Raw genomic sequence first — 57,671 nt, 5'->3', positions numbered from 1 at the left:
TTCCTGTACTGGCAGAGATTGAGAATGTGGATAAGCGGTCATCACCTGTTCGCCCTCTATGTGCCACTGTTGCTCGCAGATAGCGGTTAACGCGCAATTTTGATGGCTACTCAGTAACATACCTGTGCCTTCGTGTTTGAGTTGTTGGATCATTTTTAATACTAGCTCTTGGGAATCCTTATCCATATTAGACGTTGGTTCATCAAGCATTAGTAGTTTAGGTTGGAGGATCCAAGCGCGCGCAATAGCGAGACGCTGTCTTTCTCCGCCTGAGAGGTTACTGGCTCTGGCGTGTAATAGCGAGCCTAGCTGCGCCATCTCAATCGCTTGAGTAATCCGTTGTTTCGCCTTGGCTTTGGTTTCTGAGCTGAAATTTAGCCCATAGGTAAGATTATATTCTACAGTGCCATCGAATAAATAAGGATGTTGATGTAGATAAACCGCTTTACCTAATAAAGGGTTACGTCGCCACCAGGCATTTTTAGCAAAACCCACCGTCTCAATATGGCCCTTCGTTGGTGCCATTAGGCCTGCCAGAATCTTCATCAAGGTTGATTTACCGGTACCATTGTCGCCTTGCAGATAAATCACATCGCCTTGGCAGAGTGCTAACGCATCGGATTTGAATAACAGGCGCGTACCAAAGGACATTTCTAAGTCACGGGCGATAAGTTTCACCTTAGTCATCGTTTAATGGCTCCTTGGCATCGCTTTGCCGCGTAAACTACCTAAAGCAAAGTTAAGGATCAAGGCTAAGATGAGCAGCACGAGTCCGAGGGCAATCGCTTGGGCGAAGTCACCTTTACTGGTTTCGAGTGCAATGGCGGTGGGGATATTACGCGTTACGTTTAAAATATTACCGCCAACCATCATAGAGCAGCCTACTTCAGTCAGAATTCGACTAAAAGCCGCAACAATCGCCAGTAGTAACGGCATACGCAATTCGCGGCACACTGTCCAAACCGCACTAAACCAAGAGGCACCTAAGGTGCGTGACGTTTCCCAGGCTCTGCGGTCTACACTGGTAAATGCGGCTTGGCTCAGTGCGATTAATACGGGCGCGCAGATCAACATTTGTCCGAGGATCATGCCTTCTTGGGTAAATAACCACTTCAAATCACCCAGTGGGCCATTACGTGTGAGTAATAGATAGACCAGTAAGCCAATAACAACTGTAGGAATCGATTGCAGGGTTTGGACTAAGTTAGTAATGACCCATCGGCCATAAAATGGCGCAAACGCCAACACGAAGCCGAGCACCATAGAAGGAACTAAAGTGATCAGTAGGGCTGCGAAAGAAACCGAAAACGAGATCGAAATAATGGACCAAACGTCGGGGTCCAATGAAAACAGCAGGCTTAACGCCTGCTGTAATAGTGCTAGCCAGCCGTCGTTCATTCGCTATAAGTTGCCTTGAACAATTGCTCGCCTTCAACTTTGAAGTTATTGATCATGCTTTGGCCTTCTTTGCTGATCAACCAGTCGCTGAACGCTTTAGCACCTTTGTGGTTCAGATCTGGATATTTAGCTGAGTTGATTAAAATGACTTGGTATGGGTTGGCTAAGGTTTTGCCGCCATCAAAATCAACACCAAGATCTAGCTTAGTTTTGTAAGCGACGAAAGTACCACGGTCAGACAGCGTATAACCTTGCATTTCGTTTGCCATTAGCAGAGTTTTACCCATGCCTTGGCCTACTGAAGTGTAACCTTTGAAGTCTGGTGTCACACTTGCTGCTTTCCATACTTCTAACTCTTTGATATGAGTGCCTGAATTGTCACCACGAGAGATAAAAGGTACACCTGATTTTGCAATTTTACCAAAGGCTTCTTCGGCAGTTTTGCTGTCACGAATTTTTGCAGGGTCATTTTTAGGACCAAGTACCACGAAATCATTTTCCATGATGCCACGTGGCTCAACACCAAAACCATCGGCAACGAATTTTGCTTCGGCGCTAGGTGCGTGAGTCATGACTAAATCTACGTCACCTTGTTCACCTAGTTTCAGGGCTTTACCTGTGCCAGTCGCGATGACTTGAACTTTATAGCCTGATTCACTTTCAAACTTAGGTAATAGTTCTTTTAGTAGACCAGAGTTTTCTGTGCTGGTGGTCGTGGCTAATTTGATAATTTCAGTCGAGTGAGCGGGTAAAACAGTAAGAAAGCTGGCTGTAACAACCAAACTCAGTAGTGATTTCATATTTAGCATGGGTACTCCTTGGCAGAAAATAGGATTCCAACTCAAATACCTATCGAGTGGAACATCTTATAAATTGTAATACGTTCGATTGAAAGCAAATTAGATGCCAAGCTGATAATGCGACTATTTTCTTCACAGCTTAAGCTAATTTGTGAGCTTGATCCCAAGCCCAGCAAATACTCCACAGACAAATTGTCCCAGAGCACACTTCTTGTGGTTCATCGTGGCCTGTTTATCTATTTTCAATGATAGAATTGGCTGTAAATGAGTCAAAATGTCCAGAAGCAGACAATATGAACCAGACAGATAATAACCTCAAGCCCCTTCCATCGGCAGTATCGGTACTGATTGTTGATGATGAACCCGGCATGCGCAGCTTTTTAAATAAGGCTTTGTCGAAAAAATTCGCCTTAGTTGAAACCGCTGGCAGTATCGAAGATGCGGAGCAACTACGTAGTCGTTGCCATTTTGATTTGCTTATTGTTGATATTCGCTTGCCTGGTCGCTCAGGTATTGAGTGGCATGAAGCGCTCGATGAGCAAGGTCGTCGCTCTGATATTATTTTCATGACGGGTTACGCCGATATGGAAGTGGCCATTACTGCACTGCGCGCGGGTGCCTCTGACTTTATCATGAAACCTTTCCACCTTGAGCAGATGATGACGGCAGTCGATCGCTGTATTGAACGCCGCTTGCTTAAACGCGAGAATTTAATGCTGCGCCGCGAGGTGTCAATTGGTTATTCATCGACCATTATTGGTGGCAGCGAAGCGATGAAATCGGTGAAATATATAATTGAACGTGTCGCACCGACCAATGCCGTAGTACTTATTCAGGGTGAATCTGGTACGGGTAAAGAGTTAGTTGCGCGGCAATTGCATTTACTCAGTGGACGTCAAGGGTCTTTTGTCCCAGTTAACTGTGGTTCTATCGCCTCTGAATTATTGGAAAGTGAGCTATTTGGTCATATTGCGGGGGCATTTACGGGGGCAAAAGGCAATCGTGAAGGCTTATTTAGCTTTGCCTCGGGTGGGACGATTTTTCTTGATGAAATCGGTGAGATGCCACTGAAAATGCAAACTGCTTTGCTCAGAGTGTTAGAGCAAAAATCGATTCGTCCAGTGGGTAGTGAAAAAGAAGTTAATATTGATGTACGCGTAATCGCGGCCACTAACCGTACTCTGATTGATGAAGTCGAGGCGGGAAATTTCCGTCGAGATTTATATTATCGACTCAATGTACTCGATATTTTAATTCCACCATTACGTGATAGACCTGAAGATGTGGTGGAATTAACCCATCATTTCACCCGCCAACTGGCCACTGAGCTTGGCGTCAGGGAAGTAGTGTGGAGCCATGAAGACATGGTGAAACTGCAGCAACATGAATGGCCAGGTAATATCCGTGAACTGCGTAATATGATTGAACGCTGTATTTTACTGGGTAAACCGCCAGCAGAATACTGGAAGCAACAGCTAAAAAGTGACGTTTTATCTACATCGGGTTATCCGCAGGATTGGACATTAAAAGAAGTCGAAAAACACCATGTCACCAGTGTGGTGGACTTACACTCTGGTAATAAGTCCGCCGCGGCAAGGGATTTAGGTGTATCGCGTAAGACCTTAGATCGTAAATATAAAGAATGGTTTGACTTTAGCAGTGAGCAGGAGTTGTAGGGTGTCATTCTTCACTCATTTTTTTGGTGTGAGTTGGCAACAAATGCAGGCCAAGGTGCGTTATCGCATATTGATTCTGACATTATTACCTATCTTACTGACACTGGTGAGTTTAGTGTTTATCACTATTTACTGGAATATTAGTTATACAGGTAAGCAGCTGTTTATGATGGTTAAAGCTGACTTGTCTGTTGCTGAAAATACCCTACAGCAGGTACAGGTGCGCCAAGAGAATCAACTCGAACGAGTAATAACCTCTTGGGCTTTTCAGAATGATTTTAGGCCGATATTAACCGCCGAAAAATTTAGCAACAAACAATCCAATTTAAAAGAAACTTCTATTAATCATCGATCTAGTCTCGATGCGTTTCTCCTGCAGCAAAAAAAACAATTTCATCTCGATTATTTACGTTTGATCAGTGTTGCAGATGCCGCTGACGATCCGGATTTACGGCAAATATTGCCTAAATTAAACGGCTTACTGCCATATTCTGGCTTAATGGTGTTGCCGCATGAACGGTTAGCGCGTATTGACCCAGAGTTAGCAGTGACTGCGCGCATTCCAATAGTGACAACCCTGCGGGCACAGAGTACGACTCAAACTGTTGAAGGGCGTGGTTTATTGAGCCGTAGTCTACTACCTGTGCCTGATATGGAAGGTAAAGTGGCTTGGTATCTCGATGGTGGGATCTTGTTTAACCGCAATACGTGGATTGTCGATCACATTCGTGATTTGGTGTACGACAAAGGGACTCTGCCTGAACGCTCTATTGGTACAGTGACTATCTTTTTAGATGATATTCGCGTTTCGACTAACGTACCGTTACAACTTTCTTCCCATGATGAAATGCCGGGGCGAGCACTGGGTAGCATAGTGTCGGAGGAGGTGAAGGAAAAAGTATTAATTAATGGTGAGCAGTGGATAAACCGCGCCTTTGTTTTTAATGATTGGTTTATTTCTGCCTACGCACCCTTAGAGGATGTTCGCGGTCAACGTGTTGGCATGATTTATACCGGTTTTTCTGAAGCACCCTTTATCCATAATTACCTATTAAACATTATCGAATTGGGCACTATTTTAATGTTAGTGCTCTTGGTGTCTGGATTATTAGTTTATCGCGGGGCCTATAGTTTATTGTTGCCAATTGAACGTATTCACCAAGTGGTGCAGGCGGTTCAATCGGGGCGAAATATTCGTATTGGCGCTTTAGACTTAGATAGGGATAGCGAGTTGTCGAATTTGGCGGAACAATTCGACAGTATGCTCGACCTATTACAGAGTCGAAATGCTCAAATTCAAGCGGCTGCAGAACAACTAGAGGTAAAAGTTGCCGAGCGTACCCGTAGATTACATGACAAAACTTTAGAGTTACAAAGTAACGTCGCATTACTCAATGAAACACGCCAACAGCTCGTCACCAATGAAAAGCTCACCGCACTCGGTGAGTTGACTGCAGGTATCGCCCATGAAATCAATAATCCCACGGCGGTTATTCTCGGTAATATGGAACTACTACGCTATGAGCTGGGCGATAATGCCGATGTGGTAAAAGAAGAAATTGATCTCGTTATTCAACAAGTCGGGCGGATCACGACCATAATTCGCAGCTTATTACAGTACAGTCGTCCTGGTGAATTTAATGCGCCGCTAGAAATGCACAATATGACCGCTATCATAGAAGAAATGCTGGTGTTAGTGCGGCATTCGATTCAAAAACAAGAAGTGGTGTTAATTACTGAGCTAAACGCAACTTGCCCTGTGCAAGTTAACAAACCACAGTTATTACAAGTGTTGATCAATCTGGTGGTAAACGCTGCCCATGCGATGGACGGTAAAGGTCGAATTTGGATACGAACCTATGACTGGCTACAACAGGGTGTGTTGATTGGCGTCAAAATTGAAGTAGAAGATGAAGGCACTGGTATATCCCCTGAGCAGCTAGGGCGCATTTTTGACCCTTTTTATACCACACGTAAAGACGGCACTGGTTTAGGGCTTTCACTCAGCTACGGTATTATCAAGCGGATTGGCGGCACCATAGAAGTGAGTTCAATCTTAGGAAAAGGGAGTTTGTTTACTATGGGTCTATATCGCGAAGCTAAAGAGGAGCGACAGAACAACCCTTATGAGGGATTACACTTTGCTGGCAATTATAACGAGATGTCGGGTGAATAAAGTATGCCTGACAAGATACCGTGTTTGGGTATTGGTACGTTATTGGTTGTCGTGGGTATTGTGATATCACTATGAAGCGAGTGGTTGTAATGCGCAACAATAGGCAAAAAAAAGCCGGATGATGAGTCCGGCCACAAAGAGTGTGTTAGCAATGTCGTGCTTGCAAACTCAGGAGCGTTTTAACCACTTTGATTACCAGTCATCATGGTTAAAGATGAGTTTTGGAACGCAATTAATAATAATCATTCTCATTTGTGTTTGCAAGCTATTTATTCAAAAGTAATACCACTATGAAGCTAGTTAACCTGAACTAGGGATAAGCTCTGCGTCTCTACAGGTTATTTTTCCCTTTATCTGCGTTAACTTTGCTACTAATAGCCCACTATTAGTAGCAAACTTGCCTTGATAACGGAAAAACGACCTCTGTAGAGTTAATTTTGCGAAATAAGCTAATAAGATTAATCAGTTACCACAGCCACTATCCCGAGTTTAGGTTAGTTATTCGAGGAGGTGTAATGAGGAAAAATAGACAAAAAAAAAGCCGGATGATGAGTCCGGCCACAAAGAGTGTGTGAGCAATGTCGTGCTTGCAAACTCAGAAGCACTTTAATCACTTTGATTACCAGTCATCATGATTAAAGATGAGTTTTGGAACGCGAGTTAATAATAATCATTCTCATTTGTGTTTGCAAGCTATTTATTTAAAAAAGTATGCATCTTTACAAATCTTGGCATTTTTTCATAACAATCAGCCCAACTCTTTTGTTAACAAAACCGTTGTGTTAACTGAGTCGGGCTGGCGATAACGAGATTAAATTATAATCGATATAATGAGTTTGAGCGGCTCAGGAAACAGATCCCTGTGGTTCGGTTCGCAAAATCCTATCTTGTAAGACTTTTAGCAAAACGCCATAGGCTGGTAGAAACAGCCCTAAACTCACGATCAGTTTAAAACCGTAATCTACCGTAGCAATCTCGGGCCAGTTGGCTGCCATGAAGTCATCAGAAGAGGCGTAAAAAGCGATACTAAAGAAGACTAAGGTATCGACAAGATTGCCCACTAAAGTTGATGCAGCGGGCGCAACCCACCAAGAGCGATTTTTTCTAATACGGGCAAAAACCGTAATATCCATCAGCTGACCGATTAAATAGGCAGCGAAACTGGCAAAGGCGATACGAAATACAAAGGTATTCCACTGTGCCAATGAATCAGCCCCTTGAAAACTACCCTGATGGAACATGACGCCTATCACGTAAGAAATCACCAACGCGGGGATCATGGCTTTAAGTATGATGTTACGCGCAGCTTGTTGGCCAAAAATACGCACTGTGAGATCTGTGGCTAAATACACGAATGGAAAGCTGAATGCGCCCCAAGTAGTGTGGTAACCAAATAGTTGAAATGGCAATTGTACCAAGTAGTTGCTGACGCAAATAATCAGTATATGGAATCCTACTAATAGGAATAAAGCACGGCGAAGCTGTGCTGTAGTTAACATTAACATAGGTGGCCTTTTTAGTTGTGTAGGGCGGGGTGAGGGAACCCGCTAATATTTATTTTATTATGTTTACGACGAAATCATCGATAACAGCGCACTGAAATCGGGGTCGTCATTATAGTGGGCGAGTCTTAAGATGCAAGCCCGCTGTTTAAAAGTGCTTATCGACGGTAATGCCTTTGACAGTTTGGATATCTTTAAGGCGAGCGTTGGTAACGCGACTAATAGTTAGTGACCGTTTCAGGAGGTGAGTGCTAACTGCTGATAGTTTGGCAATTCTATAGCTCTACAGCTCGAAAAGAATCGACACAATAGTTGCGAGTTTATTCTCTAATTCTTGCCATTCTGCTTGTGGATCAGAACCTGCAATAATCCCCGCGCCTGCAAATAAATTAATTCGACCGGGTTCGATAAGTGCGCTACGGATTGCGACCGAAAACTCACTTTCGTACTGATTGAAATAGCCACAGGCACCGGCGTACCAACCACGCATATAGCCTTCTTGCTGGCGAATAAAACTCATTGCCGAGTGTCTGGGCAACCCACCTACGGCAGGCGTTGGATGCAGGGCTTGTAACAGTTGAAAATCATTGACACCTGTTTTTAGCTCGGCATGAATTGCACGGTGTAAGTGCTGAATATGGTTGAGTTTAAAAATAGTGGCGAGTTCATCGGCGCCAACATAACGACTCAATGGCGTAAGCATATTGACGATATGGCTGCGAACAAGTTGGTTTTCAACGCTATTTTTATTGTCCTCTAATAAGGCGTTTGCCAGTGCGATATCCTCTTCTTGGCTTAAGCCGCGAATCGTTGTACCGGCAAGCGCTTCGGTAAATAATTCTTGTTGATTACGGCGAAATAAACGCTCTGGTGAGCAAGAGATAAAAGTGCGCTCTGGGCTAAACTGAAAACCAAATTGGAAGCTATTAGGATTACGTCCTTGCCAGCAGGCGAGTACCATCCAAGGATCAACGGGTTCGTTAACGTCAAGCTGAGTTAACCGAGACAGCACTACTTTTGGCGTGTCTTGATTAAACTTAGGCTCGATAACCTGTTCAACAAGGGTTTTCCAGCGTGTAAAATTGGGTGTATCTGTGCGGCCCCGTAAGCCGATTTTTTTTGGTGGCGAAAGTGGTTTGGCTGGCATAATTGCTTCAATGGCAGCAATGGCGTTATCTATTTCGCTATGGTGATCATTATCGGCAAAGTTAAGATTCACTAATAGGCTAAATTGGTTCCCGCTGCGCCTAAACTCAATGCGTGGCAGGATAAAACGACTGTTACCAAACTCGGGCCAAGAGTCTATGGTGCGATCAAAAGCGACACCACCGTAGTAACGGATATTCTGATTGGTAGATAAGGCTCGCTGCTCTTGATAGATAGTGGCCAGTTGCTGATCGCTCATTGCCGTTTCAAATTTAATATCTTTACACGCCCCTATCGCTGCGACCTCTTCAATTCTATCGCGCCCATGCCAGTAAATACGTGGAAATAGGGTCTGTGATGCCAGCCATGGAATTAAAGGCAGCGCGACTGTGCTAACAGATAGCTGTACGAGCCCTTCTACCACTGGGGTTAGCTTTAATTGGATGAGTTTGTCGATGAGAGACTTAAGGTCTTCAGACAGGGCATGAACAGGCAAATAAAACTCCCAAAATTAAGAATAAAGGCAGGGCTGAAGGTCACATTATCAGTCACCAGCATCAATAAACACGACTCAGGCTTATGAACTATTTTTCAAGTCATTTACCTTTATTAGCTGTTGTTTATAAATAAGAAACTTTCGCTCAAATTAAAGGCCACAATCAAGAGTGTCAAGATGTAAGCTTCTAGTATGTGACTTTAGCTATGGTCTCATTTTATGACGATAAAAACCGTGACTTAAGCGGGTCTTTTTGTCGGTAAAATTATCCTTGATAGACATTCTGTCTGTTTGTTGTGGAATCATTTTCTCTTTAGTTTAATTAGTTGATCTAAGTTGGTTTTTAATGGTTTTTAAATTGAGACTGAATCGCAGCGACTCACAATAGCGAGTACAGCTTACATTTTATACGCGACCTGCAAATATGATTACGACGAGCTCACAAGATGAAAACGATGGCCTGTATGACCCTCTGATAGCAGCAGGGCGAGCATGAAACTCATCACGCTTGAAGGCGTTAGCTTCAACTATGGTAGTCAGTTGTCAACGGTATTGCTGGACATTAACTTAACGATTGGCGTTGGTCAGTGTCATTGTGTGAGCGGTCCTACGGGCTCTGGAAAATCGAGTTTACTCAATCTACTTGCGGGCGTGTTAAATCGCCCGCATGAAGGCGAGATCTGGCGTTTCCCCAAGTTAGTGACGGGTTTAGTCACACAAGACCCGCAGAAACAGCTATTGCGAAAAACCGTCGGCGCAGAAATCAGCTTCGCTTTAGAAGCCTTCGGTATTCCCGCTGAACAAATACTCTCTAAAGTGCAATTGGCACTGCGGCGTGCCGGCTTGTACTTACGTCTCGATACGCAGCTCAATACGCTTTCCGTTGGTCAAACATACCGCTTAATGATTGCTGCTCAGTTAGCGTGCGAGCCACATTTACTGCTGCTTGATGAGCCGTGGGCACAACTTGATGATCACGGCGTGAGTGAACTGCTGGTGGTGCTTGGCAATCTTCTCCAAGAGGGCATGGCGCTAGTGTTGGTTGAGCATAACTCTTTGGCCTTCGCTGGGATTATTCAGCATTACTGGCAGCTAGGGGCGGGCAAATTATCGGAAGGCATCTATACGGTGAGCGAGGCGGCGCAAATTGAAATGTCTACGTGGCGAGATCAGGCTAAGTTTGAGCATACAGGCAAAGTCTTGATCAACGCGGAATCTTTTGAATTTGGGTTTGATGGTTGTCCAGTGCTATTTACGTGTCCGCAGGGGTTTAAGCTTAAAGCGGGTGAGATAGTGACCTTAGTGGGAGAGAACGGCTCAGGTAAAACCGGCTTATTAAAGGGCTTAGCGGGTGTGCTCAACTTAAAGCAGCGACTGCCGATTAAGGTGCTAGGACGAAGGCCTAAGCTGGGCGTTTACGGTGCTGATCTAGGGCTGCTGATCCAAAGACCGAGTCGACAATTGTTTGAGATTAGCGTGTTAGCCGAAATGCAGTTTAGCTTAACGCGTTTTAAGCTCCCTAAAGAACGGGCTGCGCAAATGTTGGAGGAGCTGGGTTTATCGGATTTAGCTGAATTGCCACCTTATAAACTATCCCACGGGCAACAGCATTTAATTGCTTTAGCCTCATTAGCTTGCTTACAGCCTAAGGTGTTGTTATTGGACGACCCATTAGCAGGAATGGATAAGCATTACTATGATAAAGCGTGGTATTTGCTGCAGTACTTAAGCTCTCAAGGTTGCGCTATCTTACTCAGTAGTCATAGATGCATTACACATAGTGCTGTGTCTTGGCAACTCAGCCTGCACCATGGATTATTGGCAGAGGGCGTTATTGAGTAAGGGCAAAGTCTTGCTCACATAAGCAACATTTAAGACCTTGTTTCCTTCACTTAAGTTTGGCGTATGTCGTTTAGCAGCAAAGTCTATAGTGATTATCTAATATTCAGCTTAGAATGCGCCTCGCATCTACGTTATATTATGAATAAACCAGAATTCAGATAATAACTGCAACAGAATATGCGAGTGTAGGTCGCTTTAGTATCGTATCTTTAAAATTGATATATTATGCAGGCAATCATCCTTGGGGTTGTAGATATGAATGAGTCAGCAGGATTAGTTGACCTAATCAAATTACCTGTGTCGCAACTGACATTAGGCATGTTTGTCTGTGCGATCGACAAACCGGATAAGGGCCAGCTTGCCATTACGAATGCTGGACAAATTAAGCATAAAGATACCATTGCTCAGCTAACAAAAAATGGTATTAAGTTTGTTTGGGTTGATGCGCAGCGCTCTGCTGAACATTGCGGTTTAAGTAAGGAAACGATTACTCACCCTCATCCTCATGTAGTCCCTGTAACTCCTATTGCGAGTGAAACAGAAAGTCAAAAAGTACCCATCAGTCGTGAAAAGCAACAAGATCAAGCAAAGGTGATGCTGATTGAGGCTAAAGATCTCATTCGTAAAGTATTATCCGAGACCTTTGAGGGCAAGGCTATCGAGGTTGGACCATTCGAGGCTTTAGCAGACAACATGATAGAGTCTGTTATGTTAGATGCTGACGCGCTTAAATGTATGTCAGCGCTGCGCATCAAAAGATGCTTATCTACTTGAACATTCAGTAAATGTGGCTTTTTTATTAGTAACCTTTGGCAAGTATTTACAATTTGATCGTGATAAGTTGCGGGAGATGGCCGTCGGCGGGATTTTACATGATATTGGTAAGATTAAAGTCGACAATAAAGTGCTGCATAAACCGGGAAAACTGACGCCTGAAGAATTTGAGCATATGAAGTTGCATCAAGTGTATGCGTTAGCGATCATGAACGAAGCGAAAGGATTATCGCAACTAAGTAAAGATATCTGTTTGATGCATCATGAAAAACTCGATGGGCGTGGTTACCCAAGGGGCTTAAAAGGTGATGAAATCCCTCTTCATGGTCGCATGAGCTGTATCGTCGATATCTTTGATGCCTTAACAGCAACGCGCTGTTATAAAGAAGCCATGAGCCCTGCAGCGGCGTTTAAAATTCTGCTCAGTTTAACGCCATTCCATTTAGACCAAGAGTTGGTCTATGACTTTATTCGTTGTATCGGTATTTACCCAGTAGGCTCTCTGGTGGAGTTATCCGATGGCCAGATTGGGATTGTTTGGACCTCAAAGGATAGAGATGCATTACATCCGGTAGTGAAGTGTTTTTACTCTATAAAATTTAAGCGTTATACAGAGGTCACTATGGTAGACCTATTACAATCTGAACTTTATGTTGAGCGTGGCGTATCGCCGAGTTCACTTGATATTGACCCAACACCTTTCTACTGATTTTCATATTCTATTCTTCGCGCCGGTGATGTGAGTGGCTGGTGTGAACGATTGCAGCGCCTGTGCTAAAAACTATAAAATGAATTTATCTGTTCAAACAATGTAATGGGCTGCGTAATGAACCGTACTATGAAATCATCATTTTCTATATTTATCATTCTTTTATCCTTAGCATTATTAATCCCCGGAGTGACTCAGCCTATTATGAGTATTAGCGGCAGTATCGATAAGGCTCAGCTTGCTGAACAAGGTGTAGCGCAAGTTGCCCAAAGCTTTGATGCAGACTCGGAGCGCGATCGTGCTCGCGGCATGCTAGGTATGGTCAGTGGTTTGCTTGGGCTCAATAGCCTTAAGGGCGAAGTCGAAGTACTGCAGAAAACTCGCAGTATTTGGGGGACAGTAACCGAGCTTTATCACTCTGGTAATGGACTCGTTGCGGGCTTAGTTATGTTATTCAGTGTGGTTGTTCCCGCCTTAAAATTGAGCTTAATGTTAGTACAACAATGTGTTAGCTCAATTGGCCTAAAATTTAGGATTAACGTTTTGGTCAACGCGCTTGCTAAGTGGTCGATGGCAGATGTGTTTGTGGTGGCGTTGATTATCACCTTTATGGCGGGAAACGCCTCAGGCGGTATGGGGGAAATGCTGAAAACCCAGGCGCAATTTGAAAACGGTTTTTACTTTTTTACCGCTTACTGCATGTTATCGATTCTAAGTGGTTATTTGGTGCCTCGCCCAACGCCAATTTTGTAGTGATATTAATGCTAGTTTTGTGTATGTGCTTGATGCAGGGCTGTACTTAAGATTATCAAGTTAGTGCCGCTAACAAAACGGCATCAGACGATAAGGCTGCACAATAAGCGCAGGTTTGACTTAGCTGTTATAGCTATTTGTTATTAATAAATGATATTTGTGAGGTTTTAAGTTCTAAACAATAATAAGCATCCCCTATGTTTGCAGGAAGATGCAATTGAAAAACTGGCTGATACTCGTGTTTTGCCTGATAGCCTTAATCGCGTCAACGCAAACCTTTGGGCTAATACGCTCATTGATTGAATTATTCGCTTTTTTAGGCGTACTTTGTTTGGCTTGGCGAATGAAGTCGATGGCAGAGTAAAGCTCTGCCATCATAAATATTAACTACTGAAAATAAAGAATATATACTAAAGACGTCACACCAATTGCTGCCCATAACATTACCCCAAGTAGTAAAGGTTTTGGGCCACTCGCGCGCATTTTCTGCACAGTAATTCCTGCACCAATCAAAAATAAACACACTACGAGTGCGCGTTTTGAGAGCATAAACAGGGTGTCATAAACGGTATTAAATTGTGGTAACCAATGTGCGATAGCAATCGCTAAGCAATAAAAACCAATAAAATATGGCAGATTAATTTTGCGTTTATCGCCACCAAATACCATAGCGCTGACTAGGGCGATAGGGATAATCCACAGTGCACGAGCGAGTTTTATGGTTGTGGCGATTTTTAAGGCTTCGTCACCATAGGCTGATGCTGCACCGACAACCGATGAGGTGTCGTGGATTGCAATGGCACTCCACACACCAAAATCGTATTGGCTCATATTGAGTAAATGGCCAACTGCGGGAAATAAAAATAGTGCAACTGAATTGAGCACAAACACACAAGCTAATGCCGTAGCCGTTTGATCATTTTTGGCATTAATCGCAGGGGCGACAGCGGCGATAGCGCTACCACCACAAATAGCAGTGCCAGAGGCAATTAAATGGCCTGTCACGTGATCAAACTTGAGGGCGCGGGTGAGTACAAAACCAAGGCCAAGAGTGAAAAAAATTGACCCTACAATCAAACCAAAGTTGTGAGTGCTGGCCTCTATGGCGGTGGTGACATTAATGCCAAAGCCTAAACCAATGATTGAATAGGATAGGAGTTTTTTTGTCAGTGCAGTGATATTCCAGTCCACCGGTACCCAACCTAAGCTTGCCAAGGTAAAACCTAGCACTAACGCCATAGGAGATGAGATAAAAGGTGTGAGGCATAATAAACCCGCACAGATAAAAATAATGCGCTGACGTTTGCTGACGTCTTGTAATTTTGATGAAAGTTTCATATCTACCTATGCACTAGCGATTAAATATTATCGCTCCAATGCCATTATTTACATTAAATACCGCTAATAAAAAATGGCCATCAATAAGGACTAATATTGGAAAACGATGCTAGGGACATTATAGCTGTGAGTGTTAGCTTCAATAAAATCAATTAAACTTATTTTTATCATCAATTTTATTTATTGTTTGGCGGGATACATTTGTACAGAGGTAAAGCGTTGGAGATCAACTGCGGCGCAGTTAATCTCCCCATGAGAATTTATAAATTTACGATGCTTTTCAAATCGTAATCACTGCCATCTTTCGCTGTAAATAACTTATCTTGAGTATCGTTAGCGCTAGGCATACCGACATGTAGCAGGCTAAGCCAATGGCGTGAGGCTGCTGAGCGCACCTCGGTGGTGTCCATTAACATGCTTGAAGACGCTTCGATTTGGATATCTTCCAAATTTGCCACGTCTTTAGCCCCTATCATGCCGCAACGGTCGAAGCTCAACTCAACGTGATAGTCCTTATCTTGTAACACGATAGCGCTAGGCGCATCTTTGGTGCCATTAAAGGCCACAAACTGTTTTGGTTGGCGTAAACCGCTGTGACTACCGTCGGCAAAAAAGGCTAACAAATGCTGGTAGTAAACGACGTAGCTGCTCACATCTTGATGTGAACCAGAGCTAAGTGGAAAGAGTCGGTCGATGAAAAGTTTTGCCTTGGCGATTTTTTCGTGCTCGGCAATCCCAACATGGACTACGGCTAGCACTTCTTCTGCGATGAGGTTGTTTAAATTTGCTTTGCTCTGGTTATTGCTGATTATTGACATAGTCATCGCTCGTTCCTCTACTCTTTCAATTTAAAAAATACGGTTCAGGGTTTCGATTTAACGGGTGGTGTTTCACAGTTTTTTCCAACTTGGCGTGTCCGTTTTAAGTGCTTTCGTTTTAAGTGCTTTCAATATTCATACTTAAGCATTTCTTGAATTTGGCTGACTCAAGTTGTTTGCTTGAATCGCTTCTCGATTGCTTGATTTGTAGTCTAGTCTTTTTTTGTTTACAATTTCACAATAGAAATTTTACACTGTGAATTTTACAAAATGCGTAATGACCAGAGCTTGATGAGAAAATCACACTTCCTAGGGACAAAAATACGTAACCTACGGAAACGTAATAATTTAACGATGGAAGATTTGTCGGCGCGTTGTATTCGCGTCGATTCGGGAAGTGCGCCCTCTGTGTCATATTTGTCGATGATTGAACGTGGAAAGCGTGTGCCGAGTGCGGCTATGCTGGCGGTGATCGCGACGGTTTTTCAAAAAGATATCGATTGGTTTTTGGACGATACCCCTGAAGAAAGTGCTATTACACCGGACAAGGGGCGCCGTGGTGGTATTAGCGGCATGGCGCTCGAACCCAGCTTTTTGTTTTCTAATGACATTTTACAAATAGCGATACCTGAAATGTTATCGCAGACTGGAATTTCTGGCAGACAGTTTGCCCATTTACTGATCCGCGCCCATCAAGAGCATCACCAAAACCACTTTCCCGATCTTGAGCGTGCTGCCGAAGAGGTTGGCCTTAAACGTATGCCATTATCCCTCGAAGATATACTGGATATTGCCAAGGGAATAGGGCTTAAAATCAAATGGGTAGATAACACACCGCAGGAAGTTATCGATGAAATGGGCGGTAGCTCTCGTCAACTGGTGACGTCTTTTTTTGAGCCACCCAATACTATTTATATGAATAAAATGCTTAAAAATCGTCCGAGTAGATTGAAGTACGATTTAGCCGCACACATAGGACATTGTGTACTGCACAACAAAGACGGTTTGAAGAGTGTAATGATTTCAGGCCGAAAGTTGGAGATGGACGAAGAAGTTACGCTGCAATCTAACACATTAAACGCCCAGGATATTTTGCACGCATGGCGTGACTTTGAGTCGAGCTTTTTTGCCGGTGCCTTGTTATGCCCTAAAGTACCGTATCGGCAATTACTCGATCGTCATGGCTACGAGATTGCAGTGCATAAACAACTGCAAGTATCGGCGTCGGTAGCAATGCGGCGAATGACTGTGGTATCGCCGTATCCCCACTGGCATTATTTTGATGCTTACGCACCGGGTAAACTTAAAGCGGTTTATCGCGGCAACGGGATTCCACTACCTTGGGGTAATATGCGGTTAGTGGAAGATCCTTGTCAGCACTGGGCCGTATTTAGGATGATCAGCGAGCCAACAGTGGGCACGTCGGCACAAATTTCAATTTTAAATGTCGGTAATGAACCCCGAATTTACTGCTGTGAATCGATTAAAGTCGAAGATTCGGCGGGTAATCCCCATGTGCTCTGCGCTGGCATTGATTTAAATCCGGCGATTGAAGCGCAAGGTAAAGATGCCTTGTCTATTGCCCAGGATTTAAAAGAGGCCTGTGTTGCTGGTGGCGGCTCAGTGACGATCCCTAAGCACATTAAAAGCGATCTGGTGAGTGTTGCTAAAATCCTTAATATCAACTGGGTAGAGCGTGGAATTAAAAATGATGCCCGCTTAATATGTTCCCGCGGCGCCGTATGTCCGCGCCAACCAAGTTGTTATCAAGCGGGTAAATCACAATGCGATGGCAGTTAAATCAGTAATTTTGGGGATAAGTAGCGTGGCTGAATGGTTATGTTGATCGTTTTCTGCATTGAGCCACTCTCGCCACTCTCTCATTTGCGATAATTCACTATGCTAGGCGTTAAGTTTGAAAGTTAAGCATAAAAAAATAGCCAAAAAAAAGCGCCGATTCATTGCAGAATCGGCGCTTTTTTCACAGGTAACATTCGAGCTTAATAAAATTAAACGCTTATGCCTTTGGGCCTGCTTTACGGATCGCGTCTGACACTTGGTATTTAGCGAAGTTTTTAGTAAAGGCTTCGGCCAGTTTCTGGGCATATTCAGCGTATAGTGCTTTATCGCCCCAAGTATTGACTGGGTTGAGTAAATTGCGGTCTACGCCAGTTACCGCCACGGGAACAGCGAGGTTCAGTGTGTCTAAGTGGACGGTTTCAACGTCTTTCAACTCACCGCTCACAATCGCATCGACAATAGCGCGCGTGGTTGGGATATCAAAACGCTTACCTACACCATGTGGGCCACCAGTCCAGCCGGTGTTCACTAAATATACTTGGCTACCGAATGACTCAATGCGCTTCATTAATAGTTCAGCATACACGCCCGCAGGGCGAGGGAAGAAAGGTGCGCCGAAGCAAGTTGAGAAAGTAGATTGAATCGCTGAGGTTGAGCCAATTTCAGTCGAACCCACTTTAGCCGTATAACCCGATAAGAAGTGATACGCAGCTTGTTCTTTGGTCAGAATCGAAACTGGTGGTAATACGCCAGATACGTCACAGGTTAAAAATACTACCGCACGTGGCTCGGCGCCGCAGTTGTCTTCTTTACGTTGGGCAATATGTTCCAGCGGATAAGCTGCTCGGGTGTTTTCGGTCAAGCTACTGTCTGTGTAGTCAGGCACGCGATGCTCGTCCATCACCACGTTTTCTAGCACAGTACCAAAACGGATCGCATCCCAAATAACAGGCTCATTCTTTTGGCTTAAATCGATACATTTAGCGTAGCAACCGCCTTCAATGTTAAATACGCCGCCCGGCGCCCAGCCGTGTTCATCGTCACCAATAAGGAAGCGTTTTGGATCGGCCGATAGCGTCGTTTTACCTGTGCCAGATAAACCGAAAAATAGCGTCGTGTCGCCATCTTTACCGACGTTGGCCGAGCAATGCATTGGTAGCACGCCTTTGGCTGGCAGTAAGAAATTTTGCACTGAGAACATCGATTTCTTCATTTCGCCGGCGTATTTAAGGCCAGCGAGCAGCACTTTACGCTCAGCAAAGTTTAAAATGACTGCAGCATCAGAGTTAGTGCCATCGCGCGCGGGATCGCAGACAAAGTCTGGGGCATTAATAATTTGCCACACGGGTTTGTCTTTGCGGTTAAATGCTTCAGGGATGATAAACAGATTACGGGCAAATAGTTGATGCCAAGCGTATTGAGTGGTCACTCGTACGGGTTGGTAATGTTCGCTATCGGCACCGACTTCAAGATCAGAGACAAACAGTTCTTTATCGGCGAGGTAAGCTTCAACCCGCGCCCATAGACTTTCAAAAGCACCGGGTTCAAAAGCTTGGTTAACAGGGCCCCATTCGATATCGGCTTCTGAGCTAGGTTCTCTAACGATGAAACGATCGCCCGGTGAGCGACCACTGCGAGCGCCTGTTTTAGCGACTAATGCGCCATTAGCTGTCAATTCGCCTTCGCCGCGTAGCAGGGCAAGTTCGACAAGTTGTGCTGTTGTGGGGTTAAAGTAAACGCGGTTTAATCCATCCGCCATAATGAGGTCTCCATTGGTTTGTAAGGTTATTTTTATTATCGATCGTCTGCCGATTTAGTTTTATTTATCAACCGCGTTGAGCCAGAGGATAAAGTGAGCCGATTGTAGCTTAAGCCCAGTGTAATGTGTGAGGGATTATAGGCAGGATAAAAAATGGGCACCGAAAAGGTGCCCATTATCTCTACAGCAGTCAGGTTATTGCTGTGTGGTTGACGTTTGACCGTTAGCAAATAAGGTGGCGATATCTATGGCATCAAAGGTGTATTTAGCGTGGCAATATTCACAGCCCATTTCTATCTTGCCGTCTTCGGCGAGTATGGCTTCGATTTCTGCTTGAGCTAACGTCTTAATCGCGCCCGCACTGCGCTCCAAAGAACAGGTGCACTTAAAGCTGACATTGATAGGCTCGAATAGGTGCACTTCTTCTTGATGATAAAGGCGGTGTAATACGCTTTCTGCATCTAGAGTGAATAGCTCCTCAGCCTTAACGGTTGAGGTTAACTGGCTTAAGTGCTCAAACTCGATGTTATCTTCTTTTTGGCTAGGTAGAATTTGTAAAAACATGCCTGCCGCTTGTTTGCCATCGGCAAATAACCAAATGCCAGTTGGTAACTGTTCGGATTGATTAAAGTATTCTTCAACACATGCCGCTAAGGTTGGCTTGTCTAGTGCAACTACGCCTTGGTAGCGTTCCCCTTCTTCTGGGGTTAAGGTGATGACCATATAACCCTGACCGAATAAATCAGCCAAGCTAGCATCGTCAGCCAGTTCGTTATTCCAACGTGCAACACCGCGTAATTCTTGTCGATTGTTACCGTTGATCACCGCTAAAGAAACCGGGCCATTACCCTGTAACTGCACGCTGATATCGCCGCTAAATTTTAATGTTGCGGTTAGCAGTGATGTGGCTGCCATGAGTTCACCCAGCAGAGTTTGTAAAACGGGAGGGTACTCTTGGGCGCTGATCACTTGTTGGTAGCTGTCTTGTAGTTGTACCATTTCGCCACGGACATCGGCATTGTCAAACAAATAGCGGTGTAAAATATCTTGAGTCATGGTGTCTCTCACTATTAAAGGTCTTTAAAGCGCATGAGCTGGCGTCGTTGCTTTTTGTCTGGTTTCTGATCTGGTATGGGGTTGTTAAGCATGTTGAGGCGTCTTTGCTCAGCATTAACCGCCCGTTTAATCAGACTTGTTTCAGTTTCATCGTACAATTCTTGTGCAATCGCACCCGATTGACGTATTTGTGATAATTTTTTTATGACGATCTCTTTATCGTCATATCCTTGGCGTATCTTAAGGACGGCGCCTATCTCAGCATTCCTACTGGATTTGGCACGCTGACCGTTGTAATGTACTTTGCCGCCGTTGATCATGTCTTTGGCAATGGCACGAGTTTTATAGAAACGTGCGGCCCAAAGCCACTTATCGAGTCGAATGTCTGTTTTTTCGCTTTGACCTTGAGTCATAGTGTCTCCAGCTAAAAGATCGATGAGTTCACATGCCGAGCAATAAAGTGTCAGATGCGTATTTCTATTATGTTAAAGGGTGGCATGCTTCACACCCTTTAAAGGTGGGCAAAGTTAGCATAAATGGCCTATTTTCGCCAATTTGAATACTGTTATGGGGTTGTTGCCAAATGCCGCCTAGGTTAGCATTAAGCGCTTATTACCTAATTATTATAATCAGAACAGAGACCTGTATCGAGGGTCCACATAAAATATGGATTTATTAGATAAAATTATCGCCAAAGCTATTGGTATGCCCCATAAACCCCTCAGTCGGATTGTTTTCTGGTTAGGGTTTATTGTTATCATGTTATTGGCCGCACAAATTACTTGGAAATTAGTGCCAACGACTGCATCTGTCAGTGCTTGGTCACCCACGCCCGTTAATGCTAGCGGCAAAAGTGCTGGGCAGGTTGATCTTGCCAGTTTGCAGCAACTTGGACTTTTTGGTAAGGCAGATACTCAATCTGATAGACCTAAAGTCGCTGCGGTCGAAACGATAACTGATGCACCTAAAACTTCACTTTCTATTCAACTGACAGGGGTTGTCGCATCGACCGCAGAGCAGAAGGGCTTAGCCGTTATTGAGTCAAATGGTAGCCAAGAAACTTACAGCCTAGGCGACAAAATCAAAGGCACATCAGCATCACTTAAAGAAGTCTACGCTGACCGTATTATCATCACTAATGCGGGCCGTTACGAGACGCTAATGCTTGATGGCCTTGTGTACACTAGTCAAAGCCCAGCCAACCAGCAGCTACAACAGGCCAAGAGTAATACAACGGTTAACCGTATCGACCAACGGAAAAACTCCGAAGTTTCCCAAGAGCTCGCTGAATCTCGCACTGAATTGTTAGCCGACCCCAGTAAGATCACCGATTACATTGCTATCTCTCCTGTGAGACAGGGTGACGCTGTTGCGGGCTATCGTTTGAATCCGGGTAAAGACGCCAATTTGTTTAAACAGGCGGGTTTTAAAGCCAATGATTTAGCTAAATCGATTAATGGATACGACTTGACCGTTATGAGTCAGGCGTTAGAAATGATGAGCCAGCTTTCCGAGTTAACCGAAGTGTCTATTATGATTGAGCGGGAAGGACAATTGGTTGAAATCATGTTTAGTTTGCCGCAATAACACGCGTTAGAGGAAAGAAAAAGAATGAAAAACAAAAGGATTCGACGCAAGCTTATTGCTGGGATTGTTGCGGGTGCAGCTATGTTCTCATCGCAATTTGCATGGTCAGAACAGTATGCGGCTAACTTTAAAGGCACGGATATTCAAGAGTTTATCAATATAGTTGGTAAAAACTTGAATAAGACCATCATAGTTGACCCAACGATTCGCGGCAAAATCAACGTGCGCAGTTATGATTTACTGAACGATGAACAATATTATCAGTTCTTCCTCAACGTCTTACAAGTTTACGGTTATGCCATTGTCGAGATGGAAAATAACGTTATTAAAGTCATTAAAGACAAAGACGCTAAAACTGCTGCCATTCGTGTCGCTAATGATACTGATCCCGGTATGGGTGATGAAATGGTCACGCGTATTGTGGCCTTGTATAACACTGAGGCCAAGCAATTAGCCCCACTATTACGCCAGCTTAATGATAACGCGGGCGGCGGCAACGTAGTTAACTACGACCCTTCTAACGTATTAATGTTGTCGGGCCGTGCAGCGGTGGTGAATAAGCTAGTTGAAATTGTTCGCCGCGTAGATAAGCAAGGTGATACCTCTGTACAGGTTGTACCGTTAGAATTTGCCTCCGCCGGTGAAATGGTGCGAATTATCGATACGCTTTATCGTGCCACCGCCAACCAATCACAACTTCCGGGCCAAGCGCCTAAAGTGGTCGCAGATGAACGTATCAATGCCGTAGTGGTGAGTGGTGATGAGAAAAGCCGTCAACGGGTAATCGAGTTAATTCACCGTCTTGACGCTGAACAAGCTAGCACAGGTAACACTAAGGTACGTTACTTACGTTATGCCAAGGCTGAAGATTTAGTTGAAGTACTGACAGGCTTTGCTCAAAAGTTAGAGGGTGATAAAGATCCAAGTGCTCAGGCTGCTGGTGGCAAACGCCGCAACGAAATCAATATCATGGCCCATGCAGAGACTAACGCTTTAGTTATCAGTGCCGAACCAGACCAAATGCGAACTATTGAGAGCGTGATTAACCAGCTTGATATTCGCCGTGCGCAAGTATTAGTTGAAGCCATTATCGTCGAAGTTGCTGAGGGTGATAGTGTCGGCTTTGGCGTGCAATGGGCGGCTAAAGCGGGTGGTGGTACACAGTTTAATAACTTGGGCCCAACTATCGGTGAGATTGGTGCCGGTGTATGGCAGGCGCAAGATAAAGAAGGCACTTACATCACTAATCCGAGTACCGGTGAAGTAATTGGTAAAAACCCAGATACTAAAGGTGACGTAACGCTATTGGCTCAAGCGCTAGGTAAAGTAAATGGTATGGCTTGGGGTGTGGCCATGGGTGACTTTGGTGCACTCATTCAAGCCGTATCGAGTGACACCAATTCTAACGTACTGGCAACACCGTCAATTACCACCTTAGATAACCAAGAAGCCTCGTTTATTGTGGGTGACGAAGTCCCTATTCTGACGGGCTCTACTGCCAGCTCTAATAACAGTAATCCTTTTCAAACCGTTGAACGTAAAGAGGTTGGGGTTAAACTAAAAGTCGTGCCGCAGATCAACGAAGGTCACTCAGTTAAGCTAACGATTGAGCAAGAAGTGTCTGGCGTTAACGGTAATACAGGTGTGGATATTTCTTTTGCCACTCGTCGCTTGACGACTACAGTGATGGCCGACTCAGGCCAAATCATTGTGCTTGGTGGTTTGATTAATGAAGAAGTGCAGGAAAGCGTACAGAAAGTGCCTTTCTTAGGTGATATCCCCGTGATAGGTCATTTGTTTAAATCTTCCTCGAGTAAAAAGACGAAGAAAAACCTGATGATCTTTATCAAACCGACCATTATTCGTGATGGCATTACAATGGAAGGTATTGCTGGGCGTAAATATAACTATTTCAGAGCATTACAGCTTGAGCAACAAGAGCGCGGCGTGAACTTAATGCCTAATACTCAGGTGCCCGTGTTAGATGAGTGGAATCAATCAGAGTATTTACCGCCAGAAGTTAACGACATTTTAGAGCGTTACAAAGAAGGTAAAGGTTTAGATACTCAAATGCGCAAAACTGACTCAACCCTTAAAACGCTGGACGAAAATAAAGATAAACCTAATGAGTGAAATACTATTATCCCCAGTCGACGATCTCAGCCAAATCTCTAATGAGCTAGGTCTTGAAACCGAAGGTGATGAGGTATTTCGTTCAAGCAGTAAAGAGCGTTTACCTTTTGCCTTTGCGCATCGCCACGACGTGGTGCTCTCGCTGGGTGACACGGGTGAATTGAGCTTGTTTTACACCAGTAAAACACCGTTAACGGCCATGCTCGAAGCGCGGCGTTATTCGGGTGTCGATTTGCCTTTGGTTAAGCTCGAAGTGGCGAAGTTTGAAGCCAAACTGACGCAAGCCTATCAGGCTAACTCATCTGAAGCGCAGCAGTTGATGGAAGATATTGGCAACGAGATGGATTTATTCACTCTGGCCGAAGAGCTGCCACAAACCGAAGACTTGCTCGAAGGTGATGATGATGCGCCGATCATTAAGCTCATCAATGCCCTATTATCTGAAGCCATTAAAGAAGAAGCCTCAGATATCCACATCGAAACCTATGAGAAACAGCTCATTGTACGTTTTCGTATCGATGGTGTACTCAAAGAGGTTCTTAAGCCCAACCGTAAGCTGTCGTCGCTGTTAGTGTCGCGGATTAAGGTGATGGCACGTCTGGATATCGCCGAAAAACGCGTGCCACAGGATGGCCGTATTTCGCTGCGTATCGCCGGCCGTGCGGTAGATGTGCGGGTATCAACCATGCCATCGAGCCATGGCGAGCGTGTGGTGCTGCGTTTGCTGGATAAAAATACCGGTAACCTTGATTTAGAACAATTGGGCATGACCGACAGTATTCGAGTTAAATTTGAAGATCTTATTCGTCGTCCCCACGGTATTATTCTGGTGACTGGCCCGACGGGTTCGGGTAAAAGTACCACCTTGTACGCTGGCCTGACCGAGATTAACTCAAAAGATACCAACATACTGACAGTAGAAGATCCCATCGAGTACGAGTTAGATGGTATCGGTCAAACCCAAGTTAACATTAAGGCGGATATGACCTTCGCCCGTGGTCTACGGGCGATTTTACGTCAAGATCCTGATGTGGTGATGATTGGTGAAATTCGTGACTTAGAAACCGCGCAAATTGCGGTGCAAGCGTCACTCACAGGCCACATGGTGATTTCAACATTGCATACCAACACAGCGTCAGGCGCCATTACCCGTTTACAAGACATGGGCGTTGAGCCATTTTTGGTATCATCGAGTTTGCTCGGTGTATTAGCCCAACGCTTGATCCGTACTCTTTGCCCAAAATGTAAAATCGAACACGTGCCCGATGCACGTGAACGTGAGCTATTGGGCATAGTCGCCAGTGATGATAGACACATTTTCCGTGCCAATGGCTGTAAATCCTGTGGTAATAATGGCTATCGTGGCCGAACAGGTATCCATGAGTTATTACAAGTTGATGATAGCGTGCGTGAATTAATCCACGGCGGTCGCGGCGAATTAGCCATCGAAAAGTATATTCGTCAATCCATACCCAGCATCCGTCACGACGGCATGAGCAAAGTGCTCGCGGGCATCACCACACTCGAAGAAGTATTGCGTGTGACTCGCGAGGAGTAATTTATGCCAGCATTTGAATATAAGGCGCTCGATAACAAGGGAAAACAGCTTAAGGGCGTCATTGAGGCGGATACCGCCAGACATGCCCGTAGCCAGCTGCGCGACCAACGTATGATGCCGCTAGAGATTCTGCCCGTTTCTGAAAAAGAAGCCAAAGCCAAGAGCGGTAGTTTCTCGTTTTTTAAACGCGGTATCTCGGTCGCTGAATTAGCCTTGATCACCCGTCAAATTGCGACGTTAGTGGCGGCGGGTTTGCCGATTGAAGAATCCCTTAAGGCTGTTGGTCAGCAATGCGAGAAAGATCGCCTTGCAAGTATGATTATGGCGGTGCGCTCGCGGGTGGTTGAAGGTTACAGTTTGGCCGATTCCTTGGCTGAGTTTCCGCATATTTTTGATGATTTATACCGCGCTATGGTGGCCTCGGGTGAAAAATCCGGTCACTTAGAAGTGGTGCTTAATCGACTGGCCGATTACACCGAGAGGCGCCAGCAGCTTAAATCTAAACTGACGCAAGCGATGATATATCCTGCGGTTTTGACCACTGTCGCGATAGGCGTTATCTCCATCCTCCTAGCGGCGGTGGTGCCAAAAGTGGTTGGGCAGTTTGAACATATGGGCGCCGAGCTTCCTGCCTCAACACGATTTTTGATTTCGGCCTCTGACTTTGTGCAAAACTATGGTGTGTTTGTGGTGATTGCCTTAGTGCTGCTGTTTACACTCTTTCGGCGCATGCTAAAGTCGCCAGCGTTTCGGATGAAGTACGATAATTTTTTATTGAACATGCCAGTGGTTGGCCGCGTAAGCAAAGGCTTAAATACCGCGCGTTTTGCCAGAACCTTAAGCATTTTGTCCGCCAGTTCAGTGCCTTTGCTCGACGGTATGCGTATCGCCAGTGAAGTATTGCAGAATATGCGAGTGCGAGCGGCGGTGGATGATGCAACTGCGCGCGTACGTGAAGGAACTAGCCTAGGCACGGCGTTGACTAATACTAAGTTGTTTCCGGCAATGATGTTATACATGATTGCCTCGGGTGAAAAGAGCGGTCAGCTTGAGCAAATGTTAGAGCGTGCCGCCGATAACCAAGACCGTGAATTTGAAGGTAACGTCAATATAGCACTCGGTGTATTTGAGCCTATGCTGGTGGTCAGCATGGCGTGTGTGGTGCTATTTATCGTGATGGCGATTTTGCAGCCCATCTTAGCTTTGAATAACTTGATTAGCGGTTAATTTTTGAATTTATGGATTATGACCAAGTCGATTGGCATAGGATTTTTTAGGAGAAGTAGTCAATGCAAATGAACAAAAAACATCAAGGTTTTACTTTACTCGAAGTGATGGTAGTTATCGTGATTTTAGGCATTCTAGCCTCGATGGTCGTACCTAATTTAATGGGTAACAAAGATAAAGCTGATCAACAAAAAGCGGTATCCGACATAGTCGCGCTCGAAAATGCCTTAGACATGTACAAGTTAGATAACGGCATCTACCCAACGACTGAACAAGGTTTAGAAGCCTTAGTGCAAAAGCCAACGATCTCGCCTGAACCACGTAACTACCGTGAAGATGGTTATGTAAAACGTCTGCCGGAAGATCCATGGCGCAATAAGTACTTGCTGTTAAGCCCTGGCGAAAACGGCAAGCTAGATATATTCAGTGCAGGCCAAGATAGTCAACCAGGTACCGAAGATGACATCGGTAACTGGAATTTACAGAATTTCCAATAAGATGTTAAAGCTGCGCCACGCTGGTTTCACCTTAATGGAGGTGATGCTAGTGATTTTGCTAATGGGGCTCACAGCCGCGGCAGTGACTATGTCTATCGGCAATTCGGGGCCACAACAGGCCCTAGATAGAACAGCGCAGCAGTTTATCGCAGCCACTGAAATGGTGCTCGATGAGACCGTTTTGAGTGGTCAATTTATGGGCATTGTGATTGAAAAAACCAGTTATCAGTTTGTTTTTTATAAAGACGGTAAGTGGCAGCCTTTGGATGAAGACCGGCTCCTGTCTGAAAAGGAAATGGAGCCGGGCGTGGTGATGAATTTAGTGCTCGATGGCTTGCCTTTAGTACAAGAGGATGAAGAAGACGATTCTTGGTTCGAAGAACCATTGATAGAACCTTCATCTGACGATAAGAAAAAACATCCAGAACCACAGATCATGTTATTCCCAAGTGGTGAAATGAGTGCTTTTGAACTGACATTTATCGCTAAAACTGACAAGCGTCAACAGGCCGAAGCGCTAGTGGCTGGCGACGCATTGGGCCGATTAACCCTAGGGCGTCCCGATGAAACGCGCTAAGGGCATGACGCTGCTCGAAGTGATTGTGGCCCTTGCCGTATTTTCGATTGCGGCTGTGTCGATCACTAAAAGTTTAGGCGAGCAGATGGCTAATATGCCGATTCTGGAGTCACGCACTTTGGCCCAATGGGTAGCTGATAATCAGATGGTTGATGCCAGACTTGAGCCGCAGTTTCCTGGCGTCGGTAAAAAAGAAGGCCAAGTTGAGCTGGCAGGAAAAGATTGGTACTGGCGTAAAGAAGTGGTGAAAACCACCGACGATAATTTTCGTATGATCCGTATTAGCGTAAGTGAAGACGAGCGATATCAGCGTATTGCAGCACAAGTGAGCAGTTATGTCCTTAAAACGGATTAGTGTGCAGCGCGGGTTTACCCTGTTAGAAATGCTGATCGCCATCGCGATTTTTGCCATGATAGGCTTGGCTTCTAATGCCGTGCTCAGCACTGTGCTGACTAATGACGAAGTGACGCGTACTTTCTCGACTCGGCTTAAAGCATTGCAACAAGGTTTTGGCGCGATTGAGCGTGATCTCGCACAAATGGTGGCGCGCGCACCCAGATTACTCGAAGGTGGCCGTGGTTCGACCGTCTTCCAAACGGGCAATGATATCTTAGAGTCAGAATCAGAAGCCTTAGTGTTTTACCGTTTAGGTTGGTTAAATCCCGACGGGTTATTGCCGCGAGGCAGCTTACAGTCTGTGGCGTATGTGGTGCGCGAAGGGCGGTTAGAGCGTTGGTATTTTCCTTATCCTGAGCCTGAATTTGGCGCCGAACCGATTAAGACGGTAGTGATAGATAAAGTGTTGTCGGTGGAGTATTCCTTCTTCATGGATGACAAGTGGGAGCGCAAAGTAGAGGCGACTAAGTTGCCTAAGGCTATCGCTATTGAGATTGAGATTGAAGGCTTAGGTAAAATCCAACGTAAGTTTTTATTACCGTTAGGTGCTGTAGCACCTGAAAAGTCTAAAGATGACGATAATAAAGATGATCATCAGGATAATAGCGACAAAGATAAAGATGCCGATGATGGTTCTGGGAACGATACTGGCGAACCCGGTGACGGTAATCCTGAAGATGAGGGCCGCGAATGATAACCGGCATTCAGCCTCGTTCTAAGCAACGCGGCGTTGCACTAATCGTAGTGTTGTTGATTGTGGCTATGGTGGTCATTATCGCAACTAACATTACTGGCCGTAATCAGTTATCGATGCGCCGAACCTTGAATTTGGCTCAATACGATCAAGCCTATTGGTATGCGATTTCTGCTGAAGAATTGGCGAAAAAAACTTTAAAACAAGATTTAGATGATTCAGAAGGCCGAGTCCATAGGCAACAATATTGGGCGATGGCCGATGTGGTGTTTCCGGCAGAATACGGTGAAATCGCGGGTAAGATCACCGATATGCGCGCTTGTTTTAACTTGAACGCTTTATCCGCTACCACCAAAGAGGTTGAAAATGGCCAACCTAAACTCCCGCTGGCCGCAAAACAATATAAGGCCTTGTTAGTGAGTTTAGGGATAGATGACTTTAGCGCAGAGCGCCTGACGCAAACTTTGAAAGACTATATCGACGACGATACCACGGCCAGTCCTTACGGCGCCGAAGATGCAGAATACGAAGCGCGTAATGTACCTTATAGAGCGGCTAATACACTGATGAACCATCGTAGTGAATTACGAGCCGTTATGGGGTACACCCAAAGTGTTTATGTGAAATTACTGCCCTATGTTTGTGTGATCCCAGGCAACGACAGGCAATTACTTAACGTCAACACTTTGGAAGTTGAACAAGCGGCACTGCTCGCTGGCATGCTCGATAATCAGATTTCAGTCGGCGAAGCAGAAAGTATTATCAACCAGCGTCCCGGTGATGGCTTTGCCAAGATAGAGGATTTTTATGAAAGCTCATCTATGGGATCGATCAAATGGGAAGGCGCCATGAAATCGAGCTTTGTCATCGATAGCCAATATTTTCTGTTGGCCTCGGGGGCGAAAGTTGATAACGCCGTATTTAGAATGGAAAGCGTGCTCAAAAAGAGCGGCGGCAATAAAATGGAAGTGCTCACCCGTCAGTTTGGTGGACAAAAATAATGGCAGTGCTCACCCGTCAGGGTTTGATGTTGGTGGGCAAAATAATGGCGGTGCTCACCCGTCAGGGGTTGATGTTGGTGGTCAACAATAATGGCAGTGCTCACCCGGCAGAATCTGGTGGACAAAAATAATAGCAACGAGCTCAGTCACGCTTTCTTGACTGGGACTGGTGGAGAAAAACTGTGAGTGAACGGCTATTTATTCGCTTAGGCAGAACAGCAGAGCAAGCGTGCTCTTGGCTAGTTTGGTCTGAGCAAGAACAAGAAATTATTGCCTCTGGCGAACTTGCCAATGCCCAAGGTTTATCGACCTTAACTGAGCGCGCGGGTAATCGCCCAGTCGATGTGTTAGTGCCCGCTGCGGCAATGACGCTCACGAGTGTGCATTTGCCCGAAAAAGGCCAACGCCAAGCCTTAAAAGCCTTACCCTTTATGCTCGAAGAAGCCTTAGCCGAAGATGTTGATGCGATGCATTTTACCGTCGGCCCGCGTGATGGTGATGCTTTAAGTGTGGTTGCTGTGGCCCATGAGCAAATGCAAGTCTGGCTGAGTTGTTTAACTGAAGCCGGTTTAAAAGTAAAACGTATCGTACCCGATTGCTTAGCCTTACCATTGCAAGAATGCCAATGGGCAGCAATGAGAATGGGCAATGAGTTATTACTACGTACCGGATTAGCCACGGGGCAAAGTTTACCGCTACCTTGGTTACCGATTGCGCTGCAACAGCTAAAACCGGTACAGGGCGAAGTCTCTGCCGCCAGTTATACCGACATGCAACTCGAGGGTGTCGAGCTTAAGCCGCAGCCACTTGAGCTGCCTATGTTAGTGCTCGCTCGCGGTATTCTGCATGCGCCGATTAACTTATTGAATGGCATTTACACACCTAAGCGTGAATATAGTAAACAGCTGGTGATGTGGAAAAGTGCCGCCATCGTTATCGCCATTGCCTGTGTACTGGCGCTAGTGAATAAAGGTTTAAATATTCACCAAATAAATGCACAAGTTGCCGAACTTAAAGCGCAGAGCGAATCTATTTATCAACAAGTAGTGCCGGGAAATTCGCGCATTGTTAACCTTCGCTCACAAATGGACAGTCAGTTACGTGCATTGCAAGGCCAAGGTAGCGGTGCCGAGTTTTTTACTATGCTCGAGGGTTTACAGGATGCCTTTAAGCAAGTGCCTGAACTTAAACCCAATAGCTTAAGATTTGAAAGCGCTCGTAACGAGATCCGCATGCAAGTGACGGCTAAGGGCTACGCTCAAATTGAGAAGTTTAAAGACATCGTCGGCCGTCGTTTTCAAATGGAAGGTGGCACTATGAATAGCGGCGAAAATCAAGTCACCAGCACCTTAACCTTGAGGAGCAAATAAATGGATAATTTGCGAACTTGGTGGCAAGGGCTCGCATCGCGCGAGCAGCAGTTAGTGGGTTTTGGTTCAGTATTTTTAGTTATTGGTATTTTTTATTGGGGTATTTGGACACCCATTACTAATGCTGAAGCCGATGCACTACGTAACCTCAATGCCCAACAACAAACCTTAAGTTATGTAAAACAAGCAGCGAATAAAATCGCTAGCCTCAAGCAGAGCGGCGCAAAACCGACAGTATCAGGCAGTTTAAGCTCTGTGGTTAACCAAACCGCAGGCGACTATGGGCTAGTGATCACGCGTATGCAGCCCCAAGGCGATAAAATCCAAGTATGGATGGACGATGTGCCTTTTGATGCCTTGTTAGGTTATTTGGGTGAGTTAGTGCAGAAAAAAGGTTTATCACTTGAAAGTGTTGATTTAGCAGAGGCCGATGCGCCTGGCTATGTCAAAGTAAGACGTATTCAATTAGCGCAATAGGTTAAGGTGTAGCAGTGAGTTTGATAAAAAAAATCATTATAGGTGTACTGATTTATTTAGTATTTTTAGTGGTGTTATTTCCCGCTAAGATTGCGATAGCATTAGCCCCTTTACCGAGTAACACCAGTGTTTCAGGAGTGAATGGCAGTATTTGGTCTGGCAGCATAGAAACCTTAAGTATGCCGCAGCGCCAGTTAGAGCAAATTCGTTGGGAACTGAGTCCTTGGGCATTATTTTTAGGTAAAGTGAAAATTGATTTCCAAGTTGGTAGCCGCGCAACTCCTGTTAGTGCAAAGGGACTAGTGTCTTGGTCTTTGGGTGGCGTAAGTGCGCAGGGATTACGTTTTGAAGCGCCAGATAGCTTTTTGCTGGGTAATGCAAAACTACCCTTTAGAACTGAAATATCTGGTGAAGTCAGTCTATTAGTTGAGACGTTAGAGCAAGGTAAACCTTGGTGCGAACAGCTATCTGGCAAGCTATTTTTGAATCAAACCAATGTTAAAAACCAGTTTGGCAATTATCCGCTCGGTAATATTGAACTCGGTTTAAGTTGTATCGATGGCAAAGCGCAATTGGCGACCGATGAAGCTAAGAATCAACTCGGTATCGTTGGCACTTTACAGTTGGACGAAGGCAATATGGTGAGAGTGGACGCTAAGATTAAAGCAACCGCTGAGCAACCAGAAGATATGCGTAAGTCGCTGGATATTTTAGGTAAACGCGGTAGTGATGGCTATTTTCCTGTGGTTTATCAGGGACGAATTCCTGGGCTATAAGGCTATTTTCGCTCGATGATAGAGCTGATGTTTGTGAAGACAAAGGCACCTTAGGGTGCCTTTTTTAACGGCCTTTTTATTGGGTGAGATCATTCAGCAGCGAACGATAATCGGTAATCGCTGGGAAATCGTGAAAGACTTTTACTGGCTTTTTACTGTCAGGGTTAGCTATCCCCAATTGATGGCCTACGCCAGCAAGTTTAGCGGCCGTGAGTATGGGCTCGCTGTCGTCGATAAAGAGACAGCGACTTGGCTCAAGTTGAAACCTTTCAAACAAACCTAGCCAAAATAGCGGGTGCTCTTTTGGGTAACCTGTCTCGTGGCTCGAGATCATGTTATCTAGTCCTAAAGCGAGTTCGGTATGTTCAAGCTTGAGGGCGAGGCTCTTTGGATGGGCATTAGTCACCAGAATGCGCTGTTTACCCGCAGAGGCTAAGGCTGCTAAAAACGGCATGCTGTCTTGGCGCAGTTGAATGCGATCCACCAAAGTGCGGTGTAAGCCCATAATGTCGAGTTGTAGCTGCGCCTGCCAATAATCGAGACAGTACCAATCGAGCGTACCGACAACTTTCTCATAGGCGTTCACAACTAACTGCTGCGCTTCATCCTTGCCCATACCCCGTTGTTTACTTAATTCCTGCGGTACTACACTCAGCCAAAAATGATTATCGAAGTGCAAGTCGAGCAGGGTGCCATCCATATCGAGCAGAACCGTATCGATAGTCTTCCAGTTAAACATTGGGTATTTCCTATTCTTTGTATGTTTGAGCAACACCTGCAGTTGGTGGATGAACCGTGTAGTCGGCATGATTGAAATTTGAGCGCCTTGTGTGCGTACATCTTTGTGCTAGGCTTGGTTGACTTAATGTTTTGTCTAAAAATAAAGCGCTTAGATATGGATATCTGTTCTTTTGCCCTATTAGCTCAAGTTCCAAACTCCCTTAGTTTACAGCAAGAGCTGAATGCTTTGCTGTTGCAAGACTGGCTACCCCACGTAAATCAACGTGATTATCGTCAAGGGGATCTGGGCGGTTGGGATGTGTTGCCTTTGCGCTGCGCTGCTGAGTATCAAACAGCACATCCTATCTTGCAAGCCTTCTCAATCTCTACACCGGATCACTGGCATGATCTGCCTAGTCTCGAATCGAGCCCAGCGTTATACCGTTTTCTGCAATCCCTAGCCTGCCCAGTGAAATCCGTGCGTTTGATGCGCTTACACGCAGGTGCAGAAATCAAACCCCATAGAGATCAAGGACTCTGCCTAGAGCAAGGTGAGGCAAGATTACATTTGTCACTGCAAACGAATGAACAGCTCAATTTTTACGTGGACGATAAACGTGTACCTATGCAGGCCGGAGAGCTTTGGTATATCAATGCCGACCAAGTCCATTGGGTTGAAAATAAAGGGCAGAATGCGCGGATCAACTTAGTGATTGATTGCGAAGTGAATACTTGGTTAAGGGAGTTAATCAATGCGGCAAAGTTCAGAGCGTGAATTAGAACAGAGTTTGGATGTCGTCGCGTTAACTCTGTTTGTTAACGCGCTATTGCTGTCAATCTCGGCAGGGGAGTCTAAACGGCTAATCGATCCCATATTGGAGCAGTTATGCCAAATAACCGCGGTGGAATTGCACCCCGAGTATTTTTTGGATACTGAGGCGAGTATTACGCCTTTTGGTAAAGCTGTATCGCTCACTACTGCGGCGCAGTGTGCTGAAGACCCTGAGCGTGGGCGAGTGTTTATTCAGGGCATTTATCAGGCCATACAGGATAAGTTGGCGCTAAATCCGCAACGGCCAATACAGATTTTGTATGCGGGTACAGGACCTTTTGCCTGGTTGTTATTACCATTACTGCCGCTGTTTTCTGCCAGTCAGATTCAAGTCACCTTGCTCGACATTCACCCTGCCTCGTTAGATAAAGTCACCAAGCTTATTGAACACTTTGATTTAGCAGATCGTGTGGCAACGTATGTCTGCGCCGACGCCACAGTTTGGCAACCAGAAGCAGCAGTAAAGTTCGATATGATAGTCTCTGAAACCATGAAGCATCTGCTACAACAGGAGCCTCAAGTCCAGATATTCAGTCACTTACAGGCGTATCTTGCGGATGGCGGCGTGCTGATTCCGCAAAACATTGAGCTAGACGCTTGGCTTGAGTGTCGTACTGTGCAGGATTTAGCTGAGACGCATTATTTAGGGCCTTTGTTTGCACTCAACCTGCAAACTGCGCGCTTACTTGCCGATGGAGATCGTAGCTTCTTGGCTGGTACTTTACTGCTCCCCGATTTCAGCCCGAGTGCGGTAACGCTTAAGTTCACGACTTCCATTCAAGTCTATGGTCATTCCACGCTGAGCGAAAACCAATCCCAACTCACTCTGCCTCGATATCGACGTGAACATTGGCTTAAGCCTCTTTCAACTCTAAGTTTTCGGTATGAGCAGGGTACTCATCCCGATTTTGTGTTTGATGTTATAGAGTAAAAACCAGTGCTGGTGTCGAGTGACGATCTGAGCTGCTTAGGCATTTATCATTTGCAGCGGCTTTGGCAAAAGATACAGCTACGCAAACGGGGAGAGTCATACACTGAATTGGTAAATGAATGGCACTTAGATAAAACCTTGCTGGATCTTTGTGGAATAGGGCTAGAGCCGGGTCTAAGAGCTTTATACCAAAACGATCATCAGTCAGCTTTTGTTGCTTACATTCAGCAAATAGCCAAGCTGACAGCCGCGGATATTGCTGGGATTAATCAGCAATTAAGCACTATTTCCCATGGATTAACGCTTTCGCTCACAATGCCAGAAGTCGATGATTTAAATTCAATAGAGGTTGAAGACTCAAATCCGGCTGCAGTACTCAGCGAGTCACAACTCAATTTTTGGCGTAGTGAAGGCTACTTAGTGATCCCGCATGTGCTCACGGCAGAGCAATGCGCCGCAACTCGAGATTTTATTTGGCAGCAGTTAGGTGCCAATGAACAAGATCCAGCCACTTGGTATCAAGCTCATGAGTTTATGCAGAAAATAATGCTACAACTGTTTCGCCATCCGCAACTGGACGCGAATCGACAAGTCCCCAAAATCCGTCAAGTGTTTGAACAGTTGTGGCAGCGAACGGATTTAGTCATGACAACCGATAGAGTCAGCTTTAATCCACCTGAAACGCCAACTTGGCGTTTTCCCGGGCCAAATATGCACTGGGATATGCTGCTACAGCTACCCGTTGAGTTTGGCACTCAAGGGTTAATTTACTTAACCGATACCAGTGTTGACCAAGGCGCATTTTCTTGTGTCCCAGGATTTCATCTCAAGATAGAAGAATGGCTTCTCGAACAAAACAAAAAGCAAAACAAGACGGATATCGAGCTGCAGCAACAGGATTGGAGCAAGTGGCCTGCTAAATCCATAGCTGCAAATGCAGGTGATTTAATCATTTGGCACCATGCCTTGCCCCATGGTGCCAGTCCGAATCGAGCCAAGTTACCACGCATGGTGCAATACATTAACTTTTATCCTATGGCTTGCTAATGGTTGATTTTAAAGAGCAGGAGCAACGCTATTGGCAATTGTTACATCAACCAGAGTCATTATTTTTACTGCATCGAGCGAATGATGTGGAGCATTTTATTGCGCTGATGGCTGATTTTCTTGCTTGGCCTGAGCTTAGTTTGGAACACATGCTCGCATTCATTGCTTTGCAGCAAGAAACCTTTATTCCAGATTTAGATCGCTTCAGCCAAGCCTGGTTCCCTTGTCGTTATCACTCACAACATAAAACGGTCAGTTGGGTTCCCGCACTTCATCAGTTATCCAAGCCTTTCCTAGAGGACGATATCAGTGATGCTCGTCGTTGTTTACTCGCCAGTTTTATTCAACCTAAAACCTTGCTCGAACCCCTTTTATCCCAATGCGAAAGTTTGCCTGTCGTAAATCTTAGTTTGATGATTTTCCATTGGTCCCGTTGTGGTTCGACACTAGTTTCGAGCAGCTTTGCCCTGCTCGAAACTTGCCGAGTGCTCTCTGAATCTATGCTCTGCAGCGATGTTATGCATGATGACCATTGGCCTTTGGCACTAAAACCTCAGCTCGTCGATTTATGCTTAAGACTACAGGGGCGATTGAGGCTGGGCGAGCGTGAGTTAGTGATCAAGTGGAATGCATGGGATCTGGCTTGCTGGCCGATGTTGCTCGAACTTTACCCTAAGAGCCGAGTGTTATGCTTGATACGCAATCCTAAGGATATTATTGCGTCTCATCAACGAGTTGCTGGAAGACATATGGCTGGAGGGCAAAGTTTACTTCCAACTGAACTGCATACTCAACAGATGGAAAATACTGAGCCTAGCTTAGATGAATTTCGCACCACCGTTTTACAGAATTTAGCGCAATTATCTGTTGCTTTACATCAATCTTCTCGAGCTATTCTACTGGATTATCATCAATTAAAAGATTTTAAACCCACAATATTCTCTACCATCTTAGGATGGCCATTATCTGAAGGTGAGATTGAGCGCTGGCAACACCATTGGCGTTTTGATGCGAAGCAGCAAGGGCAACTATTTACACCTGTTGTGTCAAATGAGCCCGTCCCACTCCGTGAATGTCAAAGCTCATCGTGGCAGCAATTATTAATCACCTATAACCAACTTTTGCAGCGTTTATATTGGAATAAAAGGCATGATGCTAAGTGAGTTAAATCTACCAATAGGCTTGAGTGTTAAAGCTGCTAATACAAATGATAACCCATTTATGGCACAGCTTTTTTATTCCACAAAAACGCTTTTTTATGAACTTGGTTTACCCAGTGAAGTCGTTGAAATCATGCTGGAGCAACAATACCGACTGCAGCAAGCCTCTTATCGGGAACAATATCCCAATGCCAACACTTATATCTTGTTTTTTCACCAACAAGCCGTTGGAGAAGTGATGCTCGATATCAGTGAGTATAGGATTCATCTTGTTGATTTTATTATTATACCAAGTATGCGGGGACGAGGTTTGGGTTCGGCCATTTTAGCGGCCATTAAGCAAGAAGCGATGAAACGGCATTTACCTGTCGGTTTATCTGTGGAGAGTGAAAATACTCAAGCTAAAAAGCTTTATCTACAGCATGGGTTTAAGCACGAAAGTTACTCTGGCGCCTATGAATCTATGCTATGGCGTTAAGTGGAGAGTGATAATTCACACTGATTTATTTTTGTACAATTGTGTTTGTTGATTTTTAACCTATGTTTAATTGTAATCAATTTTTTTTTTGATTTAAGTTATCTAGATAGTCCTCTCATCGTGTGATGTTGATGATGTTGTAATCAGTAAAAGGAACTCGCTGTCGATTAAATGTCGTGAGTAATCATTTCGTTGAAAAACGTTAAATAGACAAAATCGTGATTTTAAGGAGAAAAACAATGTCAGATCCATTTATCGGTCAAATTTCCATGTTCGCTGGTAATTTCGCTCCCCGTGGTTGGGCCTTTTGTAATGGGCAATTATTGCCCATTACAAACAATCAGGCTTTGTTTGCAATAATAGGTACTACTTATGGTGGGAATGGTACTACCACTTTCGGTTTGCCAAACCTGCAAGGCCGTGTGCCAGTGCATCAAGGCCAAAGCCCAGGTACCAGTCAATATACACTGGGACAAACGAGTGGGACTGAAAATGTGACATTGACTGCCAATGAATTACCCGCGCATTTTCATTCCGTGGCACTAAATGGAACAGGAAATACGAGCGTTGCATTGGGAGCTTCCTCCGCTAACGGTAATACCGCTATTCCAGGGCCTACCACGGTACCCGCCAAAGTGATGAGTGGGCTAACTGCTCTTAATGCTTTTAGCACTACTGCACCGGACACCACACTGTCGCCTGCGACTGCCACCACAACGGTTAACGTAAATGGAAATACTGGTATTGCCGGTAACAATATGCCAGTTCATATCGTACAACCTTACCAAGTTGTTAGTTTTATTATTGCTCTTGAGGGGCTTTTCCCTTCTCGTAATTAAATCTGAAACAATATGGTTTAAATCTGTAAGTGCAAATGAGCGCAAGGATTGTGCGCTACTTGTATTTAAAACAAGCTAATTTAGGGGATGTGTCATGCTGCAACATGCTTACAAAATGATTCATGCTTTTAAGCATATTATGACTAGATTCTGTCATTCTTATTTGAAAATGTTCATTGTAGGCAGTTTTTTTGCGATGACCTCCCTCCATGCTAGCGCACAAAACCGTTCTTTTGACTTCACAACTGGTGATACCGTAACGCTGACAAATGCGGGCTCTGCGCTATCTAATCGAACAACATTTACACTGGAGTTTTGGGCCAAATTTACTAACGTCAGTGGGACCATCAATTTAGTGGATTTCACTGGCGGTGCTGATGCCGGTGGCCTCATATTGAACTCAGGTAAACTAACTGTCGATCTTGAGTGTGATTTTGGTTGCCTGACAGAAAGTAATGTGTTGTCGTTAAGCACAGGAACCTGGTATCACATTGCAGTTGTATTTGATAATGGAACTTGGGATTTTTATGTTGATGGCGTCGCACAGGGAATAAACGTTTTAGATCAAGGCGCCCGTAGTAGCGTTCCTAATTATACGGGATTTGGAGTGACCAATCTTGTGTTTGGGTTGCAGAACAGCGGAGTGGTAGATGATTTCGTCGGTAGTATCGATGATATACGTATGTGGAGTAGTGCGCGCACGCAAGTGCAGATTCAAAATAACCGCAGTATCGAGTTGGTAGGCAATGAATCCGGTCTGCTGGGGTATTGGAAGCTGAATGAAGCCAGCGGTACGACAGTCAACGATAGCCAGACTAATTCCTCCATGTTAACAGGTACTAGCAGCGGTATCGGGTATAACGCAACGGGTGCATTTGTTACCGATTCTGTTGCCCCTACGGTAAGTTCTATCACAGCCAGCACTGCAAACGGCACTTATAAAGTTGGGGATGTTATTAGTGTGCAGGTGAATTTTGATGAAGCAGTATTGGTTACTGGTATACCTCAACTCACACTTGAAACAGGCACCACTGATCGCACCATTAACTACGCCAGCGGTAGTAACTCCAGTACGTTAACATTCAATTACACCGTTCAGTCTGGCGATACTTCGGCCGATTTAGATTATGTTGCGACCAATTCGCTAATGCTAAATAGTGGCACTATTCGTGACGCGGCAAGTAACAACGCCACTTTGACCTTGCCTTCTCCCGGTGCCGCAAACTCTTTGGGGGCGAATAAAAGTATTGTGATTGATGGTGTGGCGCCAACAGTTTCATCAGTGACTTCCAGTACCGCGAATGGCACTTATAAGATCGGCGATAGTATTAGTATTCAAGTCGACTTCAGCGAGGCTGTAACTGTTACAGGTACTCCGCAATTTACACTTGAGACAGGCGCAACGGATCGCACCGCGAACTACGCAAGCGGTAGTGGTACCAGTACGCTGACATTCAACTACACCATTCAGTCCGGCGATACGTCCAGTGACCTAGATTATGTCGCCACTAACTCCTTGGCATTGAATAGCGGAACCATCCGCGATGCCGCTACTAACAATGCGACCCTCACATTGGCGTCCCCTGGCGCAGCTAATTCACTGGGCAATAATAAAGCGCTGGTAGTGGACGGCATTGTGCCCTCTGTGACGAGCACCGCACCTTCGGGTGGTGCAGTATCAACAGATACCAGTGTTGATTTCACCGTTAACTTCAGCGAATCAGTCAGCAACATTTCTACCGATGATTTTTCCTTGGGTACTACCGGTGGCGCGACTGGCACTATAGTCAGCGTCTCCGCGGGTTCAGGCTCCAGCGTGAATGTGACAGTGAGCGGTATTACGGGCAATGGCACCATCAAACTCAACCTGAATGCATCGACCAATATCAGCGATGCAGCGGGTAACGCTGACCCTGCAGCCTATACCAGCGGCTCAACTCATACTGTGGCTATCCCGACAGCCCCATATGCTCCTACTATTGGCGCTGCAACGGCAGGTATTGGGTAAGCCTCTGTGGCTTTTAGCGCACCTGCAAATAATGGTGGCGCTGCCATAACGGGTTATACAGTGACATCTAACCCTGATGGCATTAGTGCTGGTGGTAATGGATTTACAACTTCTCCGATAACGGTAACTGGCCTAACAAATGGTACGGCTTACACCTTTACTGTGACGGCAACTAACACCATTGGAACAAGCTCTGCATCAGGTGCTTCAAATTCAGTGATACCCAAAGTTAACCAGACAATTACTTTTGCTAATCCGGGGGCGCAAAATTTCGGCACTAGTCCGACGTTAACTGCAACATCAGATTCATCGTTAATTGTCAGTTTCAGTTCATCGACACCAGCAGTTTGTACGATTACGAGCAGTGGAACCCTGACCTTTTTGTCAACGGGCTCCTGTACTATCGATACAGATCAGAGTGGTAACGCGAGTACCAATGCTGCAAGCACTGTAAGTCAAACCTTTATGGTGAATGCCGTAGTGCCAAGTGCCCCAACGATTGGCACCGCAACGGCAGGGAATGCCCAGGCATCGGTTAACTTTACTGCGTCCGCAAGTAATGGTGGTACTGCAGTTACTAGCTATACAGTTACGTCCAACCCCAGTGGTTTTACCGGTACGGGCGTGGGTTCACCCATTTCGGTGATAGGATTAACCAATGGAGTGGCTTATACCTTCACTGTTACCGCGACTAACTCGGCGGGTACAGGTGCTGCATCAGCAGCATCTAATTCCGTCACACCAGCATCACCGCAGACAATTACCTTCGCCAATCCAGGGGCGCAGAATTTTGGTACCTCGCCAACCTTGACTGCTACATCAGACTCAGGATTAACCCCGACCTTTACTTCATCAACCACGGGAGTGTGTACTATTTTTTCTGGCGGGTTATTAAACTTCGTTTCCGTGGGTACTTGTACTATCGATGCTGATCAAGCGGGCGATAGCAGCTATTTAGCAGCGACGACTGTCAGCCGCTCATTTAGTATCAGTGCGGTTGTACCGGGTGCGCCAACTGCAGCGAGTGCGACTGCTGGCGATACTCAAGCCAGTGTTACCTTCAGTGCGCCAATCTTTACCGGTGGTGCAGCTATTACTGGTTATACAGCAACGTCAAATCCCGGTGGCTTCACTGGGACGAGTGCTAGCTCACCGCTGACAGTAACTGGTCTTACTAATGGTGTAGCATATACATTTACCGTCACGGCAACTAACTCGGTGGGGACGGGAGCCGCTTCTACTGCAACTAGCTCTACCACGCCTAAAGCGATACAAACCATCAATTTTGCAGACCCTGGTGCTCAAAGTTTTGGTACCGCACCGACGCTCATTGCGTCAGCAAGCTCTGGCTTAACAGTGACTTTTACACCATCGACTACAGGAGTTTGTACTATTACCGCTGGTGGTGCCTTAACGTTCGGTAGCACTGGCACGTGTACCATTGATGCGAATCAAGCGGGAGATGGTAGTTACTTAGCTGCGACTCAGGTAAGTCGCTCATTCACTGTGAATGCTGTCGTTCCAGGCGTGCCAACCATAGGAGCGGCTAGTGCAGGTGATAGTCAAGCGAGAGTGAGTTTTACCACTCCGATATTCAATGGTGGTTCGTCAATCACGGGGTACACAGTGACCTCAAGCCCAGGAGGTTTCCACGCTTCGGGTGCAGCTTCCCCTATTACAGTAACTGGGCTTGCAAACGGTAGTCCTTATACCTTTAGTGTCGTAGCAACGAACGCGATTGGCAGCAGTAGTGCGTCAATGGCGAGTAACTCGGTAACGCCAAATAGCGCCCCAGTCATTAGTGGTACGCCGACCTTAAGTGTTAATCAAAATGCGTCGTATCAGTTTACGCCTACAGCGTCTGACTCTGTGGGAGATGTACTTAGCTTTAGTATTGCTAATAAACCTACATGGGCGACATTTAACACAACAACAGGAACGCTGTCAGGTACTCCCTTTAATCAAGATGTTGGTGTAACTAACGGGATTATTATCAGTGTTTCTGATGGCACTTTGTCTGCGAGTTTACCCGCATTTAATTTAAGTGTGGTGAACGTCAATGACGGCCCGACTATCAGTTCAACTGCCATCACAATTGCAACTCAAGATGCTGCATACAGTTACACATTCATGGCCGAGGATACCGATGAAGGTGATGTACTGACCTTAAGCGCGGTGACTAAACCGAGTTGGTTAAGCTTCAATGCGGCAACAGGCGTATTAAGTGGTACACCGACGAACGCAGACGTTGGTTCCCATGCAGTCACGTTAAGGGCAACAGATACAGATGGTCTAACTGTCGACCAATCGTTCAGCATTACCGTGACTAACGTCAACGATGCGCCTGTAGCGACAAGTGCAACAGTGACCTTAGAAGAAGATAGTTCTGTAATGATCACCCTTGCAGCAGAGGATGCGGATAACGATCCTCTTACCTATGAAGTGGTGAGTCTGCCAGAATCCGGCACTTTAGAGCAACATGGTACTGTTTGGTTGTATACCCCTGAGAAAGATTTTAATGGAACAGACGTGTTTAGCTTTATTGCTAAAGATGCCGAGCTGAGTTCAGAGCCTGCAACTGTCACTATTAACGTCACGCCAGTGAATGATAATCCGCAGGCGGTTGATGACGATTACACCTTAACAAGTACCGCCAACGATATTTATGCGCTTGCGGTGCTTGCGAACGATGTTGATGTCGATGGGGGTACTTTAACGATTGATGGTGCGGCTGCGGATATCGGTAGTGTGCAAATCACCAGTGATGGCTTGAGCTTTACTGCGCCTGAAGCGTATGTCGGGCCTGTGGCGCTTCGCTATACCATTAGCGATGGCAACAAGGGGCGTGCCAGTGCCAAAGTGAATGTACTGATTGAAGGCGCGGAGTCGGAAAATCAGCCAGTGATCACTTTGCCAGACGATGTCGATATGAACGCCACGGGGCTATTCACTCGCGCTAAGCTTGGCATTGCTAAAGCGGTTGACCGTAACGGTCATCCATTGCCGGTTTCTTTAGTGAATAAGAGTCTGTTCTTTGCGCCAGGCAGCTACTTAGCTTACTGGCAAGCTGTAGATCGCGATGGTAATAAGGCGATCAAGGCTCAAAAAGTGAAAGTACATCCACTGATTTCCTTGAGTAAAGATCAGCTTGTGGGTGAGGGCAATGAGGTAGTGGTGAGTGTGTACCTTAATGGCGTCGCACCCGTATATCCACTTTCTGTGCCTTATACCGTTTCAGGCTCTGCAGGTAGCAGTGATCATGATTTGGTTGATGGGGTGGTCGAGGTGACATCGGGTCAACAGGCTCAGATCCGTTTTAGCACCTTTGAAGATGGTGAGGTCGAAGCGGATGAGGATGTGCTGATAAGTCTAGACCCTAGCTTGAACTTGGGCAGTAAGCAGCAAACTCAGGTGTTGATTACCGAAGCGAATATTGCGCCTAAGGTGACGTTGGATGTTACTCAAGCGGGAGCATACCAATTTATCGTGGCGCAAAATGGCGGTGATGTTCGTATTAATGCTGGTATCAGTGACGCCAATATGCAGGACAGCTTAACGTCAACATGGGCAAGCGGAACGCTGAGCTTGCAATCCGATGATGTGGGTATGTTCTTCTCTCCGGTATCAGTCTTGCCGGGCATTTATCCTGTGAGTGTAACTGTCACTGATAATGGTTTACCAGCGCTGTCTACCACTGAGGAAGTCTATATTGTGGTGCGTTCAAGTTTACCTATATTAACAGGAGCAGACACAGACGGTGATTTGATCCCTGATGTTCAAGAAGGCTTTACCGATACAGATGGTGATGGTATTCCTGATTATTTGGATGCAATTAACGATTGTAACATTATGCCTGAAGGTGAATTACAGCCTGTGTACTTCTTGGCCGAGGGTCAGGCTGGCGTATGTTTGCGTTTAGGCAATATTGCTCTCAGACAAGGGCAAACAGGCATGCAACTATTACCGAGCTTAGTACCTGAAGATAATATTGCGGCTAATGTCGGTGGTATTTTTGACTTCATTGCAACGGGATTACCACAACAAGGGCAGAGTTACAGTTTAGTAATGCCACAGCGCTCACCGATCCCTGCAAATGCGGTCTACCGTAAGTATCAAGCACAAAATGGTTGGAAAGATTTTGTGATTGATGCGCGCAACAGTGTCGCCAGTAGCGAAGGTGAACGTGGTTTCTGTCCTCCACCGGGAGATAGTCGTTGGACTGTTGGATTGACTGAAGGTCATTGGTGTGTGCAGTTAACCCTAGAGGATGGTGGTCCTAACGATGACGATGGCGTCGCTAACCGTACTATCGTCGATCCAAGTGGCGTGTCTGTGATACTCAATGGCAACCATCTACCTGTCGCTAATCCAGATACCGCCTCTTTACCTTGGAATCAGAGTCTTGATGTTGATGTGCTCGCTAATGATACCGATAGTGATGGTGATACGCTGACCGTTACGCAAGTGACCAGTGAGTTCGGCACCGTGGTTATTTTGGCTAATCAGCAGCTCAGTTACACGCCAGCAACTGATTTCATCGGTACGGATGTGCTGGTGTATAGCATTACCGATGGTAAAGGTGGTACTGCGAGTAGTGAGTTGACTGTGGTAGTGAGTGGCAATACCGCGCCAACGACAGTAGACGATAGCGCTGCTACCGACGATAGAACGAGCTTGCTACTCGATGTGCTGAGTAACGACAGCGATCCAGACGGTAATATTTTAACTTTAGTCAGCGCTACCGCGCAGCAAGGGGTTGTGTCAGTTGAATATAACAAGCTGCGTTATATCCCTAAAACGGGGTTTGATGGAGTCGATGCTGTCAGTTATCGAATTAGCGATGGTGTGGGCGGTGACGCAACAGGACAAGTGTTAATTACCGTTAAGGCCTACCAAGAAGTGGTGATTGATAACGAGTCAGGTGGAGGCAGTATGTCCTTGTGGGTATTAGGATTAATCATTACGGCGGGCTTAATCCGCCGGCGAGAGTTACAAAAAGTGGTCTTGGGTGCTGTACTGCTCGCAGGCACAATAAATCAAGCGAATGCGACTGTTGATAACTGGTACGTCGAGGGCTTTATCGGGCAAGCTCAGGTTGATAGCAGCAGGCGAGATTTACAAACCAAAGCTGCCGCTGGCGTAGTGACATCGATTGATGACAAAGATAGCGCTTTTGGGGTGAGTGTGGGTTACCAATGGACTCCTTTGGTTGCAATCGAATTAGGCTATGCCGACTTTGGTAATGGGAGTGCGCGGATTGAAGGCGCGAGTCTGACTCCGGCACAATACCACGAGCAGGTAAAAGCAGTGACCCCCGTATTGGCCGATGGCGTGATGCTGGGATTGCGTTTTACCTTACTGCAGCATGATGCTTGGCGCTTTGAAGTGCCTATCGGATTGTTTAGATGGCAAGCGGATATCAGTAGCACTATGGGCAATAGCCGTTTAACCACAGAACTCGATGGCACTGATTGGTATGTGGGGGTGCGGTTTAGCTATCAAGTGAGCGATGCTTGGTCAGTTGGCTTGGGGTATCAATATGTGGATATTGAGCCCAATGATTTTCTCAGTTACCAGCTCAATTTACGTTATCAATTCTAAACGTAAACCAAATTTAAAAGGGGCTTTGCCCCTTTTTGCTATTTATGAGTCGCAATATATTTAGGCATATTTTGCTCTAGCCCACTTACGCTGAGCTTGGTTTGTGATGTATCTCGCAAAGCATTTACGGCTTGTCTTTAGGAATATGCAATAAATTCAGGTTGTAGATTAAAGACAGGATAGTAAGATTGTCGCTTGTCTTATTTATTTTATTATTTCTTATCCAGAGGCAGTTATGTCGCAGCGGCACAATAAGCCGGAAATATTGCATAGCGAAGTTGTCGCAAAAAGTCGATTATTTCAAATTGAGCAAGTGCACCTTCGATTTTCTAATGGTGTCGAGCGTCAATACGAACGTATGAAAGGTGGTAGTCGTGGCGCCGTGATGATAGTACCGATTCATCAAGGACAAATGCTACTGGCGCGCGAATATGCCGCAGGTACCGATCATTATGAGTTAGGTTTCCCTAAAGGGCTTATCGACCCTGGTGAATCGCCAATCGAAGCAGCTAACCGTGAATTGCAGGAAGAAATTGGTTTTGCGGCGAATAAGCTCACGCTATTGAAAGAACTTAGCCTAGCGCCGGGGTATTTCTCCAGTAAGATGCAAATTTTTATTGCAGAAGACTTGTATGAGAGTCGCCTTGAAGGTGATGAGCCAGAGCCAATCGATGTGGTGCCGTGGGCGCTGGCCGATTGGGAAGCTTTACTCGATAATGTCGATTTTTCCGAGTCCCGTAGTGTGAGTGCGTTATTTTTAGCGCAAAAATATTTACAACATAAATAATCTTTTTCCTTTTAAGTATTCGATGAATGCTTGCAAAACATTCGCAAAGGTTGCGATTGGAGTTGTTATGAAGCCAGAAGAGTTGATCGATCAAATTATTGAAATAGCAACTGAAGCGGGGATCACTATCCGTGATATCTATCTCAAAGGTAATTTTGAACGAGAAATTAAATCTGACAATACCCCCGTCACATCCGCTGACTTAGCGGCGCATAAGATCATTTGTGAACGATTAACCGCTCTCACGCCTGATATTCCGGTGTTATCTGAGGAGGCTGCCGATATTCCGCTCAGTGTGCGTGAATCTTGGAAGCGTTATTGGTTAGTTGACCCGCTCGATGGTACGGGAGAGTTTATCGCTGGCAGTGGTGATTTTTCTGTGATCATTGCGCTGGTGGAGCACAACCGTCCGGTTATGGGCGTGGTGTATGTACCGATGACCCAAGTGTGTTATTACGCCATTGCGGGTTTAGGTGCCTACAAACGTACTGATAAACAAGAAGTTCGCATCAGTAGTCGTCAAATTGCCAATCGAGACCAAGTCTCGCTGCGGTTGGCTGTGAGTCGCCGTCAAGATCCGCAATCAGTATTAACCTTACTCAATCATCCTAAGCACTGCGAGTTAGTGGTCATGGGCGGCGCAGCATTGAAAAGCTGCTTAGTGGCTGAAGGTCGAGCCGATTGTTATGTGCGTGTTGGCCCAACTGGTGAGTGGGATACGGGAGCGGCGCAAATTATCGTCGAGGAAGCGGGCGGGCAGCTAATGGATACTGAGCTGCAACCGTTAACATATAATGAGCGTGAATCCTTAGAGAACCCTAATTTTATCGTTGTGGGCGCCCCTAACTTAGAATGGGATAAGATTTTAATTGGTGAATAATCGACCAATGCAATGTATACGTCCGGTATTAAAGTCAGAGCTGCTGGCGGTGTACCAACTTGAGCAGGCCATTTTTGGTGAGCATAGCTATCCTGACTTCTTCTTCCGTCAGGGCTTTGATTGCTGGCCAGAGCAATTTTTAGTCGCTGTAGATGATCGTCATCAGCTACGAGGTTATTTGCTCTGTGCTCAGAGTGGCGATCCTCAATGTATGTGGATTTTATCCGTTGCCGTGAGTGAGAATACCCGAGGGCAAGGATTGGGTAAGCGCTTAATCGAGCGATGTTTAGCTGAGTTACCTCTATCGATACAACAAGTTTATTTAACCGTTGACCCTAATAATCCCGCTTATTTTTTGTATCAAAAGCTGGGTTTTCGTGACATAAATTTTGAAGCCGATTACTTTGGTATTGGCATGGATAGAATGGTGATGCAGTATCGTCGCTCCTGAGTGTGAGTACGTTGCCATCTACATATCAACCGATTTTGTCACCATGAAAACTCTTATACTGCATTAACTTAACGGCAATCGACGGTTAGAGGGAATACCATGTTGTTAACTAAACGTTTTTTGCCTTATTTTGTCACGCAGTGTCTGGGTGCCTTAAACGATAATTTCTATAAAAATATTTTATTGTTATTGGTGACTTTTAGCCAAGTGCAGGATTTGCCTATAAGTGTCGATTTATTTGTTAATTTAGCGGCAGGGTTATTCATTTTACCGTTTTTTCTATTTTCGGCTCATGCGGGAGTGGTCGCCGATAATATGGATAAAGCCAAACTTATCCGCCAATTAAAATTACTCGAAGTCATCATCATGTTCAGTGCCGCTATCGCAATCTTGAACGGGAATTACATGATGATGTTATTACTGTTGTTTTTAACTGGTAGCCAGTCAGCCTACTTTGGTCCGGTTAAATATTCTTTATTACCCCAAGCATTACAAGAGGACGAGTTAGTTTCAGGCAATGCTTGGGTTGAAATGGGTACATTTCTATCAATTTTAATCGGCACCTTGAGTGCCGGTATACTTATTTTTGAAGACAATGGTACGCAGTGGTCGGCCATCATTGTTGCTTTACTAGCATTGCTGGGGTATTTGGCCAGTCGTGCTATTCCTGCATTGCCCCCGCAAGGCACCATCGAAAAAATTCGTTTTAGACCATTGTCAGGTACTTGGCGCAGTATTCAAAAAGTCCGCCAAACACCATCAATCTGGATGGCGATAATTGCTATTAGCTGGTTTTGGTTTTTAGGTGCGACTTATCTAACGCAGTTCCCCAATTTTACCAAGCTGCATTTGCACTCTGGTGCCGCTGTAGTGTCGTTACTATTAGGACTGTTTTCAATTGGAATTGCAGTGGGCTCTTTTGTTTGTGAGCGATTTTCTTACGGCCATGTGGAGTTAGGATTATTGCCATTTGGCGCACTCGGGTTGACCCTTTTTGGTATTGATTTGTTGTGGGCTATTCCGCCAGTACCTATTGATGCCAGTGTTGTTTACGGTGTTAACGCTTTTATTACCCAGTCGCAGCATTTTAGAGTCATGTTAGATTTCTTTATGATTGGCGTCAGTGGCGGTTTATTTATTGTCCCTTTGTATGCCTTTATACAATCGCGCTCAGCCAAAGGGGAATGTGCTCAGGCTATTGCGGCAAATAACATTATGAATGCCTTATTTATGGTGATTTCTGCACTGTTATCTATGTTGTTGCTTGGTATTGCTGGGTGGAGCATTCCACAGCTATTCCTGCTACTTGCCGTGATGAACTTCGGAATGATTCTTTACGTTTATTCACAAGTGCCTGAATTTACCCTGCGCTTTATCAGTTACTTGCTAAGTCATGTTATATATCGCGTGACAGTAACAGGCCGCGAAAAAATTCCTAAGCTGGGGGCGGGTATCATAGTTTGTAACCACGTGAGTGATGTGGATGCATTGATTATTATGGGGACCTCAATACGGCCAATCCGCTTTGTGATGGAGCAATCCGTGAGCGAGCAGCCTCTACTTAAATCTGTATTTTGTCACGCAGGTGTGATCCCCATCTGTTCACCTAAACAGAGTGAAACAACCTATAACCACGCCTTTGAGGCAATCCATGAGGCGTTATCCAATAACGAGTTGGTGTGTATTTTCCCTGAGGGACGAGTTACATCAGACGGTACATTGGGTGAGTTTTATGTGGATATCGATAAAATCTTAGCTAGAGATCCGGTGCCAGTGATCCCTATGGCACTAAAAGGGTTGTTGGGTACTTATTTTAGTCATAAAGATGAGCAGGCATTAACGACAATACCCATACGATTTCGCTCAAGAGTATCGGTGACTCTCGCAGAGGCTATTGATGGCCATGTAGCAAATAAGGATTCGCTAAGAGTTAAAATTGCGAGCCTGCTGGGTAAGTGATAACCCGTTAGATTCAATATCAATAAAGACATCACCGCGGATCTTACCCTCGCGGTGATTGCTCTAAAGATGGCTATTGTGGAGGATTATTACTGTTGAAGATTATGATTGAGGCTGATAGCTATCTAACCATTCGTGCACGGCTTGATGCGAACCTTTAAAGAGCACCCGTTCGGACTTTTTCTGTAATTGGTACTGATACATAGGATCGTAATATTTATGCAGCAAGAGGTTTATCCAGTTGAAATGCAGGGAAGTATCATTAGTGCTGATCTGTTGATCTAAGGCCTGTTGAATTAAATCTTGCAGCTCTTGATGCTGTTTACCGCCTAAACGCTTACTAATACTGCCTAATCCTTGCAACAAATATTCGCTAAAAGCGGTAAAGCCCGCTTCAGGACCAAAGCGTTCACAAAATCCGCTATGCATTTTATGCACATACTCATTACGTAAGCGCTCTAGCCTAGCATCGTCAGTTTCTTCTAATACGATAACACTCGCGGTTTGCATGGCATTATAAAACGTTTGTGGCAACGCTGAACGACCAATAAGAAAACTTTCATCCTCAAGTAATAAATAGTCAACAGCACTGCTTTGATGTTGCAGTAAGGCGATAGCGAGTTGGTTTTCAAAGTTAATTTGCGTTGGTTGAGGGTCAATGTTCTTACCAAAACTTGAGCCTCTATGGTTAGCGATTCCTTCAAGATCAACCGCTTCTTTACGCAGTAATAAAAAATCGGTTTTACCGCTACCCGTCATCCCGCTCAAACTTAAAAAAGGCTGTTGTGCTGGCGTTGTTTCAATCACCCCCATTAAATATTGACGCATGGCTTTATAGCCGCCTTGAACATAGGGCACCTCCAAGCCAGCTTCTTTGAGCCATTGTTGCGTCAGTTGCGAGCGCAGGCCACCACGAAAACAATAAAGGTAGGCATTGGGATTCGCTTTAAAATAACTTATCCAAGCCTCGACTCTTTGTTGCTTGATTGAGCCATTTACCAGTGAGTGGCCTAATGCAATTGCAGCTTGCTGACCTAACTTTTTAAAGCAAGTGCCGACACTTTCTCTTTCTTCATCAAGCATCAGCGGTAAATTGGTCGAGTTGGGAAAAGCGCCTCGCGCAAATTCGATAGGCGCCCTCGCATCCATGATTGGATGTTGATTGAGAAAAATCTCTCGATATTGATCAGCGGTAATAATAGGACTAGGTATCAACACAACACCACGCTAGCTTGAGTGGTGGGTGTTTCAAGTGTTCCAATGCAAATTGGTGGTATCTGGTGCGCCTCGAGCAACGCGATAAGTTCAGCTTCGGCAGCGCTAGAAACGGCAACTAATAAGCCACCACTGGTTTGCGGATCGCATAGGATTGCTTTCTGATATTCGCTCAGCTCGGGTAGGTGCTCACCATAACTATCGTAATTGCGGTGGGTGCCGCCAGGAACACAACCTAAAGCTAAATAATCTAAAGCGCGTGGCAGTAATGGGACAGCATCAAATTTGAGTTTTGCCGTTAGTTTCGCGCCTTGACACATTTCGAGCAAGTGCCCAGACAATCCAAAACCTGTGACGTCGGTCAGCGCATTTACGCCGCTGATTTTGGCAATTTTTGCGCCGATAGTGTTGAGTTGGCACATCGCATTGACTGCAATGAGGCTATCTTCATCTTTGAGTTTTTTTTGTTTTTGCGCGGTAGTGAGAATACCAATACCAATAGGTTTAGTCAGATATAAGCGATCGCCAGTCTTAGCGGTATCATTTTGCTTTAAATCACTTAATGCAATTTGGCCAGTCACCGCGAGACCAAAAATAGGTTCAGGTGCATCGATACTGTGGCCACCGGCTAACATAATCCCCGCTTCCATACAGGCTTGGCGTCCACCATCTACAACTTGTTGAGCTATCTCGGCTGGCAGTTTATTAATCGGCCAACCCAAAATCGCAATCGCCATAATTGGCGTGCCGCCCATGGCATAAATATCACTGATAGCATTAGTCGCTGCAATGCGGCCAAAGGTAAAAGGGTCGTCAACAATCGGCATAAAAAAATCGGTCGTGCTGATGATACCAACGTCGTCGTTGAGTTTGTATACCGCAGCATCGTCGCGACTCTGGTTACCCACAAGTAAATTGGGGTCTGTGAATACAGGAAGTTGCGAGGCAAGAATAGTGCTCAGTACTTTGGGTGAAATTTTGCAACCGCAGCCTGCACCGTGACTGTATTCTGTGAGTTTTATCGTTTCGGGGAGAGTAGCAGTGGAAGATGACATGAACTCAATATCCTGTATAAAGTGATTGAGGCATCATGATAATCCGATACGGCCACCATGCAAGGCGGCCGTTCGAATTTAGCGTAAAATTGTGGCCTAGCTATAACTTGCAGTTAGGCTTTGCCAGTTCTTTTTCTGAGTTAAGAAACGGGTTTTTAACTCAGCAACCTGTTGCAATAATTGTTTATCTACCAGTTGCTTGCGTTTCGCTTCCAATAAGATTTTTTGGGCTTGATAGTATTCAATTAAGTGCTCTTTCATTAATTCGTACTCAAATTGAATTTTTTCGATAATCTCATCGGCATTTGGCAAGTGGACGACATTATTTTTAGTACGTAACAGCTGCATTTGTAATCGTGCACTTTCAATACGCTCTTGCGGGCTAGTACGTAAGTCTTTAGCTAAACCGGCCCATGATAAGGCTTTAATTAGCCATTTAGTGGGGTCGTAATGCCACCATTTAATGCCATTGCGATAGTCATTTTCAAAGATGTGATGAAAATTATGGTAGCCCTCACCGTAGGTCAACATGGCGATAAAACCATTATCACGCGCGGTGTTTTTATTGGTATAAGGCTGACTACCCCATACATGGGCTAAAGAGTTGATAAAAAATGTACAGTGATGCACCACCACTAAACGCAGTAATCCCGCCATTAATAGCATGGACAGTACGTCACCATTGAGCCAGCCGAGCAATGCGGGTAGGCCAATGTTCATTAGTAACACCAGTGCAAGGTAATGCTTGTGTTGCCACATTACGATACGGTCATTTTGTAGATCGCGCACATTTTGATAATCGTGGTAGCGTTGTGATTGATACTCTCGCAGCATCCAACCTATGTGGCTATACCAAAATCCCATTTTGGCTGAGTACGGGTCTTTGTCGTTATCGTCGACATGTTTGTGGTGTACGCGATGATCTGATGCCCAGTGTAATGCACTGTTTTGTAAGGCTAAAGCGCCTCCAAGTGCATATATAAAACGTACTGCTGGATGGGCTTTGTAAGCTTTGTGTGACCACAGTCTGTGGTAACCTGCTGTGATCGATAAACCACTGGCGAAGGCTAAAACAATAAATGCAATCCACTCACTGGCGCCATAGCCGTGAACAATACCGCGCCACGGAACTAAAATCACTGCACTGAGGAAAGTGATCGCAAACAGACAAACATTGAGCCAAATGATTGGGGGTTTTTTCATAATAGGTTTCCAAAATTCGCTTTTGAGCGTACATCTGTAAGCTAATTTAACTTAGCTATATTGTTTGGTCAAGGACGATAGGGCTGTGTTTAATACTTAAAAGCGGTATTATCGCGCCATTACATTCAGTTAGCGGATTTAATAATGGGTATTCGAGCACAGCAAAAAGAGAAAACTCGCCGAGCGTTAGTCGATGCAGCTTTTAGTCAGTTAAGTGCTGAGCGCAGTTTCTCAAGTTTAAGTTTGCGAGAAGTTGCTCGAGAAGCCAATATCGCTCCGACCTCCTTTTATCGCCATTTTAAAGATCTGAATGAACTTGGGCTGACTATGGTGGATGAGGGCGGGCTAACGCTGCGGCAGATGATGCGCAAAGGGCGACAGCGCGCCGAAGTTGGTGGCAGCGTGATCCGCATTTCAGTTGATACTTTTATGGAAGTACTGGATTCTAATCCAAACGTATTTCGCATTTTATTGCATGAACGCTCGGGGATTTCGGCAGCATTTCGTGCGGCAGTTGCCCGCGAAATTGAACATTTTATTTCTGAACTTGCTCATTATGTTGAAGCAAAAGCGGGACGGACTCCATTGCTAGCACGTGCACAGGCTGAGGCTTTAGTAATTTTAGTTTTTAACGCAGGCGCTGCAGCATTAGATATGAAACGAGTCGATCGTAAAATATTGGCCGATCAATTAGTTATGCAGTTGCGCATGGTTGCTAAAGGCGCAGAGGCATTACAACATAAGGTAGAGCACCGCTAGTTTGGGTGGCACACTTATCTGATAAAAACTATTTCATAACAACAAAGGAGCCTTAGGCTCCTTTGTTGTTATATTCGAAAGTTCTCGATATTCGATTGAGTAGATTTAACGCGGTTAACGACGTTCTAGCAATACCCCCGTTTCCATGTGGTCCGTGTAAGGGAACTGATCAAACAAGGCAAAACGGGTTACTTTATGGGTTTGGTTCAGCTGTTGCAGATTGTCTTTTAAAGTTTCAGGATTACAGGAAATATATAAAATACGTTCGTAACCTTGCACTAATGCTAGCGTATCAGGATCGATACCCGCTCGTGGTGGGTCGACAAAAATAGTGTTGCAAACATAGCTATCAAGATCGATACCTTCTAAACGTCTGAAGCTGCGTTTCTTCGCCATTGCATCACTAAAATCTTCAGCTGACATACGAATAATCTGCAAGTTTTCAATACCATTAACTTCGATATTGTATTGCGCCGCATCTACAGAAGGCTTAGCAAGCTCGGTGGCTAATACGCGATTAAAATTTTGCGCCAGTGCGATAGAGAAGTTGCCATTACCACAATAAAGCTCCAGTAAATCCCCTTCACTGTTGTGAGTTGCATCGATAGCCCACTCGAGCATTTTTACAGAAACTTTAGCGTTGGGCTGAGTAAAGCTATTTTCAATTTGTTTATATAAGAGTGTTTTATTATTGACTTGTAATGACTCAACTACAAAATCTTTATCTAAATCAATTTTTTGTTTACGGGCTCGGCCGATAATGTTGACGTTAAATTGACTGCTTAACTTAGCTTTTAGTGCAGTGGCATCAGTGCGCCATTGCTCATCAAGCTGTCTGTGGTAAAGCAGTGACACGAGGATCTCGCCACTTAACGTCGACAAAAAATCCACTTGGAACAGCTTATGCCTTAAACTTGGATTTGGTTTTAGCTCGGCAATCAAAGCCGACATCATCTGATTAATGAGCTCGCTCGCTGGCAAGTATTGATCGCACCGCACCTTCTCATTCAATACTTTGTCGAACATGTAATAGTATAAGTCGTCACCGTCATGCCACATGCGAAACTCGGCGCGCATACGGTAGTTGGCCGGCTCTGAGGCAAAAACTTCAACATTCGGTGTTTCAAATTGGGCAAAGGCTTGTTCTAGCTTAATACGCTTGTTTTCTAATTGCGTATCATAGGTCTGAGGGTCCATTGCTGCTAAGTTCATTGTTTGATTCACCGTTGCTGTAAATTGGGGCGCAAATATTATACTAGGTGACACGAATGTCCAGTATCTTGCTTTTGCGCTTTTCGCAAAGCTATGGGAAAATCCGCGAGTTTGAGTGGGCTCTATTGGTTTTCTTGAACTCAATCGGTAAATAAGCTATCGAATGGTTGAGGTTATGGTCGTTTTAATCTGTATTACCTATTCGTTGTTATCTAAAACGGGAGACTCGCTTGTCGCGACCTATATTAGTGTTTGATTCTGGTATTGGCGGCTTATCTGTATTGGCAGAAATCCGTAACATTTTACCCCATAGTGATTATTGTTATCTTTTTGATAATGCGAGATTGCCCTATGGGGAGTTAGAGGAACAGGCATTAATTGCTGGTTGCGTAAAATTAGTCTGTGAACTTGTCGAGCGTACCAATGCTGCGATAGTTGTTGTGGCTTGTAATACTGCAAGCACAGTCGTACTACCGGTATTACGCACACATTTAACTATCCCAGTTGTAGGTGTAGTCCCCGCGATTAAACCTGCCGCACTAATATCAAAAAGTAAACGTATTGGGCTCTTAGCTACACCTGGTACCGTCAAGCGTCATTATACCCACGAGCTTATTAGCCAATTTGCTGATGATTGCCATGTTGAATTATTTGGTTGTTCTGAATTAGTCATGATGGCGGAACAAAAAGTGGCGACAGGTGTGATCAACACGCAAAGACTAACAGAGTTACTTACCCCTATTGTGGCTGCGAATTTGGATGTTCTGGTGTTGGGCTGTACTCATTTCCCTATAATCAAAGCAGAATTACAGCAAGTGCTGGGAGCGGGTGTAAAGCTATTGGATTCTGGCGCCGCGATTGCAAAACGAGTTGTTACGCTTCTAACACAACAAAATCTAATTGTAGAAGGGAATAGAGTAACTGATGGAAGAGAGGTTGTAGGGCCGTCAGTAATGCAGGCGTTCTATACTAAAGCGGAAATCAGTGAAGGTTTAATAAGAACATTAATTGATTGTGGCTTTTCTACTATCGAACGAATCACCACAACCAACTAAACTTATAACGTCACACAAAATCGATTAACGGTAAGGCTATTCTTCAGTAGTACGATCAGCAGCTTCTGAATCTTGTGTTTTTGCTTCTCTTACTTTTAAGGTTCTTTCTTGGAAGCTATAGTCGTTCAGTTTAACCATAGCTTTCTGAGCACCAGATTCTGACATCTCGACAAAACCAAACCCTTTACGGCGACCAGTCTTACGATCTCTGACCAAACGCACAGAGTTCACCGGACCAAACTCACCAAATAATACTTTTACTTCACCTTCATGTACACGATAAGGCAGGTTACCTACATATAGTGTCATAGTAGGACCAACATATTGTTCTTCTGTAACATGAGATGATGAAGTCTCTGGAACAAGTTTGAAAATAAGGCTAGTCACAATAACACCTGCAACAAAGGCAATATAAGCCGGCAGGGTCGGTGCGAACTGAAATAGCACAAATGCGCCAACAATGGCGACTATCAAAACAATAAGAAATGACTTTTGCATAAGAATGCTCTCTGATGAATGGAAAATTGATAAATAACTGTTAACAGCAAGTCATATGGTAATGAATTATTTACTTTTACACTAGAGCATTGCTGAAATATTGAGCGTGAATTATCAATTATTAGCTAAAAAAGCACATCTATTCATTATGAAAGGGGTATTTAAGCTAAAAAACAGGCATAACGTTTAAAATATCAACGTACAATTCAATGAACTACAAAAAGCGCTTGCGGACTTTCTCAATCTCCCTATAATGCGCATCCACTGACACGGCGATGAGCGTAACGCAAGTTAAGCAAATCAAACTAAGTCAGTTCATCTGTTAGCAAGCTAACGATGGGTGTTGAGAAAGTTGAAAAAACTACTTGACGCACTAACGGGAATGCGTAGAATACGCAGCCCTGACCCGCTGAGAAATCAGTGTGTGGTCAACGCTCTTTAACAATTTATCAAGCAAATCTGTGTGGACACTCACAGGTGTTGAGTTAATCGAAACTGCTTAGCCTTCGGGTTGGCAGTCAAAAATTTAAATCAATGTAACAATGAGTGTTCATAGCAATATGTACAGTTTGTTTCTGCTTCCTTTATAGGGATGTGGAAACAAAAAAATCAGAATTCATTGAGCCGCTGATTGGCTTCTTATT

44 protein-coding genes and 3 pseudogenes (1 of these 47 running past the window's edge) are annotated in these 57,671 nt (G+C 45.0%); 31 read left to right on the top strand and 16 right to left on the bottom strand.

Going from position 1 to position 57,671, the window contains the following annotated elements; translation table 11 throughout:
• The 3 genes in view from BW947_RS15990 to BW947_RS15980 are tightly spaced (at most 3 nt apart) and all read right to left on the bottom strand, a layout consistent with a single transcriptional unit that may run on beyond the window.
• Positions 1–687: the 5' portion of an ABC transporter ATP-binding protein gene (locus BW947_RS15990; protein ID WP_076501379.1), read on the bottom strand. The gene continues 24 nt to the left of window position 1, outside the view; only the first 687 of its 711 coding nucleotides appear in the window; it begins with the start codon at positions 685–687; its stop codon lies beyond the left edge, outside the window.
• A gap of 3 nt (positions 688–690) precedes the next feature.
• Positions 691–1,398, bottom strand: a complete 708-nt coding sequence (locus BW947_RS15985) for an ABC transporter permease (RefSeq protein WP_076501377.1) — start codon at positions 1,396–1,398, stop codon at positions 691–693.
• The gene (locus BW947_RS15980; RefSeq protein WP_076501375.1) at positions 1,395–2,207 is read right to left on the bottom strand and encodes an ABC transporter substrate-binding protein; all 813 of its coding nucleotides are present in this window, start codon (positions 2,205–2,207) and stop codon (positions 1,395–1,397) included. The genes BW947_RS15985 and BW947_RS15980 overlap by 4 nt, the downstream gene beginning before the upstream one ends.
• 284 nt (positions 2,208–2,491) lie before the next feature.
• Here BW947_RS15980 and BW947_RS15975 point away from each other — a divergent pair, with 284 nt between their 5' ends.
• Both BW947_RS15975 and BW947_RS15970 read left to right on the top strand, forming a co-directional pair.
• Positions 2,492–3,874 (top strand): sigma-54-dependent transcriptional regulator, encoded by a 1,383-nt coding sequence (locus BW947_RS15975; RefSeq protein ID WP_076501373.1) that lies wholly within the window; start codon positions 2,492–2,494, stop codon positions 3,872–3,874.
• Position 3,875: 1 nt separating this feature from the next.
• The gene (locus tag BW947_RS15970) at positions 3,876–6,050 is read left to right on the top strand and encodes a sensor histidine kinase (protein WP_076501371.1); all 2,175 of its coding nucleotides are present in this window, start codon (positions 3,876–3,878) and stop codon (positions 6,048–6,050) included.
• An 845-nt stretch (positions 6,051–6,895) separates the two neighbouring features.
• Here BW947_RS15970 and BW947_RS15965 read toward each other — a convergent pair.
• On the bottom strand, positions 6,896–7,555 hold the full coding sequence (locus BW947_RS15965; RefSeq protein WP_076501369.1) for a 7-cyano-7-deazaguanine/7-aminomethyl-7-deazaguanine transporter: 660 nt from the start codon (positions 7,553–7,555) through the stop codon (positions 6,896–6,898).
• Between the two features lie 280 nt (positions 7,556–7,835).
• Positions 7,836–9,194 (bottom strand): isochorismate synthase, encoded by a 1,359-nt coding sequence (locus tag BW947_RS15960; RefSeq protein ID WP_076501367.1) that lies wholly within the window; start codon positions 9,192–9,194, stop codon positions 7,836–7,838.
• 492 nt (positions 9,195–9,686) lie between these two features.
• Here BW947_RS15960 and BW947_RS15955 point away from each other — a divergent pair, with 492 nt between their 5' ends.
• The 3 genes and pseudogenes from BW947_RS15955 to BW947_RS15945 all read left to right on the top strand — a co-directional run bounded on the left by BW947_RS15955 (position 9,687) and on the right by BW947_RS15945 (position 13,272).
• On the top strand, positions 9,687–11,036 hold the full coding sequence (locus BW947_RS15955; protein ID WP_076501365.1) for an ATP-binding cassette domain-containing protein: 1,350 nt from the start codon (positions 9,687–9,689) through the stop codon (positions 11,034–11,036).
• A gap of 255 nt (positions 11,037–11,291) precedes the next feature.
• Positions 11,292–12,519 (top strand): annotated as a pseudogene (locus tag BW947_RS15950) (cyclic di-GMP phosphodiesterase).
• Positions 12,520–12,648: 129 nt separating this feature from the next.
• Entirely contained in the window at positions 12,649–13,272 is a 624-nt protein-coding gene (locus BW947_RS15945) for a paraquat-inducible protein A (RefSeq protein ID WP_208606977.1), read from the top strand.
• Between the two features lie 387 nt (positions 13,273–13,659).
• On the opposite strand, the gene BW947_RS15940 is transcribed toward BW947_RS15945, so the two are convergent.
• Positions 13,660–14,610: a YeiH family protein gene (locus BW947_RS15940; protein ID WP_076501361.1), complete on the bottom strand. Its 951-nt coding sequence runs from the start codon at positions 14,608–14,610 to the stop codon at positions 13,660–13,662.
• 260 nt (positions 14,611–14,870) lie between these two features.
• Positions 14,871–15,434 carry an aldolase/citrate lyase/malate synthase family protein gene (locus tag BW947_RS15935; RefSeq protein WP_076501359.1) on the bottom strand — a complete coding sequence of 188 codons (564 nt, stop codon included), beginning with the start codon at positions 15,432–15,434 and terminating at the stop codon, positions 14,871–14,873.
• 264 nt (positions 15,435–15,698) lie between these two features.
• Here BW947_RS15935 and BW947_RS15930 point away from each other — a divergent pair, with 264 nt between their 5' ends.
• Complete coding sequence (locus BW947_RS15930; protein WP_076501357.1) at positions 15,699–17,228, top strand: DUF3612 domain-containing protein; 1,530 nt, start codon at positions 15,699–15,701, stop codon at positions 17,226–17,228.
• Positions 17,229–17,445: 217 nt separating this feature from the next.
• On the opposite strand, the gene BW947_RS15925 is transcribed toward BW947_RS15930, so the two are convergent.
• The 3 genes from BW947_RS15925 to hslR all read right to left on the bottom strand — a co-directional run bounded on the left by BW947_RS15925 (position 17,446) and on the right by hslR (position 20,456).
• Complete coding sequence (locus tag BW947_RS15925; RefSeq protein WP_076501355.1) at positions 17,446–18,987, bottom strand: phosphoenolpyruvate carboxykinase; 1,542 nt, start codon at positions 18,985–18,987, stop codon at positions 17,446–17,448.
• Between the two features lie 195 nt (positions 18,988–19,182).
• Positions 19,183–20,043, bottom strand: a complete 861-nt coding sequence (gene hslO, locus BW947_RS15920) for an Hsp33 family molecular chaperone HslO (RefSeq protein WP_076501354.1) — start codon at positions 20,041–20,043, stop codon at positions 19,183–19,185.
• A 14-nt stretch (positions 20,044–20,057) separates the two neighbouring features.
• Positions 20,058–20,456 (bottom strand): ribosome-associated heat shock protein Hsp15, encoded by a 399-nt coding sequence (gene hslR / locus BW947_RS15915; protein ID WP_076501353.1) that lies wholly within the window; start codon positions 20,454–20,456, stop codon positions 20,058–20,060.
• A 253-nt stretch (positions 20,457–20,709) separates the two neighbouring features.
• On the opposite strand from hslR, the gene gspC reads away from it, so the two are divergent.
• From gspC to BW947_RS15855, 13 genes are all read left to right on the top strand, one after another.
• The gene (gene gspC / locus BW947_RS15910; protein ID WP_076501352.1) at positions 20,710–21,630 is read left to right on the top strand and encodes a type II secretion system protein GspC; all 921 of its coding nucleotides are present in this window, start codon (positions 20,710–20,712) and stop codon (positions 21,628–21,630) included.
• 24 nt (positions 21,631–21,654) lie between these two features.
• Positions 21,655–23,763 carry a type II secretion system secretin GspD gene (gspD, locus tag BW947_RS15905; protein ID WP_076501351.1) on the top strand — a complete coding sequence of 703 codons (2,109 nt, stop codon included), beginning with the start codon at positions 21,655–21,657 and terminating at the stop codon, positions 23,761–23,763.
• On the top strand, positions 23,756–25,321 hold the full coding sequence (gspE, locus tag BW947_RS15900; protein ID WP_076501350.1) for a type II secretion system ATPase GspE: 1,566 nt from the start codon (positions 23,756–23,758) through the stop codon (positions 25,319–25,321). Before gspD ends, gspE begins: the two co-directional genes overlap by 8 nt.
• Positions 25,322–25,324: 3 nt before the next feature.
• On the top strand, positions 25,325–26,548 hold the full coding sequence (gene gspF, locus BW947_RS15895) for a type II secretion system inner membrane protein GspF (protein WP_076501349.1): 1,224 nt from the start codon (positions 25,325–25,327) through the stop codon (positions 26,546–26,548).
• Positions 26,549–26,610: 62 nt separating this feature from the next.
• Positions 26,611–27,045, top strand: a complete 435-nt coding sequence (gspG, locus tag BW947_RS15890; protein ID WP_076501348.1) for a type II secretion system major pseudopilin GspG — start codon at positions 26,611–26,613, stop codon at positions 27,043–27,045.
• A 1-nt stretch (position 27,046) separates the two neighbouring features.
• Complete coding sequence (gene gspH / locus BW947_RS15885; RefSeq protein WP_083948232.1) at positions 27,047–27,622, top strand: type II secretion system minor pseudopilin GspH; 576 nt, start codon at positions 27,047–27,049, stop codon at positions 27,620–27,622.
• Positions 27,609–27,977 carry a type II secretion system minor pseudopilin GspI gene (gene gspI / locus BW947_RS15880; RefSeq protein WP_076501346.1) on the top strand — a complete coding sequence of 123 codons (369 nt, stop codon included), beginning with the start codon at positions 27,609–27,611 and terminating at the stop codon, positions 27,975–27,977. Before gspH ends, gspI begins: the two co-directional genes overlap by 14 nt.
• Positions 27,958–28,713 carry a type II secretion system minor pseudopilin GspJ gene (gspJ, locus tag BW947_RS15875; RefSeq protein ID WP_076501345.1) on the top strand — a complete coding sequence of 252 codons (756 nt, stop codon included), beginning with the start codon at positions 27,958–27,960 and terminating at the stop codon, positions 28,711–28,713. The genes gspI and gspJ overlap by 20 nt, the downstream gene beginning before the upstream one ends.
• Positions 28,710–29,714: a type II secretion system minor pseudopilin GspK gene (gspK, locus tag BW947_RS15870; protein ID WP_076501344.1), complete on the top strand. Its 1,005-nt coding sequence runs from the start codon at positions 28,710–28,712 to the stop codon at positions 29,712–29,714. The genes gspJ and gspK overlap by 4 nt, the downstream gene beginning before the upstream one ends.
• Positions 29,714–29,845, top strand: a complete 132-nt coding sequence (locus BW947_RS18995; RefSeq protein ID WP_279626104.1) for a hypothetical protein — start codon at positions 29,714–29,716, stop codon at positions 29,843–29,845. Before gspK ends, BW947_RS18995 begins: the two co-directional genes overlap by 1 nt.
• Positions 29,846–29,896: 51 nt before the next feature.
• Entirely contained in the window at positions 29,897–31,084 is a 1,188-nt protein-coding gene (gene gspL, locus BW947_RS15865) for a type II secretion system protein GspL (RefSeq protein ID WP_076501343.1), read from the top strand.
• Positions 31,085–31,561, top strand: coding sequence for a type II secretion system protein M (locus BW947_RS15860; RefSeq protein WP_076501342.1), 477 nt, complete (start codon positions 31,085–31,087; stop codon positions 31,559–31,561).
• 14 nt (positions 31,562–31,575) lie between these two features.
• Positions 31,576–32,337: a type II secretion system protein N gene (locus BW947_RS15855; RefSeq protein WP_076501341.1), complete on the top strand. Its 762-nt coding sequence runs from the start codon at positions 31,576–31,578 to the stop codon at positions 32,335–32,337.
• A 76-nt stretch (positions 32,338–32,413) separates the two neighbouring features.
• Here BW947_RS15855 and yrfG read toward each other — a convergent pair whose 3' ends face one another.
• On the bottom strand, positions 32,414–33,076 hold the full coding sequence (gene yrfG / locus BW947_RS15850; RefSeq protein ID WP_076501340.1) for a GMP/IMP nucleotidase: 663 nt from the start codon (positions 33,074–33,076) through the stop codon (positions 32,414–32,416).
• A gap of 156 nt (positions 33,077–33,232) precedes the next feature.
• On the opposite strand from yrfG, the gene BW947_RS15845 reads away from it, so the two are divergent.
• The 10 genes and pseudogenes from BW947_RS15845 to BW947_RS15800 all read left to right on the top strand — a co-directional run bounded on the left by BW947_RS15845 (position 33,233) and on the right by BW947_RS15800 (position 50,030).
• Entirely contained in the window at positions 33,233–33,832 is a 600-nt protein-coding gene (locus tag BW947_RS15845) for an aspartyl/asparaginyl beta-hydroxylase domain-containing protein (protein ID WP_076501339.1), read from the top strand.
• Positions 33,810–35,867: pseudogene (locus tag BW947_RS15840) on the top strand (phytanoyl-CoA dioxygenase family protein). The gene BW947_RS15845 and the pseudogene BW947_RS15840 overlap by 23 nt, the downstream one beginning before the upstream one ends.
• Positions 35,867–37,030, top strand: coding sequence for a sulfotransferase domain-containing protein (locus BW947_RS15835; protein ID WP_076501338.1), 1,164 nt, complete (start codon positions 35,867–35,869; stop codon positions 37,028–37,030). Before BW947_RS15840 ends, BW947_RS15835 begins: the two are co-directional and overlap by 1 nt.
• Positions 37,017–37,505 carry a GNAT family N-acetyltransferase gene (locus BW947_RS15830; RefSeq protein WP_076501337.1) on the top strand — a complete coding sequence of 163 codons (489 nt, stop codon included), beginning with the start codon at positions 37,017–37,019 and terminating at the stop codon, positions 37,503–37,505. Before BW947_RS15835 ends, BW947_RS15830 begins: the two co-directional genes overlap by 14 nt.
• A gap of 239 nt (positions 37,506–37,744) precedes the next feature.
• Positions 37,745–38,344 carry a phage tail protein gene (locus BW947_RS15825; protein WP_076501335.1) on the top strand — a complete coding sequence of 200 codons (600 nt, stop codon included), beginning with the start codon at positions 37,745–37,747 and terminating at the stop codon, positions 38,342–38,344.
• 94 nt (positions 38,345–38,438) lie between these two features.
• Positions 38,439–45,953: pseudogene (locus BW947_RS15820) on the top strand (Ig-like domain-containing protein).
• A gap of 235 nt (positions 45,954–46,188) precedes the next feature.
• Positions 46,189–46,740: an ADP compounds hydrolase NudE gene (gene nudE, locus BW947_RS15815; RefSeq protein ID WP_076501332.1), complete on the top strand. Its 552-nt coding sequence runs from the start codon at positions 46,189–46,191 to the stop codon at positions 46,738–46,740.
• Between the two features lie 67 nt (positions 46,741–46,807).
• Positions 46,808–47,620, top strand: coding sequence for a 3'(2'),5'-bisphosphate nucleotidase CysQ (gene cysQ / locus BW947_RS15810; protein WP_076501330.1), 813 nt, complete (start codon positions 46,808–46,810; stop codon positions 47,618–47,620).
• A 7-nt stretch (positions 47,621–47,627) separates the two neighbouring features.
• Positions 47,628–48,071, top strand: coding sequence for a GNAT family N-acetyltransferase (locus tag BW947_RS15805; RefSeq protein WP_076501454.1), 444 nt, complete (start codon positions 47,628–47,630; stop codon positions 48,069–48,071).
• Between the two features lie 99 nt (positions 48,072–48,170).
• Entirely contained in the window at positions 48,171–50,030 is a 1,860-nt protein-coding gene (locus BW947_RS15800; RefSeq protein ID WP_076501327.1) for an MFS transporter, read from the top strand.
• Between the two features lie 102 nt (positions 50,031–50,132).
• On the opposite strand, the gene mnmH is transcribed toward BW947_RS15800, so the two are convergent.
• From mnmH to BW947_RS15785, 3 genes are all read right to left on the bottom strand, one after another.
• Positions 50,133–51,242, bottom strand: coding sequence for a tRNA 2-selenouridine(34) synthase MnmH (gene mnmH, locus BW947_RS15795; protein WP_076501451.1), 1,110 nt, complete (start codon positions 51,240–51,242; stop codon positions 50,133–50,135).
• Entirely contained in the window at positions 51,242–52,300 is a 1,059-nt protein-coding gene (gene selD, locus BW947_RS15790) for a selenide, water dikinase SelD (protein WP_076501324.1), read from the bottom strand. The genes mnmH and selD overlap by 1 nt, the downstream gene beginning before the upstream one ends.
• 96 nt (positions 52,301–52,396) lie before the next feature.
• Positions 52,397–53,503 (bottom strand): acyl-CoA desaturase, encoded by a 1,107-nt coding sequence (locus tag BW947_RS15785; RefSeq protein WP_076501322.1) that lies wholly within the window; start codon positions 53,501–53,503, stop codon positions 52,397–52,399.
• A 144-nt stretch (positions 53,504–53,647) separates the two neighbouring features.
• On the opposite strand from BW947_RS15785, the gene fabR reads away from it, so the two are divergent.
• Positions 53,648–54,262: an HTH-type transcriptional repressor FabR gene (gene fabR, locus BW947_RS15780; RefSeq protein ID WP_076501320.1), complete on the top strand. Its 615-nt coding sequence runs from the start codon at positions 53,648–53,650 to the stop codon at positions 54,260–54,262.
• Between the two features lie 114 nt (positions 54,263–54,376).
• Here fabR and trmA read toward each other — a convergent pair whose 3' ends face one another.
• On the bottom strand, positions 54,377–55,474 hold the full coding sequence (trmA, locus tag BW947_RS15775) for a tRNA (uridine(54)-C5)-methyltransferase TrmA (protein ID WP_076501319.1): 1,098 nt from the start codon (positions 55,472–55,474) through the stop codon (positions 54,377–54,379).
• Between the two features lie 230 nt (positions 55,475–55,704).
• On the opposite strand from trmA, the gene murI reads away from it, so the two are divergent.
• A complete protein-coding gene (gene murI / locus BW947_RS15770) occupies positions 55,705–56,529 on the top strand; it encodes a glutamate racemase (protein WP_076501318.1) in 825 nt (274 codons plus the stop codon).
• Positions 56,530–56,565: 36 nt separating this feature from the next.
• Here the strand turns inward: murI and BW947_RS15765 are convergent, their stop codons facing one another.
• Complete coding sequence (locus BW947_RS15765) at positions 56,566–57,027, bottom strand: RNA-binding protein (RefSeq protein ID WP_076501317.1); 462 nt, start codon at positions 57,025–57,027, stop codon at positions 56,566–56,568.
• Positions 57,028–57,671: the final 644 nt, after the last annotated feature.

Source organism: Shewanella morhuae (assembly GCF_900156405.1).
GTDB lineage: Bacteria > Pseudomonadota > Gammaproteobacteria > Enterobacterales > Shewanellaceae > Shewanella > Shewanella morhuae.
This window is presented reverse-complemented; position numbering and strand designations above follow the sequence as displayed.

What these genes read in the sequence shown, in the direction of transcription:
- gspF (WP_076501349.1), top strand. Translation starts at nt 25,325, where the DNA reads ATGCCAGCATTTGAATATAAGGCGCTCGATAACAAGGGAAAACAGCTT.
- gspC (WP_076501352.1), top strand. Translation starts at nt 20,710, where the DNA reads ATGGATTTATTAGATAAAATTATCGCCAAAGCTATTGGTATGCCCCAT.
- BW947_RS15985 (WP_076501377.1), bottom strand. Translation starts at nt 1,398, where the DNA reads ATGAACGACGGCTGGCTAGCACTATTACAGCAGGCGTTAAGCCTGCTG.
- hslO (WP_076501354.1), bottom strand. Translation starts at nt 20,043, where the DNA reads ATGACTCAAGATATTTTACACCGCTATTTGTTTGACAATGCCGATGTC.
- cysQ (WP_076501330.1), top strand. Translation starts at nt 46,808, where the DNA reads ATGAAGCCAGAAGAGTTGATCGATCAAATTATTGAAATAGCAACTGAA.
- BW947_RS15945 (WP_208606977.1), top strand. Translation starts at nt 12,649, where the DNA reads ATGAAATCATCATTTTCTATATTTATCATTCTTTTATCCTTAGCATTA.
- gspJ (WP_076501345.1), top strand. Translation starts at nt 27,958, where the DNA reads ATGTCCTTAAAACGGATTAGTGTGCAGCGCGGGTTTACCCTGTTAGAA.
- BW947_RS15955 (WP_076501365.1), top strand. Translation starts at nt 9,687, where the DNA reads ATGAAACTCATCACGCTTGAAGGCGTTAGCTTCAACTATGGTAGTCAG.
- gspH (WP_083948232.1), top strand. Translation starts at nt 27,047, where the DNA reads ATGTTAAAGCTGCGCCACGCTGGTTTCACCTTAATGGAGGTGATGCTA.
- BW947_RS15800 (WP_076501327.1), top strand. Translation starts at nt 48,171, where the DNA reads ATGTTGTTAACTAAACGTTTTTTGCCTTATTTTGTCACGCAGTGTCTG.
- gspG (WP_076501348.1), top strand. Translation starts at nt 26,611, where the DNA reads ATGCAAATGAACAAAAAACATCAAGGTTTTACTTTACTCGAAGTGATG.
- BW947_RS15925 (WP_076501355.1), bottom strand. Translation starts at nt 18,987, where the DNA reads ATGGCGGATGGATTAAACCGCGTTTACTTTAACCCCACAACAGCACAA.
- hslR (WP_076501353.1), bottom strand. Translation starts at nt 20,456, where the DNA reads ATGACTCAAGGTCAAAGCGAAAAAACAGACATTCGACTCGATAAGTGG.
- gspE (WP_076501350.1), top strand. Translation starts at nt 23,756, where the DNA reads ATGAGTGAAATACTATTATCCCCAGTCGACGATCTCAGCCAAATCTCT.
- yrfG (WP_076501340.1), bottom strand. Translation starts at nt 33,076, where the DNA reads ATGTTTAACTGGAAGACTATCGATACGGTTCTGCTCGATATGGATGGC.
- BW947_RS15830 (WP_076501337.1), top strand. Translation starts at nt 37,017, where the DNA reads ATGATGCTAAGTGAGTTAAATCTACCAATAGGCTTGAGTGTTAAAGCT.
- gspI (WP_076501346.1), top strand. Translation starts at nt 27,609, where the DNA reads ATGAAACGCGCTAAGGGCATGACGCTGCTCGAAGTGATTGTGGCCCTT.
- selD (WP_076501324.1), bottom strand. Translation starts at nt 52,300, where the DNA reads ATGTCATCTTCCACTGCTACTCTCCCCGAAACGATAAAACTCACAGAA.
- nudE (WP_076501332.1), top strand. Translation starts at nt 46,189, where the DNA reads ATGTCGCAGCGGCACAATAAGCCGGAAATATTGCATAGCGAAGTTGTC.
- BW947_RS15965 (WP_076501369.1), bottom strand. Translation starts at nt 7,555, where the DNA reads ATGTTAATGTTAACTACAGCACAGCTTCGCCGTGCTTTATTCCTATTA.
- BW947_RS15825 (WP_076501335.1), top strand. Translation starts at nt 37,745, where the DNA reads ATGTCAGATCCATTTATCGGTCAAATTTCCATGTTCGCTGGTAATTTC.
- BW947_RS15845 (WP_076501339.1), top strand. Translation starts at nt 33,233, where the DNA reads ATGGATATCTGTTCTTTTGCCCTATTAGCTCAAGTTCCAAACTCCCTT.
- gspD (WP_076501351.1), top strand. Translation starts at nt 21,655, where the DNA reads ATGAAAAACAAAAGGATTCGACGCAAGCTTATTGCTGGGATTGTTGCG.
- fabR (WP_076501320.1), top strand. Translation starts at nt 53,648, where the DNA reads ATGGGTATTCGAGCACAGCAAAAAGAGAAAACTCGCCGAGCGTTAGTC.
- gspK (WP_076501344.1), top strand. Translation starts at nt 28,710, where the DNA reads ATGATAACCGGCATTCAGCCTCGTTCTAAGCAACGCGGCGTTGCACTA.
- BW947_RS15835 (WP_076501338.1), top strand. Translation starts at nt 35,867, where the DNA reads ATGGTTGATTTTAAAGAGCAGGAGCAACGCTATTGGCAATTGTTACAT.
- BW947_RS15975 (WP_076501373.1), top strand. Translation starts at nt 2,492, where the DNA reads ATGAACCAGACAGATAATAACCTCAAGCCCCTTCCATCGGCAGTATCG.
- BW947_RS18995 (WP_279626104.1), top strand. Translation starts at nt 29,714, where the DNA reads ATGGCAGTGCTCACCCGTCAGGGTTTGATGTTGGTGGGCAAAATAATG.
- BW947_RS15860 (WP_076501342.1), top strand. Translation starts at nt 31,085, where the DNA reads ATGGATAATTTGCGAACTTGGTGGCAAGGGCTCGCATCGCGCGAGCAG.
- BW947_RS15980 (WP_076501375.1), bottom strand. Translation starts at nt 2,207, where the DNA reads ATGCTAAATATGAAATCACTACTGAGTTTGGTTGTTACAGCCAGCTTT.
- BW947_RS15805 (WP_076501454.1), top strand. Translation starts at nt 47,628, where the DNA reads ATGCAATGTATACGTCCGGTATTAAAGTCAGAGCTGCTGGCGGTGTAC.
- BW947_RS15785 (WP_076501322.1), bottom strand. Translation starts at nt 53,503, where the DNA reads ATGAAAAAACCCCCAATCATTTGGCTCAATGTTTGTCTGTTTGCGATC.
- BW947_RS15765 (WP_076501317.1), bottom strand. Translation starts at nt 57,027, where the DNA reads ATGCAAAAGTCATTTCTTATTGTTTTGATAGTCGCCATTGTTGGCGCA.
- trmA (WP_076501319.1), bottom strand. Translation starts at nt 55,474, where the DNA reads ATGAACTTAGCAGCAATGGACCCTCAGACCTATGATACGCAATTAGAA.
- BW947_RS15935 (WP_076501359.1), bottom strand. Translation starts at nt 15,434, where the DNA reads ATGACTATGTCAATAATCAGCAATAACCAGAGCAAAGCAAATTTAAAC.
- BW947_RS15940 (WP_076501361.1), bottom strand. Translation starts at nt 14,610, where the DNA reads ATGAAACTTTCATCAAAATTACAAGACGTCAGCAAACGTCAGCGCATT.
- BW947_RS15930 (WP_076501357.1), top strand. Translation starts at nt 15,699, where the DNA reads ATGCGTAATGACCAGAGCTTGATGAGAAAATCACACTTCCTAGGGACA.